62 protein-coding genes and 1 tRNA gene (2 of these 63 running past the window's edge) are annotated in these 57303 nt (G+C 28.5%); 26 read left to right on the top strand and 37 right to left on the bottom strand.

Translation table 11 applies throughout. The features are described from left to right. Together AC5SL8_RS05370 and AC5SL8_RS05365 are read right to left on the bottom strand one after the other, a co-directional pair. A protein-coding gene (locus AC5SL8_RS05370; protein WP_494579494.1) for a DUF6134 family protein crosses the window boundary here: on the bottom strand, positions 1–289 show its 5' end (the start). The gene continues 401 nt to the left of window position 1, outside the view; the window shows 289 of its 690 coding nt (coding positions 1–289); its start codon is at positions 287–289; its stop codon lies beyond the left edge, outside the window. Next, entirely contained in the window at positions 289–1737 is a 1449-nt protein-coding gene (locus AC5SL8_RS05365) for a hypothetical protein (protein WP_494579492.1), read from the bottom strand. Before AC5SL8_RS05365 ends, AC5SL8_RS05370 begins: the two co-directional genes overlap by 1 nt. Before the next feature lie 87 nt (positions 1738–1824). Between AC5SL8_RS05365 and yczE the strand changes: the two genes are divergently transcribed. After that, complete coding sequence (yczE, locus tag AC5SL8_RS05360) at positions 1825–2475, top strand: membrane protein YczE (protein WP_494579490.1); 651 nt, start codon at positions 1825–1827, stop codon at positions 2473–2475. On the opposite strand, the gene typA is transcribed toward yczE, so the two are convergent. After that, positions 2472–4298: a translational GTPase TypA gene (gene typA / locus AC5SL8_RS05355; protein WP_494579488.1), complete on the bottom strand. Its 1827-nt coding sequence runs from the start codon at positions 4296–4298 to the stop codon at positions 2472–2474. The genes yczE and typA overlap by 4 nt on opposite strands. A gap of 195 nt (positions 4299–4493) precedes the next feature. On the opposite strand from typA, the gene AC5SL8_RS05350 reads away from it, so the two are divergent. Continuing rightward, complete coding sequence (locus AC5SL8_RS05350) at positions 4494–6326, top strand: DEAD/DEAH box helicase (RefSeq protein WP_494579486.1); 1833 nt, start codon at positions 4494–4496, stop codon at positions 6324–6326. A gap of 198 nt (positions 6327–6524) precedes the next feature. On the opposite strand, the gene groL is transcribed toward AC5SL8_RS05350, so the two are convergent. Together groL and groES are read right to left on the bottom strand one after the other, a co-directional pair. Further along, entirely contained in the window at positions 6525–8189 is a 1665-nt protein-coding gene (groL, locus tag AC5SL8_RS05345) for a chaperonin GroEL (RefSeq protein WP_494572955.1), read from the bottom strand. Between the two features lie 24 nt (positions 8190–8213). Next, entirely contained in the window at positions 8214–8504 is a 291-nt protein-coding gene (gene groES, locus AC5SL8_RS05340) for a co-chaperone GroES (protein WP_006997749.1), read from the bottom strand. A 123-nt stretch (positions 8505–8627) separates the two neighbouring features. Between groES and AC5SL8_RS05335 the strand changes: the two genes are divergently transcribed. Genes AC5SL8_RS05335 through AC5SL8_RS05310 form a run of 6 tightly spaced genes read left to right on the top strand, consistent with a single transcriptional unit; the run spans position 8628 to position 15047 of the window. After that, complete coding sequence (locus tag AC5SL8_RS05335; RefSeq protein WP_494579484.1) at positions 8628–9446, top strand: TIGR01459 family HAD-type hydrolase; 819 nt, start codon at positions 8628–8630, stop codon at positions 9444–9446. 3 nt (positions 9447–9449) lie between these two features. Continuing rightward, positions 9450–10364 carry a riboflavin biosynthesis protein RibF gene (gene ribF / locus AC5SL8_RS05330; RefSeq protein WP_494579482.1) on the top strand — a complete coding sequence of 305 codons (915 nt, stop codon included), beginning with the start codon at positions 9450–9452 and terminating at the stop codon, positions 10362–10364. A 1-nt stretch (position 10365) separates the two neighbouring features. Then, positions 10366–13083, top strand: coding sequence for an isoleucine--tRNA ligase (gene ileS / locus AC5SL8_RS05325; protein ID WP_494579481.1), 2718 nt, complete (start codon positions 10366–10368; stop codon positions 13081–13083). A 2-nt stretch (positions 13084–13085) separates the two neighbouring features. Continuing rightward, the gene (gene lspA, locus AC5SL8_RS05320) at positions 13086–13586 is read left to right on the top strand and encodes a signal peptidase II (RefSeq protein WP_494579479.1); all 501 of its coding nucleotides are present in this window, start codon (positions 13086–13088) and stop codon (positions 13584–13586) included. After that, complete coding sequence (locus tag AC5SL8_RS05315) at positions 13573–13890, top strand: DUF3035 domain-containing protein (RefSeq protein ID WP_494579478.1); 318 nt, start codon at positions 13573–13575, stop codon at positions 13888–13890. Before lspA ends, AC5SL8_RS05315 begins: the two co-directional genes overlap by 14 nt. Then, entirely contained in the window at positions 13890–15047 is a 1158-nt protein-coding gene (locus AC5SL8_RS05310) for a phosphoglucose isomerase-related protein (RefSeq protein ID WP_494579476.1), read from the top strand. The genes AC5SL8_RS05315 and AC5SL8_RS05310 overlap by 1 nt, the downstream gene beginning before the upstream one ends. Here AC5SL8_RS05310 and rsmD read toward each other — a convergent pair. Beyond that, a complete protein-coding gene (gene rsmD / locus AC5SL8_RS05305) occupies positions 15039–15605 on the bottom strand; it encodes a 16S rRNA (guanine(966)-N(2))-methyltransferase RsmD (protein ID WP_494579475.1) in 567 nt (188 codons plus the stop codon). The two genes, AC5SL8_RS05310 and rsmD, sit on opposite strands and share 9 nt — an antisense overlap. Beyond that, positions 15602–16867 carry a phosphoribosylamine--glycine ligase gene (gene purD / locus AC5SL8_RS05300; RefSeq protein ID WP_494579473.1) on the bottom strand — a complete coding sequence of 422 codons (1266 nt, stop codon included), beginning with the start codon at positions 16865–16867 and terminating at the stop codon, positions 15602–15604. The genes rsmD and purD overlap by 4 nt, the downstream gene beginning before the upstream one ends. A 21-nt stretch (positions 16868–16888) precedes the next feature. Here purD and AC5SL8_RS05295 point away from each other — a divergent pair, with 21 nt between their 5' ends. Then, on the top strand, positions 16889–17077 hold the full coding sequence (locus tag AC5SL8_RS05295) for a DUF2093 domain-containing protein (RefSeq protein ID WP_494579472.1): 189 nt from the start codon (positions 16889–16891) through the stop codon (positions 17075–17077). 13 nt (positions 17078–17090) lie between these two features. On the opposite strand, the gene AC5SL8_RS05290 is transcribed toward AC5SL8_RS05295, so the two are convergent. The 5 genes from AC5SL8_RS05290 to ubiA are packed head-to-tail and all read right to left on the bottom strand — an operon-like array spanning position 17091 to position 22742. Then, complete coding sequence (locus tag AC5SL8_RS05290) at positions 17091–17951, bottom strand: lysophospholipid acyltransferase family protein (RefSeq protein WP_494579471.1); 861 nt, start codon at positions 17949–17951, stop codon at positions 17091–17093. Further along, on the bottom strand, positions 17948–18889 hold the full coding sequence (gene lpxK, locus AC5SL8_RS05285) for a tetraacyldisaccharide 4'-kinase (RefSeq protein WP_494579470.1): 942 nt from the start codon (positions 18887–18889) through the stop codon (positions 17948–17950). Before lpxK ends, AC5SL8_RS05290 begins: the two co-directional genes overlap by 4 nt. Next, complete coding sequence (locus AC5SL8_RS05280; protein WP_494579469.1) at positions 18886–20136, bottom strand: 3-deoxy-D-manno-octulosonic acid transferase; 1251 nt, start codon at positions 20134–20136, stop codon at positions 18886–18888. The genes lpxK and AC5SL8_RS05280 overlap by 4 nt, the downstream gene beginning before the upstream one ends. Further along, the gene (locus AC5SL8_RS05275; RefSeq protein WP_494579467.1) at positions 20136–21878 is read right to left on the bottom strand and encodes an ABC transporter ATP-binding protein; all 1743 of its coding nucleotides are present in this window, start codon (positions 21876–21878) and stop codon (positions 20136–20138) included. The genes AC5SL8_RS05280 and AC5SL8_RS05275 overlap by 1 nt, the downstream gene beginning before the upstream one ends. Beyond that, the gene (gene ubiA, locus AC5SL8_RS05270; RefSeq protein WP_494579466.1) at positions 21879–22742 is read right to left on the bottom strand and encodes a 4-hydroxybenzoate octaprenyltransferase; all 864 of its coding nucleotides are present in this window, start codon (positions 22740–22742) and stop codon (positions 21879–21881) included. 52 nt (positions 22743–22794) lie between these two features. On the opposite strand from ubiA, the gene AC5SL8_RS05265 reads away from it, so the two are divergent. Then, complete coding sequence (locus AC5SL8_RS05265; protein ID WP_271516301.1) at positions 22795–23199, top strand: DUF2721 domain-containing protein; 405 nt, start codon at positions 22795–22797, stop codon at positions 23197–23199. On the opposite strand, the gene AC5SL8_RS05260 is transcribed toward AC5SL8_RS05265, so the two are convergent. From AC5SL8_RS05260 to AC5SL8_RS05250, 3 genes are read right to left on the bottom strand one after another with little or no spacing between them, the layout of a single operon-like run. Continuing rightward, entirely contained in the window at positions 23196–24170 is a 975-nt protein-coding gene (locus AC5SL8_RS05260) for a quinone oxidoreductase family protein (protein WP_494579464.1), read from the bottom strand. The genes AC5SL8_RS05265 and AC5SL8_RS05260 overlap by 4 nt on opposite strands. Continuing rightward, positions 24170–25009, bottom strand: coding sequence for a pirin family protein (locus tag AC5SL8_RS05255; RefSeq protein ID WP_494579462.1), 840 nt, complete (start codon positions 25007–25009; stop codon positions 24170–24172). The genes AC5SL8_RS05260 and AC5SL8_RS05255 overlap by 1 nt, the downstream gene beginning before the upstream one ends. An 8-nt stretch (positions 25010–25017) precedes the next feature. Beyond that, positions 25018–25254, bottom strand: coding sequence for a CDGSH iron-sulfur domain-containing protein (locus tag AC5SL8_RS05250; protein ID WP_494579461.1), 237 nt, complete (start codon positions 25252–25254; stop codon positions 25018–25020). Positions 25255–25348: 94 nt separating this feature from the next. On the opposite strand from AC5SL8_RS05250, the gene AC5SL8_RS05245 reads away from it, so the two are divergent. Beyond that, positions 25349–25708 (top strand): winged helix-turn-helix transcriptional regulator, encoded by a 360-nt coding sequence (locus AC5SL8_RS05245; protein WP_271516308.1) that lies wholly within the window; start codon positions 25349–25351, stop codon positions 25706–25708. On the opposite strand, the gene AC5SL8_RS05240 is transcribed toward AC5SL8_RS05245, so the two are convergent. Next, entirely contained in the window at positions 25701–26363 is a 663-nt protein-coding gene (locus AC5SL8_RS05240; protein ID WP_494572938.1) for a haloacid dehalogenase type II, read from the bottom strand. The two genes, AC5SL8_RS05245 and AC5SL8_RS05240, sit on opposite strands and share 8 nt — an antisense overlap. A gap of 17 nt (positions 26364–26380) precedes the next feature. Here AC5SL8_RS05240 and AC5SL8_RS05235 point away from each other — a divergent pair, with 17 nt between their 5' ends. From AC5SL8_RS05235 to AC5SL8_RS05195, 9 genes are all read left to right on the top strand, one after another. Then, on the top strand, positions 26381–27082 hold the full coding sequence (locus tag AC5SL8_RS05235; RefSeq protein ID WP_494579459.1) for an RsmE family RNA methyltransferase: 702 nt from the start codon (positions 26381–26383) through the stop codon (positions 27080–27082). A gap of 61 nt (positions 27083–27143) precedes the next feature. Further along, positions 27144–27959 carry a cytochrome c oxidase subunit II gene (gene coxB / locus AC5SL8_RS05230; RefSeq protein ID WP_494579457.1) on the top strand — a complete coding sequence of 272 codons (816 nt, stop codon included), beginning with the start codon at positions 27144–27146 and terminating at the stop codon, positions 27957–27959. 2 nt (positions 27960–27961) lie between these two features. Next, a complete protein-coding gene (gene ctaD / locus AC5SL8_RS05225) occupies positions 27962–29596 on the top strand; it encodes a cytochrome c oxidase subunit I (protein ID WP_494572935.1) in 1635 nt (544 codons plus the stop codon). A gap of 26 nt (positions 29597–29622) precedes the next feature. Then, positions 29623–30534, top strand: a complete 912-nt coding sequence (gene cyoE, locus AC5SL8_RS05220; RefSeq protein WP_494579456.1) for a heme o synthase — start codon at positions 29623–29625, stop codon at positions 30532–30534. A gap of 121 nt (positions 30535–30655) precedes the next feature. Next, entirely contained in the window at positions 30656–31192 is a 537-nt protein-coding gene (locus tag AC5SL8_RS05215; protein ID WP_494579455.1) for a cytochrome c oxidase assembly protein, read from the top strand. A 3-nt stretch (positions 31193–31195) separates the two neighbouring features. Next, a complete protein-coding gene (locus tag AC5SL8_RS05210; RefSeq protein ID WP_494572932.1) occupies positions 31196–31984 on the top strand; it encodes a cytochrome c oxidase subunit 3 in 789 nt (262 codons plus the stop codon). Between the two features lie 10 nt (positions 31985–31994). Then, a complete protein-coding gene (locus AC5SL8_RS05205) occupies positions 31995–32648 on the top strand; it encodes an SURF1 family protein (protein WP_494579453.1) in 654 nt (217 codons plus the stop codon). Further along, on the top strand, positions 32649–34028 hold the full coding sequence (gene thrC, locus AC5SL8_RS05200; RefSeq protein WP_494579451.1) for a threonine synthase: 1380 nt from the start codon (positions 32649–32651) through the stop codon (positions 34026–34028). After that, a complete protein-coding gene (locus AC5SL8_RS05195) occupies positions 34025–34510 on the top strand; it encodes a peroxiredoxin (RefSeq protein ID WP_494579450.1) in 486 nt (161 codons plus the stop codon). The genes thrC and AC5SL8_RS05195 overlap by 4 nt, the downstream gene beginning before the upstream one ends. Here the strand turns inward: AC5SL8_RS05195 and rnhA are convergent. From rnhA to AC5SL8_RS05120, 15 genes are all read right to left on the bottom strand, one after another. After that, positions 34502–34927 (bottom strand): ribonuclease HI, encoded by a 426-nt coding sequence (gene rnhA, locus AC5SL8_RS05190; RefSeq protein ID WP_494572928.1) that lies wholly within the window; start codon positions 34925–34927, stop codon positions 34502–34504. The two genes, AC5SL8_RS05195 and rnhA, sit on opposite strands and share 9 nt — an antisense overlap. After that, positions 34927–35895: a homoserine kinase gene (locus tag AC5SL8_RS05185; protein ID WP_494579448.1), complete on the bottom strand. Its 969-nt coding sequence runs from the start codon at positions 35893–35895 to the stop codon at positions 34927–34929. The genes rnhA and AC5SL8_RS05185 overlap by 1 nt, the downstream gene beginning before the upstream one ends. After that, a complete protein-coding gene (gene ispH, locus AC5SL8_RS05180) occupies positions 35896–36840 on the bottom strand; it encodes a 4-hydroxy-3-methylbut-2-enyl diphosphate reductase (protein ID WP_494572926.1) in 945 nt (314 codons plus the stop codon). After that, positions 36830–37654 (bottom strand): Brp/Blh family beta-carotene 15,15'-dioxygenase, encoded by an 825-nt coding sequence (locus AC5SL8_RS05175; protein WP_494572925.1) that lies wholly within the window; start codon positions 37652–37654, stop codon positions 36830–36832. The genes ispH and AC5SL8_RS05175 overlap by 11 nt, the downstream gene beginning before the upstream one ends. Before the next feature lie 103 nt (positions 37655–37757). Further along, positions 37758–38834 carry a lycopene cyclase family protein gene (locus tag AC5SL8_RS05170; protein WP_494579446.1) on the bottom strand — a complete coding sequence of 359 codons (1077 nt, stop codon included), beginning with the start codon at positions 38832–38834 and terminating at the stop codon, positions 37758–37760. Further along, positions 38821–39672 (bottom strand): phytoene/squalene synthase family protein, encoded by an 852-nt coding sequence (locus AC5SL8_RS05165; protein WP_494579444.1) that lies wholly within the window; start codon positions 39670–39672, stop codon positions 38821–38823. The genes AC5SL8_RS05170 and AC5SL8_RS05165 overlap by 14 nt, the downstream gene beginning before the upstream one ends. After that, complete coding sequence (crtI, locus tag AC5SL8_RS05160; RefSeq protein ID WP_494579442.1) at positions 39672–41129, bottom strand: phytoene desaturase family protein; 1458 nt, start codon at positions 41127–41129, stop codon at positions 39672–39674. The genes AC5SL8_RS05165 and crtI overlap by 1 nt, the downstream gene beginning before the upstream one ends. Before the next feature lie 39 nt (positions 41130–41168). Continuing rightward, positions 41169–41666, bottom strand: a complete 498-nt coding sequence (locus AC5SL8_RS05155; RefSeq protein WP_494572921.1) for a F0F1 ATP synthase subunit B family protein — start codon at positions 41664–41666, stop codon at positions 41169–41171. Further along, the gene (locus tag AC5SL8_RS05150; RefSeq protein WP_494572920.1) at positions 41656–42246 is read right to left on the bottom strand and encodes a F0F1 ATP synthase subunit B family protein; all 591 of its coding nucleotides are present in this window, start codon (positions 42244–42246) and stop codon (positions 41656–41658) included. The genes AC5SL8_RS05155 and AC5SL8_RS05150 overlap by 11 nt, the downstream gene beginning before the upstream one ends. Positions 42247–42251: 5 nt before the next feature. Next, positions 42252–42479: a F0F1 ATP synthase subunit C gene (locus AC5SL8_RS05145; RefSeq protein ID WP_006997791.1), complete on the bottom strand. Its 228-nt coding sequence runs from the start codon at positions 42477–42479 to the stop codon at positions 42252–42254. A gap of 19 nt (positions 42480–42498) precedes the next feature. Then, positions 42499–43233 carry a F0F1 ATP synthase subunit A gene (locus AC5SL8_RS05140; RefSeq protein ID WP_494572919.1) on the bottom strand — a complete coding sequence of 245 codons (735 nt, stop codon included), beginning with the start codon at positions 43231–43233 and terminating at the stop codon, positions 42499–42501. 12 nt (positions 43234–43245) lie between these two features. After that, a complete protein-coding gene (locus AC5SL8_RS05135; protein ID WP_494579441.1) occupies positions 43246–43521 on the bottom strand; it encodes an AtpZ/AtpI family protein in 276 nt (91 codons plus the stop codon). A 6-nt stretch (positions 43522–43527) separates the two neighbouring features. After that, positions 43528–46101: a chromosome segregation SMC family protein gene (locus tag AC5SL8_RS05130; RefSeq protein WP_494579440.1), complete on the bottom strand. Its 2574-nt coding sequence runs from the start codon at positions 46099–46101 to the stop codon at positions 43528–43530. 8 nt (positions 46102–46109) lie between these two features. Then, the gene (locus AC5SL8_RS05125; RefSeq protein WP_494579438.1) at positions 46110–46700 is read right to left on the bottom strand and encodes a DsbA family protein; all 591 of its coding nucleotides are present in this window, start codon (positions 46698–46700) and stop codon (positions 46110–46112) included. Continuing rightward, a complete protein-coding gene (locus AC5SL8_RS05120) occupies positions 46697–47185 on the bottom strand; it encodes a DciA family protein (protein WP_494579436.1) in 489 nt (162 codons plus the stop codon). The genes AC5SL8_RS05125 and AC5SL8_RS05120 overlap by 4 nt, the downstream gene beginning before the upstream one ends. On the opposite strand from AC5SL8_RS05120, the gene AC5SL8_RS05115 reads away from it, so the two are divergent. Next, positions 47186–48166, top strand: coding sequence for an A/G-specific adenine glycosylase (locus AC5SL8_RS05115; RefSeq protein WP_494579434.1), 981 nt, complete (start codon positions 47186–47188; stop codon positions 48164–48166). Beyond that, complete coding sequence (locus AC5SL8_RS05110) at positions 48166–49317, top strand: FAD-dependent monooxygenase (protein WP_494579432.1); 1152 nt, start codon at positions 48166–48168, stop codon at positions 49315–49317. Before AC5SL8_RS05115 ends, AC5SL8_RS05110 begins: the two co-directional genes overlap by 1 nt. On the opposite strand, the gene AC5SL8_RS05105 is transcribed toward AC5SL8_RS05110, so the two are convergent. From AC5SL8_RS05105 to AC5SL8_RS05095, 3 genes are all read right to left on the bottom strand, one after another. Further along, complete coding sequence (locus AC5SL8_RS05105; protein ID WP_494579430.1) at positions 49314–50384, bottom strand: site-specific DNA-methyltransferase; 1071 nt, start codon at positions 50382–50384, stop codon at positions 49314–49316. The two genes, AC5SL8_RS05110 and AC5SL8_RS05105, sit on opposite strands and share 4 nt — an antisense overlap. Positions 50385–50505: 121 nt before the next feature. Beyond that, complete coding sequence (rnhB, locus tag AC5SL8_RS05100; protein WP_494579429.1) at positions 50506–51066, bottom strand: ribonuclease HII; 561 nt, start codon at positions 51064–51066, stop codon at positions 50506–50508. After that, positions 51066–51788: a uracil-DNA glycosylase gene (locus AC5SL8_RS05095; RefSeq protein WP_494579427.1), complete on the bottom strand. Its 723-nt coding sequence runs from the start codon at positions 51786–51788 to the stop codon at positions 51066–51068. The genes rnhB and AC5SL8_RS05095 overlap by 1 nt, the downstream gene beginning before the upstream one ends. 11 nt (positions 51789–51799) lie before the next feature. Between AC5SL8_RS05095 and AC5SL8_RS05090 the strand changes: the two genes are divergently transcribed. The 4 genes from AC5SL8_RS05090 to AC5SL8_RS05075 all read left to right on the top strand — a co-directional run bounded on the left by AC5SL8_RS05090 (position 51800) and on the right by AC5SL8_RS05075 (position 55717). Next, on the top strand, positions 51800–53485 hold the full coding sequence (locus tag AC5SL8_RS05090; protein ID WP_494579425.1) for a tetratricopeptide repeat protein: 1686 nt from the start codon (positions 51800–51802) through the stop codon (positions 53483–53485). Positions 53486–53488: 3 nt separating this feature from the next. Beyond that, complete coding sequence (locus AC5SL8_RS05085; RefSeq protein WP_494579423.1) at positions 53489–54334, top strand: 4-(cytidine 5'-diphospho)-2-C-methyl-D-erythritol kinase; 846 nt, start codon at positions 53489–53491, stop codon at positions 54332–54334. Between the two features lie 31 nt (positions 54335–54365). Next, a tRNA-Gln gene (locus AC5SL8_RS05080) sits at positions 54366–54439 on the top strand. Between the two features lie 3 nt (positions 54440–54442). Then, positions 54443–55717 carry a CCA tRNA nucleotidyltransferase gene (locus AC5SL8_RS05075; RefSeq protein WP_494579421.1) on the top strand — a complete coding sequence of 425 codons (1275 nt, stop codon included), beginning with the start codon at positions 54443–54445 and terminating at the stop codon, positions 55715–55717. Here the strand turns inward: AC5SL8_RS05075 and greA are convergent. The 3 genes in view from greA to AC5SL8_RS05060 are tightly spaced (at most 1 nt apart) and all read right to left on the bottom strand, a layout consistent with a single transcriptional unit that may run on beyond the window. Further along, complete coding sequence (greA, locus tag AC5SL8_RS05070) at positions 55714–56190, bottom strand: transcription elongation factor GreA (RefSeq protein WP_494572907.1); 477 nt, start codon at positions 56188–56190, stop codon at positions 55714–55716. The genes AC5SL8_RS05075 and greA overlap by 4 nt on opposite strands. A 1-nt stretch (position 56191) precedes the next feature. Beyond that, the gene (hemF, locus tag AC5SL8_RS05065; RefSeq protein ID WP_494580802.1) at positions 56192–57019 is read right to left on the bottom strand and encodes an oxygen-dependent coproporphyrinogen oxidase; all 828 of its coding nucleotides are present in this window, start codon (positions 57017–57019) and stop codon (positions 56192–56194) included. Continuing rightward, positions 57019–57303, bottom strand: partial view of a tRNA (cytidine(34)-2'-O)-methyltransferase gene (locus tag AC5SL8_RS05060; protein WP_494572906.1) — the 3' portion only. 177 nt of this gene lie beyond the right edge of the window; 285 of the gene's 462 nt are visible here — the last part of the coding sequence; the start codon falls outside the window, past its right edge; the stop codon is at positions 57019–57021. Before AC5SL8_RS05060 ends, hemF begins: the two co-directional genes overlap by 1 nt.

The following is a 57303-nucleotide window of genomic DNA, read 5'->3' as shown; positions in this document are numbered from 1 at the left end:
TTGACTCATATGATATCAGTTTACCATCTTTATGTATTTCTATTCCATGGCCTTCAAGATTAAATACTTCTATACCAAGCAAATATACTTTAAATTCAATTTTATTTTTAACTATCAATAAACCCCCTTTTTTTTCAAAAAAATAATTATTAAAACCAATAACTTTACCATCTTTGAAAATTTCCATTTCTATTTTTTTAAAATTTTGGTAGTGAGAAGTGTGGGCAAAAACACTATTACTTAGTAAGATAAAAATAAATATAGATATTTTACTTATAATTGATTTCATTAATTATTTTTTTTTATCAGTTTTAAACTAATTGCTGAAAAACTTTTTGATAAGATTATCTTAGAATTTAAATTAGGATTTAAATTTTTACATTTATCTTTTGTAATTATAGGTAAACATATTATCCAAATTGTTTTTTTTTTTGAATTTTCAAATTCATTCATTTCAAAATAAGAAATGTTATATTTTTTTATCTTATTTAATGCTATTATATAATTTTCTATTGCATAAAATGCTGACTCTCTGGTTTCAGTAGGAATATCCATATCAAACGTATAATATTTTTCATTTGATTTATTTATTTCATCTAGTGATCGACTAAATTCAGGTTTATAATAGGGTCTTTCTTTAATAAATTGCTGCACAGTTGACTCTGTATAAAGATTTCCAATAGTTAATGCTGATATGATGATAATTGTAGCTATTTTTATTTTTTGGTTTTTAATTTCAAATATTAAAATAGATATTAAAATAATAATAGGTATTAAAACAAAGATAATATATCTATGAAAAATAATTGGTTTTATTAAATAACCAAATACTAGTGGTAAAAAATAACTTAAAAATAACAAAACTAAAAAAAAAGTTAAATTTTCAACATTTTTGAAAAACATTTTTTTAAAATTAAATAGTAAGAATAATAGAGTTATCAAATAAAATAATCCAACTAGTCTTGATCCAAAAAAAGTAGAAAAATAAAAATTAGTATAAAATTTTAAGCCAGGTTGTTCCAACCAACTAGGATAACTGCTTAGATCATTAATATAAAAATATAAATAAAAAAAACTAAAAATTAAACTTATAATTATAGATAGATTTAGTTCTCTGAAGCTTTCATTAAATTTAAAATATTTTATAGCTATAACAGTAATGATTGAAAAATAAACAATCAAAGTGAAAGGGTGAGAATAAATCATTAATATTTGTGATGCTGAATTTATAAGTAACAGATAAAGATTAAATTTTTTTTCTTGATGGCATTTTATTGATTTAAAAAAATAATAAATAACTGTTGAGCATAAAAATAAGACCAATGAATATGCCCTTAGTTCCTGAGAATAGCTTATTAAATAAACATTAAAGCTTAATAAAAATAAGGAAAAAATATAAGAATTATTTTTTTTTAATAATCTGGAAGTTTTAATAATAAAAAATATACTTAGAATATTAAGTATTAATGAAAGATATCTGCCAATAAATACATTGTAACTAAATAATTCAAACAAAGCCTTTAATAAAAGATTGTATAGAAATGGTACTTGTTCGATACTTCTATGCCTTTCCCAGCTCTCTATAATAGATATTTTTGGATCTGCTACCCAAAAACTTAAAATTTCATCAAACCAAAAATTATCATAATTTATATTATAGGCTCTTATGAAGATTCCAAGAAATGAGATAAAAAATATAATAATAAAAACTAATTTATTTGTTTTAAGATTTAACATTTATTACGTAACATATTGATTAAAATTTTATTTTATTAATATTGTATTATAAGTTGTTTTTACGCAAACTTAACAGTAAAAATTGAAATGTTTTTAAGTATAAAAAAAATTCCTAAAGTTGCTTGGAGCTCAACAAAACCACTAAACCTAAAGCCAAAATTTTCCTCAATTTTTTTTTTAGTGTTTGGTCTTATTTTGTTCGGTTTAGGTGAGGGGTTATTAATTGTATCATATGCAGGAGCTTCACCATGGAGTGTTCTTGCTCAAGGTATTTCATTAAATGTTAATTTTTCAACAGGAATAATAACTATTTTTGTAAGTATAGGAGTTTTACTTCTTTGGTTACCTTTAAAGCAGAAACCTGGAATTGGAACAATTTTGAATGCGATTATTATTGGTTTAATGATTGATGTTTGTATTAATTTTGTACCAACTCCTGAAAATTATATTAATCAAGTTTTTTTAGCTATTGCTGCTGTACTTACCGTTGGGTTGGGTGGTGGTATCTACCTTGTTGCAAATTTAGGGGCAGGGCCAAGAGATGGGCTTATGGTGGGTTTACAAAAAAAAACTAACTTACCAATTGCATTAGTAAGAGGTGCTATTGAAATTACTGTAATGTCTGTAGGTTGGTATCTTGGAGGGATAGTGGGAGTTGGAACTTTATTATTTGCTTTTGGAATAGGACCTGCGGTTGCTTTAGGATTATATCTTGTTGGAAAAATTTTCAGTAATTAAAGAGGTGTTCCAGATTTTTCGTTCTTTTTTCTCTCTGTAGGATTAAGAATAGCTTTTCTCAGTCTAAGAGATTTTGGGGTAATCTCTAAAGCTTCATCGGTATTCAACATACTTAATTGTTCTGCAATTGACATTTGTCTTACTGGAGTAAGTACAACATTTTCGTCAGTTCCTTGAGTTCTCATATTAGTTAATTGTTTACCTTTCATGACATTTATAATCATATCACCAGGTTTTGGTGCTAAGCCAACAATCATTCCTTCATAAACAGGGTCATTATGTGTAACAAACATTTCACCTCTGGCCTGAAGGTTAAATATTGCAAACGCAACAGCTTTTCCGTTTGCCATTGAAATTAAAGCACCATTTTTTCTTCCATCCATTTCACCTTCAAATTTTCCATAACCATGAAAAATTCTGTTAATTACACCAGTACCTTTTGTTAAAGTTAGAAATCTACTTGTGTAACCCATCAAGCCTCTTGTTGGTGCATGAAAGATTAATCTTTTTTTATCTTTTCCTGTATCTTTTAGATCTAGCAATTTACCTTTTCTTCTATTCATCGAGTCAATAATTTTTGATGAAAATTCTTCATCTACATCAACTGTAATTTCTTCAATTGGCTCTAATCTGTTACCATTTTCGTCTTTTTGATATAAAACTTTTGGGGGACTTACAGTCATTTCAAAACCTTCACGTCTCATTTGTGTTAATAAGATTTCAAGCATTAACTCGCCACGACCACTAATTACAAAGGCATCAACATTTTTGTTCTGGGAAAAAGAAATTCCAACATTATTTTGTGCTTCAGTAACCAGTCTATCTCTGATTTGAGTACTTGTTAATTTTTTACCTTCTGTCCCAGCTAAAGGTGAACTATTCACACTTATAGTAATAGACATTGTTGGAGGATCTATTGGAGTTGCTGGAATTGGATCGTTTACTTCAAGATCACAAATTGTATCTGCTACGTTAGCTTTTTCTAAACCTGCAATTACAACAATATCTCCTGCTTCACCAACTTCAATGGGTACTTTTTTTGTTCCTTCGTATCTAAAAATTTTAGTCAATCTACCTTCATCAACTTTCACACCTTTAAGATTTATTGCCTTAATAGGTTGGTTAGCTTTTGCTGTTCCTTGAGATATTTTTCCAACCAAACTTCTACCTAAAAAACTATCTGCATATAAAAGAGTAGATAGCATTGCGAAAGGTTTAGTTTTATCAAGTTCAGCAGGTTTAACATGCTCTATAATTAGATCTAATAAAGGATGTAAATTTTCTCTTGGACCATCTACTTCTTTATCTGCCCACCCAGATCTACCACTTGCATACATAACTGGAAAATCTAACTGTTCTTCATTTGCATCTAAACTTACAAATAAATCGAATGTTTCATCTAAAACTTCATCAGCTCTTTGATCTGTTTTATCTAACTTATTTATTACAACTATTGGCTTTAGCCCCTGTTTAAGTGCTTTAGCTAATACGAATTTTGTTTGAGGCATAACACCCTCAGCTGAGTCTATTAATAATAAGGCGCCATCAGCCATACTTAAAACACGTTCAACTTCAGCAGCGAAATCTCTGTGACCTGGAGTATCAATAATATTAATCCTAGTGTTTTGCCAATCTATAGAAGCAGGTTTAGCTAAGATAGTAATTCCTCTTTCTTTTTCTAATTCTCCAGAATCCATCAGCCTTTCATCTACAACTTCATTTTCTCTAAATGAACCACTTTGCTTCATTAAGTTGTCGATCATAGTTGTCTTGCCATGGTCAACGTGAGCGATAATTGTGATGTTTCGAATATTGTTACTCATAATTTGACGCTCTTATACATTAATTGAGTCATTTGAAAACTTAAAAAAAATCAATATTTACTCACTTAAATTAATTATTCTAAAAATTGACTTCTTGTGATTGTTATAAAAACGTATAGATATCCCTATATAAATTAGACGTATTAAAGGATTAAGAGCATATCTCCTTAAATTTTAAAAAATCTAAATACCTAAATGGAAAATTTTAAATTATTAAAAATAGAAGATTCGTTAAAGAATTCATTGGAAAAAATGAAATTTACGAAACCAACTCCAATTCAGGCAATGGCAATTCCTGTTGCTTTAGAGGGAAAAGATATTTTAGGAACAGCTCAAACAGGAACTGGAAAAACATTGGCATTCAGTATTCCTCTAATCAATAAATTAATATTAGATAAAAATGCATTTGCATTAGTTATGTGTCCAACTAGAGAGCTTGCAACTCAAGTAATGGCTGCAATAAAAAGTATTATTAGCGATAAAATTAATATTAAAACTGCCTTACTTATTGGTGGAGAGGCAATGCAAAAACAACTTAGACAACTAGGTAATAGATCAAGAATAATAGTTGGAACTCCTGGAAGAATTAATGACCATTTAAAAAGGAAAAGCTTAAATTTATCAGCTACCAAATATCTAGTATTAGATGAAACTGATAGAATGTTAGATATGGGTTTTACCCCTCAAATAGAATTAATTTTAAAATTTGTTCCAAAAGATCATCAAACTTTATTATTTTCTGCAACACTACCTCAGAATATTGTTAGAATTTCTGAAAGATATCTAAATAAGCCTGAAAGAATTTCAACAGGGTCAACATCAGTACCGATCGCAAAAATTAAGCAAGAAACTCTTCAGGTTTTTAAAGAAAATAAATACGATCAACTAGTAGACCAATTTATAGCAAGAAAAGGATCAATATTAGTTTTTGTTAAAACTAAAAGAGGTGCTGATAAAATGGTTAAGCGTCTTAAAGAAGAGGGTCATTCAGCTGATGCTATTCATGGAGATCTTCGTCAAAGTAAAAGAGACCGTGTAATTAATTCATTTAGAAAAGGTCTTAAAAGAATATTAATAGCAACTGATGTTGCTGCAAGAGGACTAGATATTCCTTTAATTCAGCACGTTATTAATTTTGATCTTCCACAAGTTCCAGAAGATTACGTTCACAGAATTGGAAGAACTGCTAGAGCTGGAACAGAAGGTTCTGCTTTAACTTTTTTAACACCTGATGATAGATCGATGTGGAATGAAATTAGTAAATTAATTGATCCAAATTTTAAACCCGCACCACGTGGTGCAAGAGGAGACTCAAGAGGAAAAAAAAGAGGAAAAGCTCCTTACAATAAAAAAAGAAAATTTAGAGAGGAAAAAAAATCTTTTAGCAAAGGAAGACCTGATAGATCATCAAGAGATGGGGAGAAAAAAAGTTTCGGTTACAAAGGAAAATCTAGTTTTGGTGACAAGTCAAAACCATCTGGTTACGGAAGACCTGATAGATCATCAAGAGATGGGGAGAAAAAAAGTTTCGGTTACAAAGGAAAATCTAGTTTTGGTGACAAGTCAAAACCATCTGGTTACGGAAGACCTGATAGATCATCAAGAGATGGGGAGAAAAAAAGTTTCGGTTACAAAGGAAAATCTAGTTTTGGTGACAAGTCAAAACCATCTGGTTACGGAAGACCTGATAGATCATCAAGAGATGGGGAGAAAAAAAGTTTCGGTTACAAAGGAAAATCTAGTTTTGGTGACAAGTCAAAACCATCTGGTTACGGAAGACCTGATAGATCATCAAGAGATGGGGAGAAAAAAAGTTTCGGTTACAAAGGAAAATCTAGTTTTGGTGACAAGTCAAAACCATCTGGTTTTACAAATAACCCAAAGTATTTTGGAAAAAAACCATCTGAAAGTTTAGGATCAAGCACAAAAAAGAAAGACTTTACTTTTAAAGGTAAAAAAAAGTTTAAGAGTAGAAGCGATAGACCTAAAAGTTTTACTTTTAAAAAACATAGTCAAAAAAGAACCTAATTTTAAGATTTTTTAGTCTTTTCTTTTTTTTGTTTTCTTTTCTCTTTCAAGCTTAATTTTGGCTTTTTCGCAGTACTTGAATCTTTAAATGATTTTCCGCTGTATCTTTTTGACATATCTTAATCTTATAACAGCTTAATAAAAAAAAAGGCCACCTAAAAAGATGGCCTTTTATAAATTTATTTAGAAAGAGTGGGATTACATGCCCATTCCACCCATACCACCCATGCCGCCCATTCCACCAGGCATTCCACCAGGCATTCCACCAGCACCAGAGTCTTTGTCGTCTGGTTTGTCAGCAATCATGGCTTCAGTAGTTACAAGTAATCCAGCAATCGAAGCCGCATCTTGTAAAGCTGTTCTTACAACTTTAACAGGATCAATGATACCTTTAGTAAACATATCAACGTACTCTTCGTTCTGAGCATCGTAACCCATATTCTTTTTATTCTGTTCAAGTAATTTTCCAACTACAACTGAACCATCTACTCCAGCATTTAAAGTTATTTGTCTAATTGGAGCCTGTAAAGCTTTAGCTACTAATGCAACACCAGCTTTTTGGTCATCACCCTTAACTTTAAGTGACTCTAGACTTTGTGAAGCGTATAAAAGGGCACAACCACCACCAACTACTATACCTTCTTCAGCAGCAGCTCTAGTTGCGTTAAGAGCATCTTCAACTCTATCTTTTCTTTCTTTAACTTCTACTTCAGTTGCACCACCAACTTTGATTACAGCAACTCCACCAGCAAGTTTAGCTAGTCTTTCTTGAAGTTTTTCTCTGTCGTAATCAGAAGTTGTTTCACCTACTTGTTGTTTGATTTGTGCACATCTAGCTTCAATTTCAGATTTCTTACCATTGCCGCTAATAATTGTACTGTTATCTTTATCAACTTTAACTCTCTTACAAGATCCAAGATCTGTAAGTTTAACGTTTTCAAGTTTAACACCAATATCTTCAGAGATAACCTGACCACCAGTTAAAATTGCAATATCATCAAGCATTGATTTTCTTCTATCACCAAAACCTGGAGCTTTAACAGCAACAACTTTTAAACCACCTCTAAGTTTATTTACAACAAGAGTAGCAAGAGCTTCGCCCTCAACATCTTCTGAAATAATCATTAGTGGTCTACCAGCTTGTACAACGGCTTCTAAAAGTGGAACCATTGGCTGTAAGTTAGTTAATTTCTTTTCATGCAATAGAATGAAAGGGTTTTCTAACTCTGTAGTCATTTTATCTGCATTTGTAATAAAGTATGGCGACAGATAACCTCTATCAAACTGCATACCTTCAACAACATCTAACTCAGTTTCAACTCCTTTAGCTTCTTCAACAGTGATTACTCCTTCATTGCCAACTTTCTGCATTGCTTTTGCAATCATGTTACCAATTTCTTTATCACCATTAGCTGAAATAGTTCCAACTTGAGCAATTTCATCAGTGTCTTTAACTTTTTTTGCTGAAGAAATTAAACTTGCTTTAACATGATCTACAGCTGCATCTATTCCTCTTTTAACATCCATCGGGTTCATGCCAGCAGTAACATATTTTACACCCTCTTTAATAATCGCTTGAGCTAAAATAGTTGCTGTAGTTGTTCCATCACCAGCTTCTTCATTTGTTTTGCTGGCAACTTCTTTAACCATTTGAGCACCCATGTTTTCAAATTTATCCTCTAGATCGATTTCTTTAGCAACAGAGACACCATCTTTAGTAATTCTTGGAGCACCATAAGATTTGTCGATAACAACATTTCTACCTTTTGGTCCAAGAGTAACTTTCACAGTATTTGCAAGGATATCAACACCTCTTATCATTGCCGCTCTTGCTTCAGAGTCGAATTTTATAATTTTAGCCATTTTTATTTTTCTCCTTTAATTTAATTATTTTCCCGAAATACCCATAATGTCAGATTCTTTCATTATGCTGTATTCTTTGCCATCTATTTTGATTTCAGTTCCTGACCATTTCCCAAAAAGAACTTTGTCACCAACTTTCACATCCATTGGAATTAATTTTCCATCTTCAGTTTTTGCACCACCACCAACAGCAATCACTTTACCCTCTTGAGGCTTTTCTTGAGCTGTATCAGGGATAATTATTCCTCCAGCAGTTTTTTCACTGCTGTCTAAGACTTCTATTAGAACTCTATCGTGTAACGGTTTAAATTTCATAAATTCTCCTTTTATTGTGCAACTCATATAGCTATTAGGCTAACTATTTCAAGGTTTGGTTAAAAAAATATGTGGGTCAAAAAACGAGAGAAATTGTGATTTTAATAAGCTATACCTCCCATTATGGCTAAGAATTTAGATAAAGAGGGATTGAGTTCAATTGTTGAGAATTATGATATTTTTTATATTGATTTATGGGGCGTAGTACATAATGGCATCACCCTTCATAAGGAAGCAATTAAAACGTTAGAGCAAATTACAAAATCAAAAAAAGATTACGTGCTTTTGACTAATGCACCAAGACCCAATAAGACGGTAAATTCATTTCTAGAAAAAATGGGCATGAATAAAGAAATAAGAAAAAAAGTTTATTCATCTGGAGAAGCATCGTTAAATTATTTAAAAAAAAATTTATTAGAAGATAAGTTTTATCATGTCGGTCCGCCAAGAGATTTTGATTTATTTTTAGATTTTAAAAAAAATAAGATATTAGAAATTGAAGAAAGCAAATATTTGCTTTGCACAGGTTTGTTTGAAGATCAGGGTGATAATTTAAATTTTTATAAAGAACTATTTAAAGATCAGATTAATAAAAAAATGATATGCACAAATCCTGACTTGATTGTAGATAGAGGTCACAAAAGGGAATTGTGTGCAGGATCAGTAGCATTAGTTTTTGAAAAATTGGGTGGTGAGGTTATATATTTTGGAAAACCATTTCCTGAGGTATATAATCAAGCAATTAATAATCAGGGAAAAAAAGTATTATCAATCGGTGATAATTTGAATACTGATATTAAAGGTGCAAATCTTTTAAATTATGATTCTTTAATTATAGCAAATGGTATTCATAAAGATGAAATTAAAAAAGAAGGTATAGATTTGGTTTCAAAGAAATATGAGGTTATTGTAAACTTCATCCAAACAGAATTAAAATGGTAAAATATGAAGCTATATAAAAATTTCAATGTTTCTAATAATCATAAAAATTCAATCATTTTGATTGGAAATTTTGATGGAGTTCATATGGGACATCAAAAATTATTTAAACAAGCTAATAATTATAAAAAAAAATTTAATTTAAAAATTGGGGTTTTAACTTTTGAGCCAATGCCCAAAATGTTTTTTAATAAAGGTTTTAAAAATTTTAGAATTTCAAACATTAATCAAAAAAATATAATTTTAGAAAATCTAGGGGTAGATTTTATTATAACTAAAAAATTTGATAAAAAATTTTCATTAATAAAATCTGATTTTTTTATAAAAGAAATTTTGTCAAAAAAATTGAAAGCAAAATATATATTCGTAAGTGATAACTTTAGGTTTGGCAATAAAAGAGAGGGTAACGTAAAGCAACTAATAAAAAATGAAAAAAAATATCACTACAAAATAGTCAAACCTCAACCATTAATTTTAAATAAAAAAGTTATCTCATCAACCTATATTCGATCTCTTTTAGAAAAAGGAGATTTAAAAAAAGCTAACAAGTTTTTAAGTAGAAATTGGTCAATTGAAGGAATAGTTCAAAAAGGAAGACAACAAGGAAAAAAAATTGGATTTCCAACATGCAACATAGATATAAAAAATTATGTCATTTCAATGCCGGGGGTTTATGCGGTTAATGTGAAGCAAAAAAATTCAAAAAAATCTCTTAAAGCTATAGCTAATCTGGGATATAGGCCAACTTTTAACCAAAAAAAAATATTATTAGAAGTTCATATTTTTAATTTTTCTGGAAATCTTTATAATAAGCACTTATCAGTGGAGTTCACAAAATTTATAAGAAAAGAAAAAAAGTTCAAAAAAGTTGATCAATTAAAAAAACAAATTCAAAGTGACTTAAAAGTTGCTAAAAGTTAAAATGAGTAAAGAACATATCAATTTACCAAAAACAGCTTTCTCAATGAAAGCGAATTTACAAAATAAAGAGCCTGAAATTTTAGAATATTGGAAAAAAATTGATCTCTATAAAGAGTTAAGAAAATCCAACAAAGGAAAAGAAAAATTTATTCTTCATGATGGACCGCCATATGCAAATGGCAATATTCATATGGGTACTGCTCTAAATAAAATATTAAAAGATATTATTGTTAAATTTCATCAAATGGATGGAAAAGACTCAGTATATGTTCCAGGTTGGGATTGTCATGGACTACCCATCGAATGGAAAATTGAAGAGCAATACAAAAAAAACAAAAAAAACAAAAATGAAGTTCCAATTACTGAATTTAGAAAAGAATGTAGAGAGTTTGCTGAAAAATGGATTGAAGTACACAAAACACAATTTAAAAGATTAGGCGTTGTTGGAGATTGGGATAACCATTATGCAACAATGAGTTTTGAAGCTGAAGCTCAAATTGTAAGAGAATTAGGAAAGTTTTTAAAAGAAGGAAGTTTATATAAAGGCTTTAAGCCTGTTCTTTGGTCAACTGTTGAAAAAACTGCATTGGCTGATGCTGAGGTAGAGTATCAAGATCATAAATCTGATACAATTTATACAGCCTTTCCAGTTGTAAAAACAAATTTAAAAGAACTAGAAGGAGCTCAAATTATAATTTGGACAACAACACCTTGGACCATACCAGCAAATAAGGCTTTAGCTTATAACGAGGCTCTCGATTATCTAATCATTCAATTAAATAATGAAGGTGATTTTAAAGGTAAAAAAATAGTGGTAGCAGAAGCCTTATTAGAGTCTGTTATTAAAGACTGTAATATTAATGACTATAAAGAACTAAAAAAAATTAAGGGAAGTGATTTTAAAGACACAATTTGTAGTCATCCTTTTTTAGCACTTGGTTATAACTATGATGTTCCAATGCTTGAGGCTAGATTTGTTACAACAGAACAAGGAACAGGAATTGTACACTGTGCGCCAAGTCATGGACCAGACGATTTTAATCTTTGTTTAAATCATGGAATTAAAGCAATAGAGACTGTCGATGGCGATGGAAAATATACTAAGAACCTACCTTTATTTGATGGTATTCACATTTTTAAAGCTAACCCAATTGTAATTGAAAAGTTAAAAGCAGAAAAAAAATTGTTATCTAGTGGAGAATTAATTCATTCATATCCACATTCATGGAGATCGAAAGCACCTCTTGTTCATAGAGCAACTCCTCAATGGTTTATCTCAATGGAAAGCCATGGACTTAGAAAGAAAGCATTAAAAGCTTTAGATGACACTACTTTTTATCCAGATAAAGGAAGAGAGCGGATAAAAGCAATGATTGAGACAAGGCCAGATTGGTGTGTATCAAGACAAAGAGTATGGGGAGTGCCTCTACCAATATTTATTCATAAAACCACCAAAGAAGTTTTGGTTGATGATGAAGTAAACGAAAATATTGCAAGCATCTATGAAAAAGAAGGTTCTGACTGTTGGTTTTCAGACAACCCACAAAGATTTTTGGGCAAAAAGTATAAGGCAGAAGATTATGATAAGATGAGTGATATTGTTGAGGTTTGGTTTGATAGTGGCTGCACCCACTCATTTGTTTTAGAAAAAAGAGAAGATTTGCAATGGCCCGCTTCAATGTATCTTGAAGGTTCTGATCAACATAGGGGTTGGTTTCATTCATCATTATTAGAGTCTTGTGGAACTAGAGGTAGAGCTCCTTATGAAGCTATTTTATCACATGGATTCGTAGTCGATGGCAAGGGACTTAAAATGTCTAAATCTTTAGGAAATGTAATTGCACCTGAAGATATATTAAAAAAATATGGTGCAGATATTTTAAGAATTTGGGTTGCGTCATCAAATTATGCAGAAGATTTAAGAATAGATTATTCAATTTTAGAACAACACGCAGACTCTTATAGAAAAATTAGAAATACCTTTAGATATTTATTAGGAAATTTAAATGATAATTTTAAAAAAGTAGATTTAGAAAAATTAGATTTGAATCAATTGCCAGAATTAGAGCAATACATCCTTCATAGAGTTTTTGAATTAAATAAAAACTTTAATAATTATTTTAAATCATATGATTTTCATAATCTTTACAAAGAACTATTGAATTTTTGTACTGTAGATTTATCTGCATTTTATTTTGATATCAGAAAAGATGCTTTATATTGTGATAGCAAAGACTCAGATAGAAGAAAAAGTTGTATTCTAGTTTTAAATATATTGCTTGAGTCTTTAAGCAAATGGTTTGCGCCAATTTTATCATTTACAACTGAAGAAATTTTCAAATTAATTAATAAAGATGAAAAAAGCATTCATCTTGAAAAATTCATGAAATTTCCAAAATTTTTTGAAAACGATCAATTAAATAAAAAGTGGATTGAATTAAAGAAAATAAGAGATGTTTGTAATGTTAGCATTGAAACAAAAAGAGCAAGTAAAGAAATAGGCTCAAGTTTAGAAGCAAATCTTGTAATAAGTCTTAATAAAAACCTGAAGGAATTAACAAAGGATATTGACATGTCTGAACTTTGTATAACCTCAGCAGTAGAAATTATTGAAAGCACAAACAATGACACAACTGTACAAACCAAAAAAGCAGTAGGAGAAAAATGTGTTGTTTGCTGGAAAATTATTAAAAATGGCTGTCTTAGACATAAAAATTAAAAATGATGCAAGTCAATAAAAAGAAACTATTTTATTGTGGAATAATAATTTTAACTATTTTTTTGCTAGATAGGTTTACAAAATTATATGTTTTAAGCTTAGCCGAAATACACAATCATGTAGATATTTTTATAACATCTTTTTTCAACATATATCTAGTTTGGAATAAAGGAATAGCATTTGGATTGTTAAACTTTGAGCAAAGCCAAATATATAACTTAATTACAGGATTGATTGTAATAATTTCCATTGTTATTTTATTCATCATTATAAAAACAAAAGATATGAGGGTTTACTTTTTTTCCTTTATATTTGGAGGTGCAATTAGCAACTTATTTGATAGGTTATATTACTCTGCAGTACCAGATTTCATTGACTTTCATGTAAATAATTTTCATTGGTTTATTTTTAATGTGGCAGATATTTTTATTTCTTTTGGGGTAATTTGCCTTATTTTAGTAGAAATAATTTTAGATAAACATTTAAAAAATGAAAATAAATAATATAATTTTAATTCTTTTAGTTGCACTAGTTGGACTTTCTTGTCAGTCAATCAAAGATGGACTTAGTGGTAGAAAATCTGAAAATAGTGATGAGTTTTTGGTTCAAAAAAAAAGTCCACTAGTTTTACCACCAAAATTTTTAGAGCTACCACAACCAAAAGATAAAGATGAAGAAAATATACAATTAGAGGAAGAGATAGATATAGAAAAAATTTTAAGCATTAAAAGTCAAACTATTAGTGAAACAAATAAATCAAATAAAACGGCAGAGGATTTTGTATTAAAAAATATTAAGAATAATTAATGCTAACTAAGAATATTAATTTTAAAAATTTTAAAAAATTCAAAAAAAACAAGAAAGTTAAAAATCTTTTTAAGAAACTATTAAAAAATCAGCCTTCATTTTTAGAAACATTAAAACCAAATTATAAATATAGTTATTCAAAAAAAACACTTGTTAAGTATAAAAAATTTTCCAATATAAGAATTATTGGTATGGGAGGATCAATACTTGGTTCAGAAGCAATTCATAGTTTTCTAAAAAAAAAAATTAAAAAAAATTTTTATTTTGTAAATGATTTAAAAAATAGTGAAAATTATTTAAAAAATAAAAAAATTAATTTAAATTTAATTATATCCAAATCTGGAAACACTTTAGAAACAATAGTAAATTCAAATACATTAATAAAAAATAAAGATCACAATATCATAATTACCGAGGATAAAAAAAGTTACCTAACTAACCTGGTGGGGCAATTAAAATCTGAAATATTTGAACATAAGAATTATATAGGTGGAAGATATTCCGTACTGTCAGAGGTTGGAATGCTGCCTGCAGAATTAATGAATTTAAATGAAAATAAATTTAAACAGTTTAATAATATTATTAAAAATAAAATTTTCATTAATAATCTCATTAATAACGTAGTAGCAACCTTGCATTTTATTAATAATGGTAAGTTTGCGTCTATAATTTTGAATTATGATGAACAATCAGAAAATTTATTTAAATGGTACCAACAGTTAATAGCTGAAAGTTTAGGTAAAAAATCGAAAGGGCTGTTGCCTGTTGTATCGTCTATGCCAAAAGACAATCATAGTCTAATGCAACTTTATTTAGATGGTCCCAAAAAAAGTTTTTATACTTTTTTTAATACTTTAGATAACAAAGATGTAAAAATAGATAATAATAATATTTTATCTAGCCATAGATATTTAAAAAATCAATCAATACAAAAAATTAAACACTCCCAAATGCTTGCTAGTGAAAAAGTTTTTAATAAAAGAAAAATTCCATTTAGAAGTTTTAAAGTTTTAAAACGAGATGAAAAATCACTAGGTGAACTTTTCTGTTTTTTTATTTTGGAAACAATTTTATTAGGAAGATCTTTAAACGTTAATCCTTTTGATCAACCTTCTGTTGAATTAATAAAAAAAGAAACAAAAAAAATATTAATCTAATTTATTACCAAAGATAATTTTTGAAATACCATAAATTTTACTTATTATGATTTTGAACTCTTTGGGAAATAAGTCTTTTTCCTTTTTATGCCTATGAATTATTATTACCCCATTTTCTTTTAATAAATTTAATTTGATGATTTTATTCAGAATATCGGGCACTTTTTTTTCTTTATAAGGAGGATCCATAAATATTATATCATATTTTTTGTTTAAATATTTAAACGTATTTTCTAAAAAAATATTTTTTTCAATAACTTCTGAAAAATTTTGTTGCTTCATGCTACTTATGTTTTCTTTTAAAATAATTAATGCTTCTTTATAATTCTCAAAAAAAGTAACTGATTGAGCTCCTCTAGATAAACACTCGAGACCAAATGAGCCCACACCAGCAAATAAATCAAGTACATTTGCATTTTCAAGTTTACAATCTAATAACTTTGAATGTTTAATTAAATTGAAAATTGACTCTTTAGTTAAATCCTTAAGAGGTCTTGTTAATTCATTTTTAGGGGATAAAATTTTTTTACCTTTGAGGTTACCTGAAATAATTCTCATTCATTAATTACTTTATATCCAATATCTTTCCTAAAAAAACCACTGTTCCAATTTAGTGCTTTAATATGACTGTATATTCTATTTCTACTTTCCTTAAAGCTAGAAGATAAACTTACAAAGTTCATAACTCTACCACCGTTAGAATATATTTTATCATTAATTTTTTTTGTGCCTGCATGATAAATAAAGTCTCCCTTATTTAAATTAAGTTTATCAAAATTTTTAATCAATATGTTTTTATTATACTCATTAGGATAACCTTTTGAGCAAAGCACAATACATAAACTTTTCTGGTCATGCCATTCTATTTTCAAACTACTTAAGTTTTCATTACAGCATGCTTCTATAATTTCTAAAAAATCTGTTTTCAATTTTGGTAAAATAGTTTGGCACTCAGGATCTCCCATTCTAACATTATATTCTATTAAAAATGGTTCTCCATCAACTATCATCAATCCTGCATACAAAAATCCTTTGTAATTAGAACCCATGTCTTTTAATGCATTAATTGTTGGCTTTATTATTTTTGTTAAAATTTTTTTTTCAAGTTTTTCATTAATTAATCGTGATGGAGAATAAGCCCCCATGCCTCCAGTATTGCTCCCTTTGTCGCCTTCAAGTACTCTTTTATGATCTTGTGCTGTTTCAAAATTTTTAATTTCCTTACCATCACTAATTACAAAAAAACTCATTTCTTCACCCTTGAGAAATTCTTCAATTAGTAAGTTTTTAGCTACTCCAAATTTTCCATTAAATATTTCTTCAATAGCAATATTGCCTTCACTCTTATTTTCACAAATATAAACACCTTTCCCAGATGCAAGCCCGTCTGCTTTAATTACAATTGGAAATGAGGTTTTATTTAAAAATGTAATAGCCTCACTAGAATTTTTAAAAACACCAAACTTAGCAGTAGGAATTTTATAAGTTTCACAGATTTTTTTGGTAAATATCTTAGAGCCCTCAAGCTGAGATGATATTCTGTCAGGACCGAAAATATTTATTTTTGTGTTCTTGAAAAAATCAACTATTCCATCAACTAATGGTTTTTCAGGACCAACTATAATTAATTTTATTTTATTAGAAAGTGAAAATTCTTTAATTCTAATAAAATCAGAAATATCTATTTCAATATTTTCTGCTAGTTCAGATGTGCCAGCATTTCCTGGAAAACAATAAATTTTGTTTACTTTTGAGGATCTTTTAATTTCTTTACATATTGCATGTTCTCTTCCACCGCTTCCAATTATTCCAACATTCATGTAAGAATATATAAACTAAAAATGAATAAAAAATTAGCTAAAATAAGATATTTACCAAATAATTTTGAAGTTATTGAAGAGGGAGATCATGTAATTTGTGCAGTATCTGGCAAGAAGATTGATCTAAATACTTTGAATTATTGGAATGTGGATTTGCAAGAACCATATTATTCTTACGTTGAGGCAGCAAAAAAAAGAGAAAGTGAATAACTTTAAAGAACTCTTATTTCCATCGATTATGAGACCAAATCCATTGTTCGGGATTTTTTAAAATCATTTTTTCTAACAAACCGTTTAAGTTTAAAGTTATCGACTCAATTGTTTCATCACCTGAAAAATTTATTGGCTCATGTATAGTAATTTGGAAATTTGTGCCCTGTATTCTTTCAATATAAACAGGGATTATTTTGCATTTAAATTTTTTAACAAATTGTGCAGGAATAGTAGTTGTAAAACATTCATCATTAAATAATTTAGCCTTAATACCTTGAGAAACTCTTTGATCAATCATGAGCGCTATAGAAGTTTTTTGTTTGAAAAAACTAAGCAATTTTTTAGTACCTGAAATTCCTTTTTTGATTTGATTTTTACAAATATATTTTTTTCTAACCCTCTCCATTATATAGTTAAGAAATTTATTATTAAGTGGTCTATAAATTGCTGCGAGGTTAATTCCTGATTTTTCAATATGTAGAGCCATCAATTCAAAGTTATTGAAATGTCCTGAAACAAATATAACAGGCTCATTATCTTTCTTAATTTTTTCAAGCACATCTTGACCTTTAACTTTTATATTATTATTAAATTTGGGCCCTCTAAAATTTTTTATAAAAACGTATTCAGCAAGTATTCTTCCATAATTTCCCCACATCTTTTTTGAAATTTTATCTAATTCCTCAGGACTTAAATGTGGAAGTGCTTTAAGAATATTTGATTTAATTAAATTTTTAGATCTAAAAAAAGGTCCAAAACTTGATGCAATTTTATTAGAGATAAATGAAGCAATTTTAAGCCCCAAAATTCTAAATAAAAGAAGAAGTGTTATTATAATTATAAATTGAAAAAAATATTTTATTAATTTCATATATATTTTTTTAAATGATTTATTAGCCTATCTTCATTCCTGATATCTAGCTCTACTTTTAAATATTTAATATCATTGCTATCGATTGATTTAATCTTAATATAATCTTTTTCAGTAGTTAATATCTTTAAGTTAAGTTTTCTCGCCTGATATTTTATTTGGTCAATATCCTTATGAGTATAATTATAATGATCAGGAAAAATCATTTCTTTTGCTATCTTAATATTATTATTGATTAATGTTTGTTTAAAACTATCAGGATTACCTATGCCTGAAAAAACAATATATTCATCGTTAATATTAAATTCTTTAATATTTATAGCTTTATAGTTGGTCTCAAATATTTCAATATTAGCATTATAACTTTTTAATAGTAACTTTAGTTTAGAGTTATCTACCTCATTTCCATTAATAAAAGCCATGTCGTACTTTAAAATACTATTTATTTTTTCTCTTAGAGGTCCAGCAGGAATTAAAAAACCATTTCCAATTAATTTTAAGTCATTGAAGCAAACAATCTTTAGATCGTAATTTATTGAGCTATCTTGTAGACCATCATCAAAAATTGCCACATCTTTGTTTTCTAGAATTGCTTTATTAAGTCCATCAATTCTATTTTTTTCACAGTAAAGTATAGTTTTTTCAGATAGCATTTTTTGCTCATCATAATGGCTTTTGTAAAACTTTTTTATAGTGCAAGCATTAATGTCAAGTTTTTTTAAAATTTGATAAATTTTTATTGTCAATGGTGTTTTTGCTGTGCCACCTACATATATATTTCCTACACAAATTTTTTTAGGCTTATGATCTTCTTTTTTATCTTTTTTTTTATTTAAGAAAAAATTATTTAAAATTAGAGGAAAAGTTAGTGGCAACAAAATATAAGACATTAAATTTGGACGTTGATAGTCCCAAAATTTTGGTTTTTTAAATTTCATTTTTTCTTTATATGAAAGTTTATCTCATTTAAGGTTGAGTATAAAATTTTAGAACTAAGATTTTTTATTTTTAATTGAAGTTTTTTAGAGTTGTTTTTATTGTTCAGTATCTTGCTAACTTTAAGAGTTAATTGATTGGGGGTGGTAACTTTATGTGATGCTCCATTAACTTTTAAAAGGTTATAAATTTCTTTAAAATTCCATATATTTGGACCATGTAATATTTGGCACCCATACTTTGCTGCCTCCAAAGGATTTTGCCCTCCATGTTTAATAATTGAGCCTCCTAAAAAAACAGTTTTACTAATCTTAAAAAAGGATTGGGTTTGTCCAAAAGTATTTACTAGGTATATATCTGTTTTTTTATCAATCTTTTTTTTAGAGTCGTGCAAGTGAATTTTTAAATTCATTTCCTTTATATCTTGGAGAATTTTTTTAACTCTATGAATATGTCTTGGTATTATAATTGTTAATAAGTTTTTATACTTAACTTTAAGTTTTTTATGTGTATTTGCACATATCTTTTCTTCAATTCCATGTGTACTGGATGCACACCATATCTTTTTTGTTAAAAAGAACTTATTTAAATTATTACCTAATTCATTTGTAGTTTGTTTGCTTTGAGTAAATTTTAAATTACCAAAATACGAAATTTTTTTTGCCCCAAGTAATCTTAAATAATTCTTAGACGCCAAGCTTGATGATATGCACATGTCAAAATTTTGAAATATCGTTTTAGCAGAGGAAGAAAAAAATTTCCATTTCTTAAAAGATTTCTCAGTTATTCTTGCGTTAATTAACATTAATGATATTGATTTTTTTTTTATATTTGTAAGCATATTTGGCCATATTTCAGAATCTATAAATATTGCAATAGACGGATCCCAATATTCTAAAAATTTGTAAGTATTATAGTTTGTATCTATTGGAAAAAATTGATGGATAGTTTTTTTTAATTTTAATTTTGATAAAATCTTAGAGGAACTTAGAGTGTTTGAAGTTACTAAAATTTGTTTTATTTTATTATTTTTTTCTAGTTTTTCTATTAGAGGAACCACACTTAAGATTTCCCCAACACTTGCACCATGAAACCATATTAAATTTCCTTTAGTCTTTTTTTTTGAAAAAAAACCTAGCTTTTCTCTAAATCTTGATGGATCTTCTTTTTTTTGTAATAATCTTATTATTACAATTAAAGGTGATAAAATAAAAATTAAATTTATTAGAATCCTATAAAAAAAAAACATTAAATTTTCTTAATTTGTTTTTCGTAGAAGTTTTTATAAACCTTTGAGTTTGCCAGCAGTTGTTCATGATTTCCTTCATCAACAACTCTCCCTGAGTCAATTACATAAATTTTATCTGAATTTAAAATTGTTGATAATCTGTGGGCTATCACTATTGTTGTTCTATCTTTAGTTAAGAAATTTATAGCATCTTGAATTTTATTTTCTGTTTCTGCATCTAGTGATGATGTGGCTTCATCCAATAAAATAATTTGACTTTTTTTCAGCATTGCTCTTGCTATTGAAAGTCTTTGTTTTTCTCCACCAGATAATCTAGTTCCATTTTCGCCAATAATAGTTTCATACTTATTTGGAAGTTTTTCTATAAATTCACTTGCAAAAGAATATTTTGCTGCTTCCTCAATTTCTTTTTGACTTGCATTTAGGTTTGCATAAGCAATATTATTTCTAATTGTATCATCAAATAAAGTAGTATCTTGACTAACTAGTGAAATATTTTTTCTTAAAGATTGTATGGTACATTTATAGATAGATTGATTATCTATCTGTATATCTCCTGAAATTGCATCATAGAACCTTGGAATTAAATTTAAAATTGTTGATTTACCAGCCCCACTATGACCAACAATTGAAGTCATTTTTCCACCTAGCATTTTTATACTTACTGAATTTAAGGTTCTGATTTCTTTTTCTTTTTCATACTTAAAAGATACATTTTTAAATTCAATATTGCCTGTATCAACTTTTATTTCAGAGCTATCTTTGTTTTGAAGAAGTTCAGATTTTTCGTCAATAACAGGCAAAATTCTTTTTGCAGCTGAAAGTCCTTGGCTAATTGTTATATTCAATGTAGCAAGTGATCTAACCGGTTGATATGCTAGCATCATAGCTGCAAGAAAAGAGAAAAAATTATTTATATCAATCTCATTCTTTAAAACTAACTTTCCAGAGTAAAAAATTAAAACTGCTATCATAATACCTGTTAAGGTTTCCATTATTGGTGATGATCTAACGTAGACAGTTGCAATTTTTACACTTTTTTCTTTAACATCATTTATGAATCTTTCTGCTCTTATTTTTTCATATTTTTCCTGTTGAAATATTTTAATAAGTTTATGATTTTTAAAAAGTTCAATTAAATATGTATTAAGAATTCCAGCTCTTAACATTTGTTCTGTTGCAACCTTACCTATTCTTTTACCTAAGGTTCTTGCTGCAAAAGTTGCTAAAGGTATCATTATAATTGCCACCAAAGAAAGCTTCCAATTTTGAAAAAACATTACAATCAATAATCCGATTAAAGTTAAACTATCTTTAAAAATATTTAAAACTGCAGTGCTGATTAAGTTGGTAATATGACTTACATCATTAGTTATATTGGATATAAATTTTCCAGTATGCTTTCCATCAATTAATTTTGTGTCGGCCTCAACCAAGTTATTTAACATGTCACATTGAAGGTCTTTTCTTACCTCTTCTGAAACACCTATCATAAGAACTTTTGCTACATACAGTGAAAAGCCCTTTATTGCAAAAGCAGCAATAATGAAAATTGGAATGATTATTATTAAAGCTTGATCTTTTTCAATAAATATTTTTTTTATTGCTGGATCTAAAAGATAGGCAATGGCTGAAGTACTGCCAGCCACAAGTAAGGCAAAAAATACAGACAATATTATTTTATTAATATGTTTTTTTGTATAATCAAAAAAAAGTCTTTTTATAATATCAATTTTATTCATTTAAAGTTTTCCAATCAAAATATTACATAAAACTATAGCGCCAAAAAAATTATTACTTTTAAAAATTTTCAAACAAGTTTTTGGATCTTGATAATTAAAATTATAGATTTGAAAAAAAAATAAATGTGCAGCTGAGATAAGAATAAAAAAATAAGACATTGAATTAAGCTTCATAATAAAACTTACTAAAATTAAAGAAATTAAAAAGAGCAAATAACATGTTGTTAAAAATAATTTTGGTTTTTTTTTAAATTTTATTGAAGTTGATTTTACACCTATAATTTCATCATCTTTAATATCTTGAAACCCATAAATCGTGTCATATCCCAGTGTCCAAAATATGGCTCCAATATAAAATATAATAGCTACAGCGTTTATTTCCCCTTGTATTGCTGTCCATCCAAGAACCAAACCATAATTGAATGTTATTCCTAAAAATAGTTGAGGCCAATAAGTAAACCTTTTCATCAATGGATAAGTAAATGCTAAAGGCATAGAACTAAGGGCTAGAATAATTGTTAAATTATTAAAATTAATTAAAACTAAAAAAGCAATCGAACATAAAATAATAGTATAGAGCAATCCCAATTTAACAGAGATATTACCTGAAGCGATCGGTCTATTTTTAGTTCTCTCTACTTTTTTATCAAATTCTTTATCAGAAATATCATTTACAATGCAGCCTGCAGAACGCATTAGAACTGATCCCATAAAAAATAAAAATAAATAAAAAAAATAATTATGGAGTGAATTTGAAAAATCATAGGCAAGTGTTAAACCCCATGCACAAGGCCAAAATAATAGCATAAAGCCAATAGGCTTTTTTAATCTAGTTAATTCGATAAAGAGATTTAATTGCTTCATAATATTTTACTTGTAAATAACAAAGGCTAGTTTCATAATCAAATTGATTCGTATGAATATAGATTACACAGTTACAGCATTGATGTTTCCAGCCATTCCTCTATTGATGAGTGTATATAGCAACAGATTTCACTCTTTGAGTAAGCTTATTAGACAGCTTCATGATGAACATGTGTATGAAAATCATATTCCTCCTGAGTGGAAAAAACAGTTTATAAATTTAAATGGAAGAATTGTTCTTTTAAAGTGGACTATTATGTTTGCTGCATTTGGTTTTTTATTTAATATGCTGACTGTTTTTGCTCTGTACCTAAATGAGATTTTTGCTGCAAGAATAATCTTTGGGTCATGCTGTTTATCGATGATGATTTCAATTATTGTTTTTATGAGAGAAATTCAAGTATCAACAAATGCATTAAAATTGCATATGTCTGATATGGATGTTGATTTAGATTAATTAGGAATAATAACTGCAGGGCCAGTTAATAGTCTTGCTTCTAATTCATCATGAGCCTTTTTTGCATCATCAAGCGCATATTTTTTTGAAATTTCAACTTTAAATTTCCCAGATAAAATTGCATCAAAAACTTTTTTTGCAGACTCAACCAATTCTTCTCTTGTCATTGTGTAATGTGCAATAGAAGGACGAGTAAAAAATAATCCTTTTGCATTAATATGTTTTTTAACATCTATAGTATCAACGTACCCTGATGCATTACCAAACGCGACCATCATGCCTCTAACTTTTAATGTTTCAATTGATCCATCAAATGTTTTTATTCCAACACCATCATAGACAACATCAACTCCATCTTTACCTGCAATTTTTTCTACCTCTTCAACAAAATTTGTATCTGTATAATTGATTACATGATGACATCCATTTTTTTTAGCAATAGCCTCTTTTTCTTTAGAGCCAACAGTTCCAATAACTTCAGCTCCTAATGCATTAGCCCACTGACATAATATTTGGCCAACACCACCAGCTGCTGCATGGTATAAAACTTTATCACCTTTTTTAATTGGATAAGCTCTGTGTAATAAGTATTCAGCAGTTATTCCTTTAAGCATAATACAAGACGCAATTTCATCTGAGATACCCTCTGGAACTAAAACTAATTTTTCTTGAGGAAATAATTGTTTTTCTGAATAACTTCCAATTGGCATTGACGAGTGAGCCACTCTATCGCCAACTTTAAATAGATCAACATCAGAACCCACTTCTTCTATTATTCCACATGCCTCTAGGCCAATTCCACTTGGAAGAGGAATAGGATACAAGCCTGTTCGGTGATAAACATCAATATAGTTAAGACCAATTGATAAATTTTTTATCAAAACTTCTTTTGGACCTGGTTTACCAATCTCAATATCTTTAACTTCTAAGACTTCAGGGCCACCAAATTTTTCTATTTTAATAGTTTTCATTATTTTACAAATGTATCATTATGATAATCTTGAACTGCTTGCAAGATTTCTGCTTTAGTGTTCATTACAAATGGACCTCCCCTAGCAATAGGCTCGCCAATTGGTTTTCCAGATATCAATAAAAACTTAGCTTTAGTTAAGCTAGAGACTTTTAATTTTTTACCTCTAGTTAGGATAATTAAAGTAGAATCTTTAACGGCATCATGATCTTGATTGCCAACTTTAATTTCACCTTCAACTAAATATATTAATGAATTGTGAGTTGAGGGAAGATCAAAATTAAATTCTTTTCCTTTTTCAAGTTCTACATCAAAATAAACAGGTTCAACGTTATGGCCCTTAACAGGTCCTTCTGCATCTTGAAATTTTCCAGCAATCACTTTGACAGTCTTATCATCATCTTTATGAGTGCTCATTTTATCTGCGTCAATATAAATGTATTCAGGCTTTGTCATTTTTAATTTAGCAGGCATGTTTACCCATAATTGAAACCCATGAAGCTTACCCTCTTTCATTGCAGGCATTTCTGAATGAATTATTCCACTTCCTGTTTTCATCCATTGGACATCTCCAGCAGTCATTATTCCTTTGCCACCTGTGCTATCTTTATGTTCAAAGTCACCAGCCAGCATATACGTTACTGTTTCAATTCCTCTGTGAGGGTGGGGAGGGAAGCCTCCAATGTAATCATCTTTATTTTCAGAACCAAACTCATCCAACATTAAAAAAGGATCGTGGTAATCAATAAGGTGAGTACCAATACTTCTTTTTAATTTAACACCAGCGCCATCTGATGCTGAAACTGGTTCTATTATCTTTTCAACTTCAATATTTGCCATTTTCTAAATTACTTATTATGAGAGCCATCACAAAGAGGCTGATTGTTTGTTGCTTTGCATGTACAAAAAAAAACTTTTTTTGTCTCTTCAGCTTTATAAGCTAGAGGAGTAAATTCAGAGCCTTTGTGAGAACCATCACATAATGGTTGTTTTGAACTTTTTCCACAAGCACACCAATAATAAGATTTATCTTTTTCAACTTCTACTGCAATCGGTGCATCTCCTGCTCTATGTGCATTTGTCATTATTAACCTTTCAATTTGATTGAACTGTATTTAATACTTTGTTATGAATAATGCAATAAGGCAATATAATCATACCAGTATATAAAATCATACCATGAAAAATTTAATAGATTGTCCAGCTGAAAGAGCCGTCTACTTTCTTGGAGGTAAATGGAAAATTAGGATCTTGTTTGGTTTACTACAAAGAAAAAAAATGAGATTTGGTGAGTTTAAAAAAGCATTAAAAACTATTACACAGCAAATGTTATCTAAGCAGCTTAAAGAGTTAGAGGCTGATGGTATAATTAATAGAAAAGTTATTCAAATAATGCCCCCAAATGTTGAGTATTCACTTACTGAATTTGGTCTTTCAGTTATGCCTATTTTAAAATCTTTTTCTGAATGGAACAAAAAAAATACTCGAACTATTTCAGTAAAACTAAATAAGAATTTTGAAGAGAATAGAATTAAATAATATCAAGTAATTGTTTTAAGTTTTTAACTTCATCTTTAGGTTTATAATCAAGATTATCAAAAATATTATTATTTCTATTTACCCAAATAGAACTGTAACCATAATTCCCACCACCAGAAACATCCCAAGTGTTAGCACTTAAAAATGCAACTTCTTCTTTTTGTATTTTGTATTTTTTAATTGGCAAGTCATAAACTTTTGCGTCTGGTTTATAAATTCCAACTTCTTCAATTGAAAAAATATCATCAAATATATTATCTAGATTATTACTCTTAACTAATTCATTAAGAAGAGAGGGTGTTCCATTTGAAAGAATACCTAATTTATAATTTTTTTCTTTTAATCTTTTTAAAACCTCAGGTACCTCAGGAAAAGGTGAGAGAACCTTATAAAGATTTAATAATTCATTTCTCATTGATGAATCTATTTCGTAAGCCTTCATAGATTTATCCAAACTATCTTCGGTTACTTGCCAAAAGTCCTTATGTCTATTCATTAGACTTCTAAGCCAAGTGTATTCAAGTTGAGTAGTTCGCCAATAATTAGCAAAGCCTTCCCATTTATCACCAATTTTATCTTTACATTTTTCTGCAGCTGAATTGACATCAAATAAAGTGCCATATGCATCAAAAATTATTGCTTTAATATTTTTCATAATTTAACTTAATATTAATGAGTAATATTAGATTATTTTTTAAAGAAAGTTTATCACTTAATTTAACCGCTAAACTTAATAAATCACAATCTCACTACGTAAACAAAGTTATGAGGATTGAAGTGGGTGAAATTTTTTCATTATTTAATTGCAATGGAGAGTGGGAAGCAAAAATTTCAACTATTTCAAAAAGTATAGTTGAATTTAATATAACGAAACAATTAAGACAAAAAGAGACTTTAAATGAATTATGGTTAGCTTTTTCACCCATCAAATCAAACTATTTTAATTTTATGATTCAAAAAGCAACAGAACTTGGTGTCACAAAATTTCTTCCAATAATATTTGACAGAACAATTGTAAGAAAAATTAACAAAGATAGATTAGAAAAGATAATCATAGAAGCTGCTGAACAATCTAATCGTATTAACGTCCCTTTTGTTGAAGATCCTCAATCTTTGCAAAATTTTTTAAAGGAAAAAAAAATGGATTTAATATTTACAGATTTAAACTCTGAAAATAAAAAATTAAAATTAAATAAATTAACTCATAATCCAACGTGTGTAATTATTGGTCCAGAAGGAGATTTTTCTGAAGAGGAAAGGAAGGAGATTCTTGGTTTTGACGGAGTTCAGCCAATTAAGATAAATGACAATATACTTAGGTCAGAAACTGCTGTAATTACAGCGTTATCAATTGTTAATTATGCAATTAATTGATATTTTGTCGCGAAAACTAAAGTGTAATTTTTTAAAAGACACTTTATATAGTGTGTAACAAATGAAAAAATTTTTAATAACAATTATAGCTACAATGTTAATGACTAGTGCTTGGGCGGATCAGCCTAAAAACTGGCAACTAGGCTTTCAAGATTCAGCTTCTCAAAGTATGACTGAGATTGTTAGTTTTCATAACAATATTCTTCTTCCTGTAATTATTGCTATTAGTGTTTTTGTTTTATTCCTAATGATTTACGTTTGTATAAGGTTTAGAGCGTCAAACAATCCTAACCCATCAAAAACTACTCATAATGTTGCTGTGGAAGTTTTATGGACATTAATTCCATGTTTAATTTTAATAGTGATGGCTGTTCCATCATTTAAAATTTTATATAAACAAGATACGATTCCAAAAGCTGACCTAACAATTAAAGCTGTAGGTTACCAGTGGTACTGGGGATATGAGTACCCCGATGAAAATATTATTTTTGAATCATATATGATCAAAGATGACGACCTAAAAGAAAACCAACCAAGATTACTAACTGTTGATAATGAAGTTATCGTTCCAGTTAATAAAGTGGTTAAAGTTTTAATTACAGCTAATGATGTTTTGCATGCTTGGGCATTACCATCATTTGGGGTTAAGAGAGATGCTGTTCCTGGAAGAATTAATGAAACTTGGTTTAAAGCTGAAAAAGTTGGAACGTACTACGGTCAATGTTCTGAACTTTGTGGAATAGAGCATGCTTTTATGCCTATTACAGTAAAAGTTGTGACAGATGAAGAATATGCGATATGGTTAACAGAGGCAAAAATGAAATTTGCTAAAGAGCCAATTACAGAAAATGAATATAAAAAAATAGCGAGTAAATAATAATGTACACACAAACAGCATCACACGACGATCACCACACGCCAACAGGTTGGAAACGTTGGGCTTACTCAACTAACCACAAAGACATTGGTACAATGTATTTAATTTTTGCAATTGTTGCAGGAATTATTGGTACAGCTTTTTCAGTATTAATGAGAATTGAATTGATGCATCCTGGTGATGGAATTTTAGGTGGCAACTATCACCTATACAATGTGTTGGTTACAGGCCATGGATTAATAATGATTTTCTTTATGGTGATGCCTGCAATGATTGGGGGATTTGGTAATTGGTTTGTTCCAATTATGATTGGTGCACCTGATATGGCTTTTCCTAGAATGAATAATATTTCATTTTGGTTATTACCAGCTTCATTTATTTTATTATTACTTTCAATTTTTGTAGATGGCCCTCCAGGTCAACAAGGTGTTGGTGGAGGATGGACTTTATATCCGCCTTTATCATCTAAAGCTGGACAACCAGGACCTGCAATGGATTTTGCTATTTTAAGTTTACACTTAGCTGGGGCTTCTTCAATTTTAGGAGCAGTTAACTTTATTACAACAATTTTAAATATGAGAACACCAGGTATGACTTTGCATAAAATGCCATTATTTGCTTGGTCGGTTTTAGTTACTGCATTTTTATTGTTATTATCACTTCCTGTTTTAGCAGGTGCAATAACAATGCTTTTAACGGATAGAAATTTTGGAACTGCATTTTTTGATGCTCAAACTGGAGGAGATCCAGTTTTATACCAACATTTATTTTGGTTCTTTGGTCACCCTGAAGTTTATATTTTAATTTTACCTGGCTTTGGAATGATTAGTCATATTGTTTCAACATTTTCTAAAAAACCTGTATTTGGATATTTAGGAATGGCTTATGCGATGGTTTCAATTGGTGTTGTCGGGTTTGTTGTTTGGGCTCATCACATGTACACAGTAGGTTTAAGCACAGATACTAAAGCATATTTTTTAGCTGCAACAATGATTATTGCGGTCCCAACTGGGATTAAAATATTTTCATGGATTGCAACAATGTGGGGTGGATCAATTTCATTTAAAACTCCCATGATGTGGGCATTAGGTTTTATATTTTTATTTACGGTAGGTGGTGTAACAGGTGTTGTTCTTGCAAATGCAGGTGTTGATACTGCAATGCATGATACTTATTATGTAGTTGCTCACTTTCATTATGTATTATCTTTAGGTGCGGTATTTGCAATCTTTGCAGGATTTTATTATTGGTTTGGTAAAATGTCTGGGTATGAGTATTCAGAATGGATGGGGCAATTACATTTTTGGTTAACATTCATTGGAGTGAACTTAGTATTTTTTCCTCAACATTTTTTAGGTTTAGCTGGAATGCCAAGAAGATATGCTGATTACCCTGATGCATTTGCAGGTTGGAATTACGTATCCTCTGTGGGCTCTTATATTGCAGTTGTAGGCTTGCTAGTATTTTTTGTTAACTTAATTTATTCTTTTTCAAAGAAAAAAGCTGCGGCTCAAAACCCTTGGGGAGAAGGTGCAACAACTTTGGAATGGACAGTTCCATCACCACCTAACTTCCACACTTTTGAAGAGTTACCAAAGTTTGAAGATATTGATGGTGTCGAAAAATCTACTAGTTAGTAAAACTATAATTTTTATAAATATTAATGATTAATTCTAAATTAAAAAATAGAAATTTAAGACAAGCAGAAATTTTTAGTTTTTCTGAATTACTTAAATTAATGAAACCAAGAGTTATGTCTTTGGTCATTTTTACTTGTGCTGTTGGACTTTTAATGGCGCCTGTTACAGTACCAACTCTAGACGCAATGATTGCAATTTTCATTGTTTCAGTTGGGGCAGGAGCAGCTGGTGCATTAAATATGTGGTACGAATCTGACCTTGATGCGTTAATGACTCGAACTTGTTTAAGACCAATTCCAATGGGTAAAGTAAATAAAAAACAAGCTTTAATTTTTGGAATTTTGCTATCATTTTTTTCTGTAGTTGCACTAGACTATTATGCAAATACCCTATCAGCAGCTCTACTACTTTTTACAATTTTATTTTATGTTTTCATTTATACAATTTGGTTAAAAAGAAAAACTCCACAAAATATTGTTATTGGAGGAGCAGCAGGAGCTTTACCTCCAGTAATTGGCTGGACTATTGCAACCAATTCACTTTCTTTAGAAGCATTAACTTTCTTTTTAATTATATTTTTTTGGACACCATCACATTTTTGGGCATTAAGTCTTTATAAGTCAGATGATTATAAAAAAGCTAAAATACCAATGTTACCATTAACCAATGGTGTGGAGGCTACAAAAATAAATATTCTTGTTTATTCACTGTTAATGTTGCCAATGGTTGTTTTACCATATGCAATTGATTTTGTTGGACTAATATTTTTAATACCTGCTTTAGCTTTAACGCTTTATTACAATCTTTTATGTTTTCAACTTTATAAGTTCAAAGAAAATAAATTTAACCCCAAGAAAGCTAAAACAATATTTGGATACTCAATTTTATATTTATTTTTGATATTCGTTATTTTTTTAATAGATAAAATATTATGATGGTGCCTGATAAAAAAACTAAGCGAAAAAATATTTTAACAGCAGTTGCAATATTAGCATTTATGATTTTTTTATTTTTTTTTACTCTCTATAATACTGGTGTTTTTGATAGACAAATATAATGCAAAATAAAACACTTACACCAATTTTATTAGCGGGAATATTTTTTCTAATGTTAGGATTATCTTTTGCTGCAGTTCCTTTGTATGATTTATTTTGTAAAGTAACAGGCTTTGGTGGTACCACCCAGGTATCAAGACAGGCCCCTGAGTTAGTTTTAGATCAAAAAGTAAGTGTTAGATTTGATACCAATGTTAATAAACTTCCATGGAACTTTAAAGCCAAGACAAATGTTATGGATGTAAAAATTGGTCAAGTAAATAGTATAGAATTTGAAGTTGAGAACTATGGAAATGAGACAACTTACGGTGTTGCAAGCTTTAATGTTTCACCATCAACATTCGGGAAGTATTATAGTAAATTAGGCTGTTTTTGTTTTGAAAAACAAGAGTTAAAACCAGGGGAAAAGGTTATATATATAATGACTTTTTATTTGGATCCAGAAATGGTAAATGATCCTGGTACTAAAAATATTAAAGATGTAACTATGTCCTATACTTTTTTCTCATCAGATTACTATAAACAGCCCCAAATATAAAATATGTCTGCAGAAAAAAAACATGATTATCATTTAGTAGATCCAAGCCCTTGGCCTATTTATGTATCTTTCTCTTGTTTAGTTCTAGCTATAGGTTCGGTTTATTATTTACACAACGAAGTATCTTGGGGAATGTACCTTGGTTTAGCTTTACTTTTATATGGAGCATACATGTGGTTTAGAGATGTTGTTATTGAGGCAGAACATCAAGGTCATCATACTCCAGTTGTACAAATTCACCATAGATATGGAATGACACTATTCATAGCATCTGAAGTAATGTTTTTTGTTGCATGGTTTTGGGCTTATTTTGATATAAGTTTATTCCCCAATGAATTTGTAGGAAGTGTTTGGCCACCTCAAGATATAGAAACACTTGATGCTTGGGATCTTCCATTAATTAATACACTTATTCTACTATTATCTGGAACAACAGTAACTTGGTCACACCATTCATTGATTGAAGGTGATAGAAAAGGTTTTATTCAAGGATTAATTTTTACAGTTATCTTAGGGTTTAGCTTCACGTTACTTCAAGCATATGAGTATAGTCATGCAGCCTTTAATTTTTCAGGACACATTTATGGATCAGTATTTTATATGGCAACTGGATTTCATGGATTTCATGTCATCATAGGAACTATATTTTTAGCTGTATGCCTTTGGAGAGGTAAATTAGGTCATTTTAATAAAGACCATCATTTTGGGTTTGAAGCAGCTGCATGGTATTGGCACTTTGTTGATGTTGTTTGGTTGTTTTTGTTTGCAGCTATTTATGTTTGGGGAAGTTAGTTTCTAGCCTTTGAGATATAAATTTTTATTTTCTATTTTTGTTTTTTTCTTCATATCTGTATTTGTAGCTTTAGGAAGTTGGCAAATTGTTAGACTTAATTGGAAGTTAGAATTAATTAATCAAATAGAAACATCCCTTAAGGATACTCCGGTTGATTTATCAAGTAGTAAACACACAAACTATCTTAGAGTTAAAACTAGTGGTTTGATTGATTTTGAAAAACAAATCTATCTTTATAATTTAGATGAAAAAGGCAAACCAGGATTTGAAGTTATTAGTCCATTAACAGTTGAGAATAGAAACTATTTACTAAATAGAGGGTGGATACCTTTTGATAAAAAAAATGATCAAACAATAAATCTTATAGACTCTAGTAATATTAATGGAATTTTAAAAAAGCAAACAAAGTCTAATATGTTCAAGCCAGAAAATGACATCCCAAATAATTATTGGTTTACTTTAAACAGAGAGGATGTTTTTAAATATACTGGGAAAAATTTTTCTCCTTATATAATTTATCTTTCTGGACAAAATGATCTTCCTAAAACAAAATCAATTACTGCAAACATTTCAAATAATCATAAAAAATATGCACTAACTTGGTTTTCATTAGCGATTTCGATTCTTTTAATATATTTATATTTAAGAAAAAAAAATTATTAGATGAAGTATATAAGCACTAGAAATAATTCAAAAGAGCATAGTTTTGAAGAAGTATTTATAAAAGGATTAGCTGACGATGGTGGACTATTTATTCCAAAGGAGATTAAAAAATATACTCAAGAAGAATTAAATTCATTAAGTGAATTGAGCTACCAGGATTTAGCTAAAAAGATTATCTATCCCTTTATAGGTGATTTTATGTCTGAGTCTGAGTTGTCTTTGATCATAGATAAATCATATTCAACTTTTCGAAAAAAAAATGTTGTTGATTTAATAAAACTTGGTGACACAAAAGTTTTAGAGCTATTTCATGGTCCAACACTTGCTTTTAAAGATGTTGCAATGCAGTTGCTTGGAAATTTTTATGAATTTTATTTAAGCAAAAATAGTAAAAATATAAATATTATTGTTGCAACATCAGGAGATACTGGTGCTGCGGCCATAGATGCAATTAAGGGTAAAAAAAATGTAAATATATTTGTCCTTCACCCTCATAATAAAGTTTCACCCGTTCAAAGAAAAATAATGTCCACTGTTAAAGAGAATAACGTCTTTAATATTGCAATAGAAGGAAACTTTGATGATTGTCAAAATTTAGTTAAAGTGATGTTTGCAGATAAGGATTTTTCAAACTCGATTAATATGTCGGGAGTTAATTCTATAAATTGGGCAAGAATAATTGCCCAAGCTGTTTATTATTTTTATACTTACTTCTTAATTAAAGATAAAAAATCAATTAATTTTTCAGTTCCCACAGGAAATTTTGGTGATGTATATGCTGGCTACTTATCAAAAAAGATGGGTCTTCCAATAAATAAATTAATAGTTGCAACGAATAAAAACGATATTTTACATAGAGCAATATCAACTGGAAAATATGAGGTTGAAACAGTTTTCGAAACTAATTCACCAAGTATGGATATTCAAGTTGCCAGTAATTTTGAAAGATTAATTTATGATTTGAATGATTTTGATGACATAGAAACTAAAGATGTAATGATTAAGATAAAAGATGAAGGAAAGTATATCTTTGCAAAAAATAGATTAGAAAAAATTAGAAAGGATTTTCTCTCTGAAAGTATGAATGAAGAGGAAGTAATAGAAACGATAAGAAATATCTATAATAAATATAAAGTAATATTAGATCCTCATACAGCGATAGGTCTTGGCGCTTTAAATAAAATAAATATAGAGGGAGATAATATTGTTTTAGCAACGGCACATCCTTGCAAATTTCCAGATGCTATAGATAAATCAATTTCAATAAAGCCAAGCCTACCCAGTGAATTACAATATATTATGGATAAAAAAGAGTATTACGATATAGTTCCTAATAACGTAAGTAAAACCAAACAATACATTAAGGACAAATTAAAATGAAGTTGAGAGAAAATGAAAATATTCCTAGTGCTGATTTTTTTATCTTAGAGAATGGAAATCCTATAAAAAAAAATACATTAGAATTTTTTAAGGATAAAAAAATAGTTTTATTTGGACTTCCTGGTGCATATACTTCAGTTTGTTCAGCCAAGCATTTACCTAGCTATGTTGAAAGTTATGAGCAATATAAAGCTAAAGGCATCGACCATATTGCTTGTATTTCAGTTAACGATCCTTTCGTAATGGATGCATGGGGAAAAAGTCAAAATGTTGGTGACAAAATTATAATGATGGCAGACCCAATGTTAGATTTTACCAGAGCTATTGGTGCAGATATTGATAAGAGTGCTAGAGGCCTAGGTATTCGATCGAATAGATATACAATGTTATTAGATAATCTTAAGGTTATTAAAGTACAAGAAGAAAAAGATACAGGTGCTTGTGAAATTTCAGCAGGTCAAAATTTTTTAACTTTAATTTAGTTCAGCAGCTTTTTTAGCTAATAAATCAACTTCTTCATTTAAGGCATTGCCAGCATGAGCCTTAACCCAGATCCATTTTATTTTATACGATTTAGTTAATTCATAAAGTTGCATCCATAACTCTTTATTTTTAACCGGCTCTTTCTTAGAAGTTTGCCAATTATTTTTGATCCATTTATGGATCCATTCAGTAATACCTAACCTTACATATTGTGAGTCAGTATAAATTTCGATTTCGTTATTTTTGTCAATTTCTTGAAGCGCCATGATTGGAGCCATCAGCTCCATTTTATTATTAGTAGTATCTTTAACACTTCCACTAATTTTTTTAATTATCTCATTATCATTTATAATTGCAGCCCAACCTCCATTTCCAGGATTATTTAAACAGGAGCCATCTGTATAAATTTTGATCATTATTTATAATAATCTTTGTAGTCCGTAAGATTGTTGTGAATAATTAATTTTTGTAAATATTCTCTAGGGTCCTTAATCTTAATTAATGCATTATTTGGTGTATTAAAAAAATCATAAATTCTTGTTAAAAGATATCTCAAGGCAGCGCCTCTGCACATTAAATTAAGTGACTGCTTTTCTTTTTTTGACAGAGATCTTATTGCTTCATATCCATTAATTAAATTTTTTATCTTTTTATTATTCATTACAAAATTATCTTTCTTTTTATCAAAACATAATGCATTTATACAAATTGCAATTTCATAAATAAAATAATCATTAGAAGAAAAATAGAAATCAATGAATCCTGAAAATTTGTTTTTTTTAAAAAAAATATTATCTATAAATAAATCTCCGTGAATAATTCCCTGGGGTAAGTTTTTAGGCCAATGTTTCAGAATATCTTTAAAACATAGATTTAGAGTTTTCTTAAGGTTAGGTAAAAATTTATAGGATTTAAAATTAATACTCTTCATTAAGCCACCAAGCTTATTAATTGACATGGAATTCTGTCTACTTAACTTTAGTTTAGATGTAACAGTATGAAATTTTGCAATATTTTTTCCAATATCAAAACAATTTTTGTAGTTAAGATTTGTTTTATCTTTGCCTTCTAAAAAGGTTACAATACAGGCAGATTTTTTTTTAATTTTACTTATATGAGAACCTTTTTTAGTACGTAATGGCTTTGGACATGCAATTTTTTTTTTATTAAGCTCTTCCATCAAGTTCATAAAAAATGGTAAATCTTTTTTTTGAACTCTCTTTTCAAAAATTGTCAGGATAAATTTATTTTTTTTTGTTTTAAGTAAATAATTGGTATTTTCTATTCCTTTTTTAATACCTTGAAATTTTTTAACTTCATTTATTTGATAATCATTAACCAATGAAGAGACATCTCTTTTTGAAATTTTTGTATATACAGCCATCTAATTAAGTTTGCCAGGAACTTTAAAAACAATATTTTCTTTTATAATTTCAACAACCTCAATCTTTACTTTATATTTACTTTTAATTTGATCAATAAAGTTTTCAACTAAAACTTCAGGGGCAGATGCTCCTGATGAAATACCAATTGTTTTACAATTTTTCAATTTATCAAATGGGATGGAACTTTCAGAATGTATTAGTTCAGAATGTGGGCAACCAGCTTGTTCTGCAACTTCAACTAATCTTACAGAATTTGAGGAATTTCTACTTCCAAGGACAAAAAACATATCGCACTTTTTTGCAATATTCTTAACTGCTGCTTGACGATTAGTTGTTGCATAACAAATGTCCTCTTTAAATGGCTCTTTTATTTCTGGGAATTTTTTTTTAAGAGCTTTAATTATTCCTTTAGTGTCATCAATAGAGAGAGTTGTTTGAGTTACATAAGCAATTTTTTTATTCCCATCCAATTCATAGGCCTCAACATCATGCTCATCTTGTATTAAATCAATTGTTCCATTTGGTAGCTGACCCATAGTACCAATAACTTCTGGATGGTTATTGTGCCCAATAAGAACTATATGATAACCAGCTTTATGTAAATTTTCAGCTTCTCTATGAACTTTAGAAACAAGTGGACATGTAGCATCAATATATTCCATTTTGTAATCATTAGCTTGTGTAGGTACCGATTTTGGAACACCATGTGCTGAAAATATTACTGGTCTGCTTTTATCTTGAATTTCATCAAGCTCTTCAACAAAAATTGCCCCTATGGCTTTAAGGCTATCTACAACATATTTATTATGAACTATTTCATGACGAACATAAACTGGTGCACCATATTTATTTATACTTTTTTTTACAATTTCTATGGCTCTTTCTACTCCTGCGCAAAATCCGCGTGGAGCAGATAGTAAAATTTTTATCTCTTTATTTTTCATTTTTTTCTAAAAGGTATTCGAGCAATATATGTGGAAAGGTCAAAGACGCCAAACCAATAAATATAGTTTTAAATATAGCATCATTGATAGGATAATAATTTGTAAGAAAATATAGGCTTATAATATAAAATATTGCAGTTAATATTGTTAGTGGCATAGCTTTTTTCATAAATTTAAGACTTCCACTTTTGAAATCAATATTATCTATTTCATTTATTAATGAAATGGAGTGTCTAAAAGAATGTAAAAAACAAAAATAAACTGTAAATGCAACCAAAGGTGAAAAAAAATAGTTTAAGATTAATATCGAAATAAAGTCAAAAAAAATTAGAATATTAAGTATTTTAAAATCCCTGCTAAATAAGTAAATATGAACAATCAGAGTAATCAAAAATATATAAAAAATTAGATTATTAGTTTCAATAAAACTGAATATTAGATAAAAATTTTCATTTTCAACTAATAGCAATTTAAAAATATTGACTGTTTCGGTAAAGTGAAACATTAGAGGTGCTATAATCACAAGTAAGCCTTTAAAAAAATAAAAAATAATATCTTTATTCGATTTTTTTTGTATCAAAAAATCTGTATCTTCTTTTCCAAAATGGTAAGCAGCCACAATCAAGAATACAACCAAAGATAATGTGGGAATAGAAAGCCAAAAAATAATTATGATAATAGCAATCAGTAAATACAGTAAGTAAAAAATAGAATTATTTTTAATTTTATAAAAATTTAGAAGCCTTTTCCCTTTTTGGTTATCTAGTGCACCATGAGAAATACCAATTGAAAGTATAAGAAATAAACAAATCATAGGAGATATATATAAATTTTGAAACTGGTCAAAAATGATTGAAAATATACTAGTAAAAATAAAAAAAACTAAAGAGTGAAAAAAATTGAATTTGTTAATTTGACTATTTATCATTTTTAAATAAAGCTTTAATGAATATCCATTTTGGCATTTTCAATATTACAGATAAGTCTTGGAATAAATTACTTTTATTTGATAAAAATTTTATAACATTCTTAGGTAGCCCATTAAACATGTTCATGAATATATTTGGCATTTTATTGGGGTGACTATTAAGCACTCTTAAAAATATTTTATCTAAAAATTTATATTTCGCACCAATATTATATTTTTTACATTCATGGATATTATGAATATTTTTTCTTATATATTTGCTATGTTCTTGAATATTCAAAAAAGTATAACCGGTACTTAGTCTAGTCATTCCCCCGGCGGTACCAATATTTATTATATTTTTTTTATCATTGGTTTTAGGATAAAATAAAGGAATTGCACCTTCCTCTTCATATAATATTTTGTAATCTTTTATATTAAGATGATTAACAATATAATTTTGCAATTGATTATCATAATCTTTTAGTGAATTATTAGCCATTGTTGATAACCAAGTTGTTTCTACTAGTGCTCTATTTTTAGAATATGGAAGTGTATAAAAAAAATGAACACTATCCCTTTGATCACAATCAAAATCCATTAAATTAAAAATTTGGTCATCAAAATCATTTTTTTTAGTTTCAATTTCAATACCTTTAAAGTGTTGCCATAATTGATTTTGATTAGCTTTAAATGAAGAAACACTATTAAAAATAAAACCTTTATCCAAATTTATTTCCTCAGAACTTTTATAAAAGCTAATATTTTTATTTGTATTTAATTTGCTATTAATTTTTTCATAAAACAAGCCACTATCTATAGATTCATAAGGCAAATCACTACATTCTATAAATTTAGTTTTATTGGGAATATTAATTGAAAAATTAATCCAACTTTTTTTTACACAATCTGTAAAGTTGTGCTCTAAAGTCTTCCAATAAGACCAAGTTTTATCTCTTTTATATTCTAACCTTGGTTCAATTATTGCTAAAGTTTTGTCTCTGAGCTTATTGTGAATTTCAAGCTCATAGGCTAGGGATAGACCTGCACAACCACCACCAATTATAACGTAATCAAATTCTTTCATCTAAATTTATTTCTTGTTTAATCAAGAGATGTTCTTCTTCTCTTAGATGACTTTTTTCATTCGTAAATGATAATAAAATTAAATCATATATTGAGAGAAATGTTTCAAATAATTTACTAAAATTACTCACATAAATCTTTCCACTTTTATTATAATTATCAATATTTCTTTTTTGTAAAATATTGTCTCCGATTTTTTTATAAATTCTTCTAGCTACCAATATTGCAAATCTAAAAGTAAAAGGAATTTTTTTTATAGAGTTAAAAGAGCTCTCATAGAAAAGATCAGCTATCCTTAAAGTTTTTTTTATATTCTCAAAGTCATATTCTATGTAAAATCTATTATTATTTGCATCTTCTACAACATCTCTGGATATATTGGTTAGTTGCATCGCTATGCCAAGATCTATTGCAGCTTTCATTGATTTTTTATCTTCAACATTTAAAATTTTTGCCATCATTAAACCGACTGTGCCAGCTACTCGATAAGAATAAATTAATAGTTCTTTTTTTGTATTTAGTTTAACTATTTCACTTAGATCAGATTCAATACCATCAAATAAATCATCTATAACCTTTATTGAAATCTTATAATTTTCTATTAAAGACCACATATTTCTAATTACCAAGCTATCAAAATTTTTATTTAAGAACTGACTTTTAAACTCCGATAGTTTTTTTATTTTAATATCTAAATCATTCTTATCATCTGCTATATTGTCTACTGTTCTACAAAAATCGTATAAAGAAGAACAATCTTTGTATGTATTTTTTGGAAGAAAAAAAGCTGCCCAATTAAACGACTTGGCATAAATAGATAAATAATTGTTTTTTAACATTATAATATTTTATCTAAAACTTTTGCTGAAGATAGTACGCCTGGAACTCCTGCACCCGGGTGCGTTCCTGCTCCAACAAAATATAATCCATCATAAATTTCTGATTTATTATGAAATCTAAAATATGCAGATTGAGTAAATTTTGGCTGGATCGAAAAACCTGATCCAAATTTGGTATTTAATTCATTTTCAAAATAATCTGGTGTTAAATAGAAATCTTCAATAATATTTTCTCTAAGATTGGGTAGCAATGCTTTTTCCATCTTATCTATTACTAAATTCTTCATTCTTTCACCTTCAATTTTCCAATCAATTTTGGATTGATTGTTTGGGACTGGCACAAGAACATAGAAACAATCATTTCCCTCAGGTGCCATTGATTTATCTGTAGCTGATGGTCTATGCAGGTAATAACTTATGTCATCGTTTAATTTTTTATTTTCAAAAATATCACTCAGATGTTCTTTGTATTTTTCACCAAATTTGATCGTGTGGTGCTCTACATCTGGGTATGTTTTTTTTGTTCCAAAGTAGTAAACGAATAGGCCCATAGAATACTGCATTCGATTTTGCTTCCATTTAAATAGAGAGCTTGTTTTATTTAGACTTAAAAGTTTTTCATATACAGCAGGAGGATCAGCGTTACATATTACGTTATTTGAATGAATTTCTTTTTGATTATCTAATTTTACTCCACTAATTTTTCCATTATTTGAAATTATTTCTGTAACCTCATGTCCTTTGATTAATTCAATTTCTTGTTCAATCATTAATTTTTCTAAGCCGTTGATTATATTACCAGTTCCACCCATTGAGTAATGAATGCCCCATTTTTTCTCTAGATATAGAATTAATCCGTATATAGAGGTTGTTGTAAAAGGGTTTCCACCAACTAATAGAGGATGCATACTCAGCATACGTCTTAATTTTTCATTTTTTATATATGAAGAAACTAATGAATAAACTGATTTATAGCTTTTAAGCTTTAGTAAAGAAGGTAATTGCTTCATCATCACAAGAGGCTTATCAAATGGAACATCAGCTAGTTCTGTGAAGCCTTTATCAAATATTTTTTTTGTGAATTTTACAAGCTGCTCATAACCTTTTACATCTTCTTTGCTTATTGTCTCAATTTGCTTTTTCATTTGATCTTCATCTCCAGAATAATCAAATACACCTCCATCTTCATAAATGAATCTATACCAAGTTTTTAAAGGAGTGAGTTTTATGTAATCTTGAGACTTTTTATTAAATAAAGTGAAAAGCTCTTCAATTAGATAAGGTGCAGTAATTACTGTTGGACCGCCATCAAAGGTAAAGCCATTTTTTTTAAATACCCTAGCTCTTCCGCCTAAGTCAGGGTGTTTTTCAATTAAAGTTACTTTATGATTTTTAGCTCTTAATCTTAATGCTGCGGCTATACCACCAAACCCAGAACCAATGACTATAGATTTCATTAGGTTAATTTATATTTTTTTTAAAGAATTGTAAGGTAATTATGAGCTTATTTCTTTTAAAGCTATTTTTGTTTCTTCAACATTTTTTTCAAAAAGACCATCAAGTTTTGATTTATCAACAGATGTGTTAATAATTTTTTTAACAGAATCAACAGCGATTTTAATTGAAACATCTTTTATTTCTTTAAGTGCAGCCTCTTTCATTTGTGAAATTTTATTTTCTGCTAATTTTTTTTTAATTTCTGAAGATTTGTGAAATTTATCATTCATTTCGATTATAAGATGTTCACTATCTTTTTTAGCTTGTCGCAAAATATCATTACTTATTGTTTGTGCGGTATCAAGTTTATTTTGAGCGTTATCCAACAAGACTTTCGCTTCTTGTCTTAGCTTTTCACTTTCATCTATTTCATTTTTAATATCAAGGATAAGCTTATTTAAAAGTTCATTAATTTTTTGAGGTATTTTTAAATAAATTAAAACCCCTAAAAATATTAAAAAAGATATAGCTACCCAAAAAGTTCCATCAATTATCATAATATTTAACCATTTTTTTTCTCGAAAGATCTTCTACTATTGCAGAGATGCTACTACTGTTAACTTCAGCCCCTATTAGTTTCTGTAGTAAGTCTGAAGAGGTCTCAACAGCAATCTTCTTAATTTTCTCTGGAGCGCTATCTCTAAAAGTTTTTATTTCAATCTCAGCTTTATTAACTTCTTCATCAAGTTCTTTTTCTAGTGTTTCTTTTTTTATACTAATGTCCTTCAGCACTTCTTCTCTAGCTTGTTTAAAGTAGTTTTTTGCTTCATTTTTGCTGCCTTGTATTATTTTTTCGTATTCTTTAATTTTTTGTTCACTTTCTTCTCTTTGCTTTTCCGCAGCCTCAATGTTTTCTAAAATTTGAGATTTTCTATTTTCTAGATTGGCACTTATTTTTGGAAGTATAAGTTTAGATAAAACAACATATAAAATTCCAAAAGTAATAATTAGCCAAAAAATTTGAGAAACCCAAAACTCAGGATTTAATTGAGGCATTCCACCACTTTCAGCTGCAAAAGCTTCCATAAAAAACAGGAAGCTTAAAAATATCGACTGAAAAAATATTTTTTTAATCATTAAATTTAAAATGCAAATAAAATAATTAACGCTACAACTAATCCAAATAGGCCAGTTGCTTCAGCTAAAGCAAAACCTAATAAAAGATTAGGAAATTGTTTTTGAGCTGCAGATGGGTTTCTCATTGCACCAGAAAGGTAATTACCAAAGATAATTCCAATTCCAACACCGGCACCTGCTAGAGCTATTGCTGCTAGTCCTGCCCCGATCATTTTTGCTGCTTCTAATTCCATTATATCCTCCTTATGTTAGTTAATGGTGTAAATTTAATGCATCATTTAAGTAGATGCAGGTTAAGATTGCGAAAACATATGCTTGAAGAAAAGCAACTAATATTTCCAAGCCAGTTAGCGCAACCGAAAAACTCAGTGGAAGCCATCCACCAACTATTCCAAGGCTTATTACAAAGCCTCCGAAAACTTTCATCATGGTATGACCAGCCATCATGTTTGCAAACAAACGAACTGAAAGACTAATTGGTCTACTTAAGTAAGAAATTATTTCTATAACAACTATTAGCGGCAATAGTAAAGCAGGCACCCCGCTAGGCACAAATAATTTTAAATATCCCAATCCATGTTTCATAAATCCAATAATTGTGACTCCCAAAAAAATAAATGAAGCTAAAATAAAAGTAACAATAATATGACTAGTTACTGTAAAGGCGTAAGGGATCATCCCAAACATATTGCAGAATAGTACAAACATAAATATTGAGAAGATAAACGCAAAGTATGGTTTTGCTTTTGATCCTGCTGTATCACTAATCATTTTGGAAACAAAAGTATAGCTTAATTCGGAAAGAAGTTGCATCTTGCTTGGTAGTAAAGAGTTTTTTTTTGACCCTAAATTAAAAACTAATAAGATTGCAAGTGAACTAATCACCATAAACAAACTTGCGTTTGTGAAAGAAATATCTATTGCTCCTAATTTAATTTCTGGTCCAATTCTATAAACTTCGAATTGGTTCATTGGGTTTGTAGCCATAATTTTTTAAGTCTATTTTTGCATATTCTTTGCAGATCTAAATACGTTTATAATTCCAGCAACAACACCTACAAAAAAAAATATTAATATTAACCAGGGTTTAGTACCAAAGGTCTTGTCTAAAATAAACCCTATAATTGTCCCAACTGCCACTGCAGACACTAATTCTGTACTTAATTTAAAGGCAGTTCCAATAGAGGAGGCTGCCTCTTCATTTTTAATAAGATTTTTCTTTGTAAACTTTGTTTTTGCAATCTCCAAGCGAGTTTTAAGGTCTTCTTTTGGCATCAAGTATTATGCAACCATACTTTCAGCTTTTTGTAAATCAACAGCAACCAACTGGCTAATTCCCTTCTCAGGCATTGTAACTCCATAAAGCCTATCCATTTTAGACATTGTTAAAGCGTGGTGGGTTACAATAATAAATTTAGTATCTGTAATTTTAGTTAGCTCTTCTAATAGGCCACAGAATCTTGTGACATTGGCGTCATCTAAGGGTGCATCAACCTCATCTAAAACGCAAATTGGAGAAGGGTTAGTTAAAAAAACAGCAAAGATTAGAGAAAGAGCAGTCAAAGCTTGCTCTCCACCTGATAATAAAGTGATTGATTGAAGTCTTTTACCTGGGGGACTTACTAGCATTTCTAAGCCTGCTTCAAGTGGATCATCAGAGTCAATCAATTCTAATTTAGCATTACCACCATTAAATAGTTTTGTATAAACTTCATTAAATTTTCTATTAACTTTTTCAAAAGCTTCTAATAATCTTTCTCTTCCTTTTTGGTTCAATTCATTGATGCTTTCTTTTAATTTTATAATAGCCGTTACAAGATCCTCTCTATCTTGTTCCATTTTTTTTATTTCAATTTCATATTTACTAGTTTCCTCATCAGCTCTTAAATTAACAGATCCTAATTTCTCTCTTTCATTTTTTTTTTTATCTAAAGCATCTTCTTGTATTGTAGAATTTGGTAACTCTTCAACACCGTTTAAATTTGAGTTTTCAAGAATTTTATCTTCATCAAGATTAAGCTCAGAGCGTACCCTATCAAGTAGATCATCTTTACGTTTTTTTAATCCTTCAATCGTTGCACCAGAACTTGCTTTTCTTTCTCTTATCTGAATAGATTTTTCTTGAACTTCATTTAATTCGAGTCTTAAAGAATTTATTTTTTGGTCTGTTTCTTTTATTATTTTTTCATTTTCAATTTTTTCAGCTGAAGCAATTCGTAAGCCTTCAGTAATCTGACCTTTTCTTTCTGCTTGAGCTTTTGGCTGTTGATCACGTTCATTTAAATTTGATAGTAATTTATTTTTTCTTTCAGTTAATTCTGTAACCATTTTTTGAGAATTTGAATATAAGTTCTTCCAGCTTTCAACTTCTGTTTCTATCGCTTTAATTCGCTCATTTCTTTTTACAGACTCTTTTTTAATTGATTGGTTTTTACTAAAACTATCTGCATATTTTTCTTGTAATAGTTTTATATTTTCATTTTTTTCATTAATATTAGAAAGTTTCTTTTTACTTTCTTCATCTTCAAGGTTATTCAAAAAATCATCTATCTCTATTTGACATCTATCAAGTAAAACAAGTGCCTGACTTACTTCATTATTATTGATTAGCTCTTTTGCTCTTGTTATTGTACTTTTGACATTTCTAATTGGGCCAACACCAATATTTATATTTCCATCGGCAAAAACATTAATTATTTCATCTACTTTTTTTTGTTCCTCTTTTAATTGATTTTTTGCATTTTCAAGATCTTCATTGGAAAGTTTCTCAGTTTCAAAGTACTTGGAGTCAATTTCTATTAATTCAGCTTTTTCTTCTTTCAATCTTTTTTCGTTTGAATTTGCATCAATTACAATCCCTTTTTCTCTATCAATATCCTCTTCAATTATTTTTAAAGATTTTTTTATATTTTCTATCTCATCTTGAGTTCTTACATTTTCTTCATCTAAATTTTGTAATTCTAAATTTAATCTTTGGATTTTAGAGAGATTTTCTATATTTTTTTCTCTTAGTGGTGACACTTTATCAGTTTCAGTTTTAATAGAACCTTCAAACTGAGCTATTTGTTGATTGAAATTGCTTACCTCTCCTTGGGCTTCATTATTAATTTCATTTTCCACCCTAATTTCATTGTCAATTTCTAATAATTTTAAATAATACAAACCTGCTTCAATTTTTTTTATTTCCTCAGAGATTAGTTTGTATTTAGTTGCTTCTTCAGCCTGTTTTTGTAGGTTGGCTAATTGTTTTTCTTGTTGTCTTCTTAATTCATCTGCTCTTTTTAAGTTTGTTTCCGCAGCATTCAATCTAAGTTCCGCTTCATGTCTTCTCACATGTAGACCCGAAATATTTGCTGCCTCTTCCAAAATAGCTCTTCTGTCTGTAGGCTTAGCTGTAACAAGAGCTCCTATACGACCTTGACTTATTATTGATGGTGAGTGGGCACCTGTAGATAAATCTGCAAAAAAAATTTGAGCATCTCTTGCTCTAACTTCTTTGTCATTTATATAAAACTTTGAACCTTTATCTTTTTCAATTTTTCTTCTAATTTCAATCTGGTCTAATTCTTTATATTGCATGGGTCCTTCATGGCTATCGTTATCCAGTGTAATAGAAACTTCCGCTATATTTTTAGATGCTTTATTCGAAGTGCCATTAAAAATAACATCTTCCATACCTGAGCCCCTCATACTTTTAGCAGATGTTTCGCCCATTACCCATCTTAAGGATTCTACAATATTGGATTTGCCACAACCATTTGGGCCGACAATACCTGTCAGGCCATTTTCAATTAAAAAATTTGTTTTTTCGGCAAATGATTTAAACCCATTTAATTGGATTTTTTTAAACTCCATGAACTAACTTATATCAGTTTTTCTAGATATTTTTTTAAATTCTTATAATTTAGGGATTTTTCAAACTTTTTATCGTTTATTATTATCGTAGGAGTAGCATTGACCTTAAATTTTTTAACACCTTCGATTCGGTCATTTAATATGTAATCTTCTATAATTTTATCACTTAAACATTTATCAAAATCTATGTTTACATTCTCACCTTTTAAAAATTTTTTTAAATATCCTGTAGCTTCTTCCGGTGTTTTTCCTCTAGCCCATTTTTTCTGGCCTGAATATAAAATATTCATAATGCTTGAACTGCCGTCATTATTACACTGAGCAATTTTTGAGGCATTAAATGCTGCAATATCTAATGGAAAATGTCTAAATTCTATTTTTACCAACCCGTTATCAATGAAGTTTTTCTTAAGTTCTGGATACACGTCTTTATGAAAATTTGCACAGTAACTACAAGTCAACGACTCGTAAGCAATTATTGTTATTTTAGCACTTTCTTCTCCTTCAGTAATTCTTTTAACAATTTCATTTTCTGCAGCAAACGATTTAGAGGAGAGGATTAAAAATATTATGAATAATGTTGAGGCAAATTTTTTCATCTTTGTTTGAATAATTTAGTTAATTCTAGTAGTGATTTTTTTATTTTATCGTTTTTAATATTATTAATTCTATCTGTATATCTATTATTTGTCACATGATTTTCATTAGTATCTAATTTTTTGAATTTTGTTTGAGCATCATCAAAGCTTATGAATTTCAATTTCTCAACAACGGCATAGCCAAAAAAACTATTCATTTTATCCATTATTATTTTTTTTGAGTATTCTAAATCAATTTCATGTCCTCTCTTAACCATTATTTGAAGAGTGCTTACTCCAAATTTATTCGAATTTTTAAAGGATTTGGGATAGCATATCTGAAAAAGATCATCTCCAACTATATACTTCCAGTTACTAAGTGTTTCAGAAAATATATGACCCTTTTTTTTGATTATTTTTTTAATGTTTTTTGGCAAAGTGTCTTTAAAAGACCTTAAGCCTTGAATAGTTTTAAACCTCTGCTTAGTATTATTTTTAAATTGCATATGACTAAATCCATACTAACAAAAAAAATTCTTTATTGGTACGATAATAATAAAAGATCACTGCCATGGAGAAAAAAGCTATCTCAAGTTAAGCGAGAATATTACACGTTAGTAAGTGAATTTATGTTGCAGCAAACGCAGGTTGCAACTGTAATTCCATATTTCAATAATTTTGTAAAAGATATTCCAGATATTAAATCTCTATCAAAAATTAAGGAACATAAACTTTTAAAGTATTGGGAAGGGCTTGGTTATTATTCAAGAGTAAAAAACTTAAAAAAGACTGCACAAGTATTAGAAAAAAATTTTAACAGAAGGTTACCAAGCACGATTGACGAATTAAAATTATTACCCGGAATAGGTGACTACACCTCTAATGCAATAATGGCAATTGCCTTTAACAAGCCATTTATTCCCCTGGACGGGAATATTGAAAGAGTAATTAAAAGATTATTAAATTTAAAATTACCCAAAGAAATTACAAAAGATAATCTTGTTAAGAGTAAAAAAATATTAGGCAATTCAACTAGAGCAAGTGATTATGCACAAGCGATAATGGAGCTAGGTGCATTGATTTGTCGACCTAAAAATCCCTTATGTTACCAATGCCCTTTAATTAAAAATTGTAAGTCTTTTAAAAAAAAAGATTTTGAAATAATAAAAGTAAGAAAAAAGAAGATTGATAAATTTTATTTGTTAGAAGTTTATAAAAAGAATAATAAATTTTTACTGATAAAAAATACTAAATTAAATTTTTTAAAGAATTTACAAATATTTCCTATGAAGCAAATACCCAAACCTGACAATTCAGTAAATGCTTTAAACTTCAAGATATCAAATATGAATATGAATATAATAATCAAGTTTTCTAAGTTAAAGGGTACAATTTCTAACTCTTCTTGGATTGATAGCTCTAAGCTTGAAGATTATACTTTGCCCACATTTACTAAAAAAATTTTTAATTATTTAAAAAAAAATTAATGAAAAATATAGCAATAATAGGAGCGGGTATTTCAGGTCTGTATATTGCAAATCTTTTTAGCCAAAACTCAAATTATAAAATTACAATTTATGAGAAAAATAGTTCTGTTAACTTAGAAAAAGGATACGGTATTCAACTTTCAGTTAATAGCATCAAACTATTAAATCAAATAAATTTCCAAAAAATTAGTGTAGAAGATAAATTTCATCCTCATAAACTAGACTTCTATTCTTTAAAAAATAATAAGAAAATATGTGATTTAGATATATCCATGTTTAACAGTGCTGATACAAAATACACTACCTTGCAGCGCTCTACATTAATTGATTTCTTAAAAGAAGGGCTTCATGAAAATATTATCCATTATAATAAAAAAGTTATAAAAATTAATGAAGAAGCTGAAAATAAAGAAGTTTCTTTTGAGGATGGTTCATCTATTAAATGTGATTACTTAATTATCTCTGATGGAACTTTTTCAAAAACAAAATCATTAATTGCCAATAAAGAAATTAAACCAAAGTACTTTAACTCTATTGCCTTAAGAGCAACAATAGACCAGGATGCCCTCAAGGGTATTAATCCAGAGAATATATCTTTATTTTTAGGATTTAATTTACACTCAGTTCTTTATCCAGTTAATAGCAAAGGACAGTTTAATTTCGTTAGCGTTCTTAGAAAAAAGCTTAGTACTAACGAGTTATCAGATTATTCTTTGTTTGAGAGCAAAGATTTTACTGCGTCTATTATATCTGAAATATCAAAGCAAGTAGTTCCTGAAACAATTAACAATCTAAAAAGCATTAAATGCTTCCCAATATTTGTGAGTTCTAAGGTACATCAACCAAAAAATAAAAATACTTTTATTATTGGAGATGCTTTTTTTGCTTTACCTCCAACTTTTGCACAAGGTGCCTCTCAATCAATAGAGGTTGCCCATGAACTTTATAAAAATTTAGAAAATGAAAACACTCAATTTAACTCTGAAAGAGTTAAAAGAGTAAGGATGATTGATATGAAATCAAAATTTAATTACTTTGCTTTTCATCTATCCAACCCATTAATAATTTGGATTAGAAACTTAGTTATAAAAAAATTAGTTAAAAATAAAGAATTTATTAACAGCTATCTTGGTAAAATTTATAAAGACTAATTTTTAGAAATTAATCTTTGTCTTAAATTATCAATTGGAACAGAAACACCATTCACTGTGCAATGCCAATAAGTCCAACCATTACAACTTTCTGCACCAAGTATTGTTGCTGCAACTTTATGAATTGATCCTTCAGCTTGATCATGTTTTATACTTCCATCTGCCATAATCTTAGCAACAATTTTTTTCTTTTGATCAAAAATACTTGTTCCAGGTTTTATTATTCCAAGCTCTACCAGTGATCCAAAAGGTATTCTAGGTTTTGATCTATTATTCTTTAAAGTGTCTAAGAAATTATCTTCTATTGGTTTTGTTTTCTTTAGTCTTTCCTCTGCAGCTTTAAAATAGTTTTTTTCTTTTTCTATGCCGCAATAGTTTCTACCTAATTTTTTTGCAACTGTGGCTGTTGTTCCAGATCCTAAGAATGGATCTAGAATTAAATCATTTTTGTTTGATGAAGCTAATAAAACTCTATGTAATAGAGACTCTGGTTTTTGAGTTGAGTGAACTTTTATACCATTTTTTTTAAGTCTTTCTGCACCATTACAAATGGGTAAATTCCAATTAGATCTCATTTGAAGATCATCATTTAAACATTTCAAAGATTGATAATTAAAAGTGTATTTTGATTTCTCACTTTTAGAGGCCCAAATTAAAGTTTCATGAGCGTTTGTAAATCTTGTTCCTCTGAAATTAGGCATTGGGTTATTCTTATTCCAGATAACATCATTTAAAATCCAAAAACCCAAGTTCTGTATTGCAGTACCTACTCTAAAAATATTATGATAACTCCCTATGACCCAGATGGCTCCATCCTTTTTTAAAATTCTTCTACATTCGGTAAGCCATGCAATTGTAAACTCATCATATTTTTTAAAGTTTTTAAATTGATCCCATTTATCGTTAACAGCACTGACTTTGCTTCTGTCTGGTCTTGTGAGTGAATTTTTTAATTGTAAATTGTATGGTGGATCAGCGAAAACAAGATCAAAAGTTTCGCTTGGAATTTTTTTTAATTCCTCGAGACTGTCACCATTAATAATCTTATTTTTAAAATTGTTTTCCATTTTGAATAAAACAATTAGACTCCATACGGATTCTTGCGTCAACCTGAGATTGAAATAACTAGATTCAAATTGTGTCTGAATTTTTTGAGGGAACCAGATGTTGTGCTGTTACACGTGAAAATTATAAAAGATCACAAATAGGTGAGAAAGTTTTTCGATGATATTTAGTAATGCCAAATTTCTTAATTGCTTTTAGGTGTTCTTTTGTACCATAACCAGAATTTGTGTCCCAACCATACTGACTAAATTCCTCAGAAAGTTTAGTTATAAATTTATCCCTGCTAACTTTAGCAATAATTGATGCTGCTGAAATACTTGAAATTTTTTGATCACCTTTAATTATATATTTTAAATTATAATTTTTGATTGTGGGCAGTTTATTTCCATCTATTAGCACTAAAGAAGGTTTTTTTTTTAATTTAAGAATTGCTCTTTTCATAGCTAGTAGACTAGCGTGCAATATATTAATTTTTTCTATCTCCCTAGTAGATGCTTGGCCAATTGCCCATACTGAATTTTGTCTAATATATTTATAAAGCTCGTTTCTTTTTTCTTTTGTTAAACTCTTAGAGTCTTTAAGTAGTTTTTGGTTAATTGAGTTATTTAATATTACAGCAGCTGCATAAACTGGACCAATCAAGCTTCCTCTGCCAACTTCATCAACACCAGCTACAATTTTCATTAAATATTAATCTTTAGATCTATAATTTTTTTTTTAATCCTTTTTAAGTCTTCCCAAGAATATTTTTTATTTTCTGGTGTACGCAAAAGATATGAAGGATTAAAAGTTATAATAACATTATAGCTAGTATTTTTAACAATTATCTCTTTCCATTTTCCTCTTTCATAGGATATTTTACTATTCAGGCCTGTTAAAGACTCCATAGCAGTACTACCCATGAGAATAATTATTTTTGGGTCAATTATTGAAATATGTGTTTGTAGAAATTGTGAATATCTTTTTATTTCAGCTGAAGTTGGTTTTCGGTCTTCAGGAGGTCTAAAATTAACAGCATAAGATGTATAAATATTTTGCTTTTTGATATTAATTGCGAGTAACATTTTTTCTAAAAGATTTCCGACCTCACCCCTAAAAGTCAAACCAGTTTTATCCTCTTCTATTCCGGGAGCTTCACCAATTAACATAATTGAACTATTAATATTTCCATCACCCAAAACAATATTCTTTGAATTATTTTTTAGACTACAATCACTAATTGAGTTTATTTGTTTTTTTAGTTCAGTTAATTGAGTTATTTTATCGATTTTATTTGCCTCTTTTAAATTTAAGTTAGTATCTTTTAATCGATTAATAGGCTTTTCATTAAAAACAAAGTCTGATCCAATTGAGTCTAAGAATTTAGCTTTAAAATTCGAATTTTGATTTATTACTTTTTTAGACATACAATAGTAGAATGTTAGTAAAATTTCTTAAATTTATTTTAATATTATTAATTTATCAAAGCCCATTATACTCAAAAAACAATACTTTAAACGACTTTAATTCACGTTTTTTATCTAATTATTTTTCTGGAATTGTTGCATATGAAAATTCAGATAATTCTCAGGCACTGAAATTTTTTAATTCATCAAAATTTTTAATTAAACAGCATGAAATTTACTTAGAGAAATACACATTTGCATTAGTTTTAAATGGCAAAGTAAAAAAGGCAATCAATCAAATTAAACAAAACTCTACAAAAGATAATTCTAATTTTTTTCAAGCTAATTTATTATTAGCAATAGATAGTTTAAAAAAGGGGGACTATAAAAGTAGTGAGCAATATATTAATAGATCGTACGAGCTTATTAATAATGATAGATTTTCCCTAATTATTGCAGAAATTTTTAAAGAATATCTTTATGTCTTTAATGAGAAAAAAATTCCCAAATCAAAAAAAAAATTTGGCAATTTTTCTTATATCAATGAAGTTTTCCAAAGGTGTTATTTAGGTGATCAAACTACAAAAACTTACTTTAAAAGGTTAATTAATTCTCAAAATGATGCAGATTATTCAAGGTATGCATTTTTTTTTGTGAACTATTTGATAGAAAGTGAAAAATATGATGAGGCAAAGCAAATCACAGATGACTTTGATTATCTAAATTCTTCTCTTTTAATTTCCCAAGGAAAAAAATGGATAGAGGATACAAAATTTAAAAATTTTTTAGATATTTTTTCATGTACTAATTCCAGTGATATTATGGGTGAATTTTTTTTTCTAGTTGCTAATTTATATTCATCTCAAGGGGACTATGAAAAATCAAATTTCTATTTGAATATATCTAATTATTTAAACCCAAAATTTACTTTAAACTTATCTCTTCTAGCAGAAAATTATTATACAAATGAAGATTATGAAAATACTAAAAAGACATTAGAAGTTTTTGATAAAACAAATGAATTTTATTATTGGTTTAAAATAAAGAAAGAAGCACAAATTATATCAAATAATTTGGATAAAGATGTTTCTTTAAAGTTTATTAATTCAAAATTTAAAGGAATTAAAAATCCTAACAAGAAAATGATTTTTGATATTGCAAATTTCAATAAAAATGCAAAAAAATACGCAAAGGCGATAAATTATTATGACCAAATACTCCTAAACATTGATAGTAATTCTGATTTATATGCTGAGATCCTTTACAGGAGGGGAGGAAGTTACGAGCGCTCTGGTGACTATAAAAACGCAGACAACGATCTTTTGAAATCACTAGAAATTAATCCAGATGATGCTTATGTACTAAATTATTTAGCGTATTCGTGGCTTGAGCGAGAATATAAAATAGATACAGCTCTTGAAATGCTAGAAAATGCCTATGCTTCAAGAAGCAATGATCCTTATATAATAGATTCTATTGGATGGGCTTATTTTTTGGTTGGACAATATGAAAAGGCTGAAAACTTTTTAAAAAGAGCTGTTGAATTAATGCCTCAAGATCCAATAGTTAATGATCACTATGGAGATATTCTTTGGAAATTAAATAGAAAAATACAAGCAAGGTATTTTTGGCAATATGTTTTGAAGCTTGAAGAGACAGAAGATGAAATGAAAAAAAACATCAAAGAGAAATTAATTTATGGAATCAAGCAATCTTAACCTATGACCTCATTTAAAATAAAATCTCATGCAAAATTAAATCTTGCTTTGAATGTAATAGGACGAGCTGTAAAACTTCACAAGATTGAAAGTTTGATATCCTTTATAAGCTTACATGATTTGATCTATTTAAAAAAAATAAAAAGTAATAATCACAAAATATTTTTTACAGGAAAATTTTCAAAAAATATTAGCAAAATTAATACTATATCAACTTTGCTAAACTTATTAGACGCAGAGAAGCTTTTAAATAATCAAAAATTTGAAATAAAAATTAGAAAAAATATACCTCATGGAGCTGGTATGGGAGGTGGTTCAATGAATGCTGCAAGTTTAATAAATTTTTTGATAAGTAAAAAAATCTTAAAGATTAAAAATAAAAAATTAAATGATTTAGCTGCTAAGATAGGCTCTGATGTCGTTTTGGGCTTAAAACCAGGCAATACCATTCTTTCATCAAATGGTAAAATTAAGAGATTTGTTAATAAAAAGGCACTATATGTTTTAATAGCTAAGCCGTATTTTGGCTGTTCTACAAAACTTATCTATTCAAAAGTTGTTTCATTTTCAAAGTCTCAATTTAAAAGACCGCAACAAAAAATGTTTCAACCACAATATTTAAAAGCCCTAAATAATGATCTCGAAAAGATTGCTTTAAGGAAATATCCAAAACTAAATAAGATCAGATCTTTTATGGTAACTTTACCAAAAAATATATTTGTTAGAATGACAGGATCGGGCTCTTCAATTGTAGCCTATTTTCATTCTCAAAAGGATTGCAGTAACGCATACGGGCAATTTAAAAGGAAATTCAATAGTCATTGGTGTATTGAATCAAAAACTATATAATTTTTTTTTTTGTGTTATATGCAATTAATATTGGGGCGTAGCCAAGCGGTAAGGCACTGGTTTTTGGTACCGGCATCCTAGGTTCGAATCCTAGCGCCCCAGCCATATATGAACAACTTATTAGATAAAATTTTTTTTAGATCTCAAAATCTAAATTATATAAATTTAGGCTTCAAAAAAATAAAAAAAGAAACTGAGGTAGAGCAGTTATTTAAGGCTATTCACTCATTTTCTGTAAATAGTGAAATTCGATATGTTGGTGGATGTGTCAGAAAAATTATTAATAAAGAAGACTTTGATGATATTGATTTAGCAGTAAATTTAAATCCTAAAGATGTTTGTGAGGCGCTTGATAAAAAAAATATCAAATATTATGAAAGTGGTATCAAGCATGGCACGATTACAGCATTAATTAATGATATTAAGTTTGAAATTACATCCCTTAGAAAAGACATTGATACTGATGGTAGACATGCCAAAGTTGAATTTTCTGAAAATTGGAAAGAAGATGCCTCACGAAGAGATTTTACCATAAACTCTATTTATGCTGATATTGATGGAAGTCTTTTTGACCCATTTGATGGAAAGAAAGATTTAGAAAATGGAAGGGTTCTTTTTATTGGAAATGCAGAAACAAGAATTAAAGAAGACTACCTAAGGATCTTAAGATATATCAGATTTTTTTTAAATTATTCAAAAGTTAAGCATGAGACATCAGTCATTAAGATAATTAAAAAAAATCTTACAGGCATGATGAATATATCTGCTGAAAGATTACTGGATGAGTTACAAAAATTAGTAAGATCAAGAGGGTTTACAAAATTAGCAAAAGATAAAGATAGCCTTGAAATAATAAGTCTTATCTTTCCACAACTTAAGAATATTTCATTATTCAGCAAACTAAATAGTTTTGCACTAAAAAATATTGCTAACGTTGATTTTATTTTATTATTATCTCTAATGATTATTGATGGGACAGATAATGTCGATTATTTTATTTATAAATACAATTTATCAAAAAAGGATCAAAAACGTCTTTTATTTTTAAATAAATTTTATTCCAAAAAAGTTAATAGGTCATTTTTTTCAGAAAAAAATTTAGATAAAATTCTCTATTTTAATGGAAGGGAGGCATTGAACGATATTATTTATTTTAAAATTTTTTTATCCAAAAAAGTAGATGATAATTTGATAAAACTGATTAAAATTTTTAAGGAAAAAGAAATTCCAGTATTGCCTCTTAAAGCAAATACATTGATAGAGAAATATCAAATTCCTGAAGGGATAGAATTAGGAAAAAAATTAAAAGCTATCGAGGAAATTTGGAGTAATAATAATTTTAAGATTTCAGAGAAAGAAATTCAAAAAATTGTAAATAATTAAATATATTTAACGTTTTTTATTTCAAAGTTTTTAACACCAGCTGGAGTTTTAATTTCAACCAAATCATTCTTGTTTTTGCCAATTAATCCTTTGCCTATCGGGGATTGAAAAAATATAAGTTTTTTTTGCAAATCTGCTTCATCTCTACCAACAATTTTGTAGGTAATTTTTTCTCCAGTATCAAGGTTTTCTAAGTCAACAGTTGAACCAAAAATAACCTTTCCATCATTGTTTAATTTGGTAACATCAATTACATTTGCTCTTGCAATAATATCATTGATTTGAGCAATCCTTCCTTCATTATGAGACTGCTCTTCTTTAGCCGCATGATATTCAGCATTTTCTTTTAAATCTCCATGTGACCTAGCTTCAGAAATTGCCGCTACTATTTCAGGACGTTTTTTTTCTTTTAAAAAGATTAGCTCTTCTTTTAAACTTTCAAGTCCAGCAGATGTTATTGGTTCTTTATCCATATTAATTCCATTTTGCTATTGGAGGTAATGACATTAGAATTCCTTCGACATTACCACCTGTTTGTAGGCCAAACTTAGTTCCTCTATCATAGAGTAAATTGAATTCAACATATCTACCTCTTTTAATATACTGCATCTCCTTTTCTTTTGTAGTCCATTTCTTTTGATATTTAGAGTTAATTATTGAATTAAATAACATTTGAAAAGTAACACCAAGATCAGTCACAAATTTGAAATCTTTTTTCCAATTATCTTTTTTATAATCAAAAAAAATACCACCAATACCTCTGGTTTCTTTTCGGTGAGGAAGATAAAAATATTCATCACACCATTTTTTATAATTTTTGTAATAATTTTTATTATGTCTATCGCACATCTTTTTTAACTCTTTATGAAGAAATTTTTTTTCTTTAGAATCTTTTATGCAGGGTGTTACATCCATTCCCCCTCCAAACCAGCCATGAGTTGTATAAATAAATCTTGTGTTAAAATGAATAGCAGGAACATGTGGATTATGCATATGCATTACAACAGAAATTCCAGATGCCCAAAATCTAGGGTCTCTTGAGGCGCCAGGTATTTTTTTACCCATTTCTTTAGAAAATTTTCCATAAACTTCTGAAAAATTTACTCCAACTTTTTCAAAAATTTTTCCATTTTTTAAAATTCTAAATTCACCTCCACCCTCATCTTTAATTTGATTTCTTTTCCACACTTTAGATTTAAATTTAAGTTTGTGGTTTTCTAATTTTTCAATATCATTACAAATAGTATTTTGTAATAACTTGAACCAATTAGAGGCAATTTTTTTTTTAATTTCCTTATCCATCATTTAATAAAAATAGTTTGTCTCAAATTTTCTGAAAGAATTATAGCAACTGAAGAGGCTATGTTTAAAGATCTTTTATTATCTTTCATTGGTATTTTTAACTTATATTTTATAGAATTATGCACATGATTAGGTACACCGGCACTTTCTCTACCAAATAATAATGTATCATTATTTTCAAATTTGAATTTTGCATAAGATTCGGAAGATTTAGTAGTTAGTAATATAACTCGCTGATCTTTTTTTGATTTAAAAAATTCTTCAGAACTTTGATAGAATTTTAT

The sequence above is a fragment of the Candidatus Pelagibacter sp. PS_41 genome (assembly GCF_059417725.1).
Note: the sequence above shows the minus strand (reverse complement) of the source record. Positions and strands in the feature narration are given on the sequence as shown.

Bases quoted from the DNA above. Each gene is read 5' to 3' on its own strand.
- AC5SL8_RS05365 (WP_494579492.1), bottom strand. From the start codon at position 1,737: ATGTTAAATCTTAAAACAAATAAATTAGTTTTTATTATTATATTTTTT.
- yczE (WP_494579490.1), top strand. From the start codon at position 1,825: ATGTTTTTAAGTATAAAAAAAATTCCTAAAGTTGCTTGGAGCTCAACA.
- typA (WP_494579488.1), bottom strand. From the start codon at position 4,298: ATGAGTAACAATATTCGAAACATCACAATTATCGCTCACGTTGACCAT.
- AC5SL8_RS05350 (WP_494579486.1), top strand. From the start codon at position 4,494: ATGGAAAATTTTAAATTATTAAAAATAGAAGATTCGTTAAAGAATTCA.
- groL (WP_494572955.1), bottom strand. From the start codon at position 8,189: ATGGCTAAAATTATAAAATTCGACTCTGAAGCAAGAGCGGCAATGATA.
- groES (WP_006997749.1), bottom strand. From the start codon at position 8,504: ATGAAATTTAAACCGTTACACGATAGAGTTCTAATAGAAGTCTTAGAC.
- AC5SL8_RS05335 (WP_494579484.1), top strand. From the start codon at position 8,628: ATGGCTAAGAATTTAGATAAAGAGGGATTGAGTTCAATTGTTGAGAAT.
- ribF (WP_494579482.1), top strand. From the start codon at position 9,450: ATGAAGCTATATAAAAATTTCAATGTTTCTAATAATCATAAAAATTCA.
- ileS (WP_494579481.1), top strand. From the start codon at position 10,366: ATGAGTAAAGAACATATCAATTTACCAAAAACAGCTTTCTCAATGAAA.
- lspA (WP_494579479.1), top strand. From the start codon at position 13,086: ATGATGCAAGTCAATAAAAAGAAACTATTTTATTGTGGAATAATAATT.
- AC5SL8_RS05315 (WP_494579478.1), top strand. From the start codon at position 13,573: ATGAAAATAAATAATATAATTTTAATTCTTTTAGTTGCACTAGTTGGA.
- AC5SL8_RS05310 (WP_494579476.1), top strand. From the start codon at position 13,890: ATGCTAACTAAGAATATTAATTTTAAAAATTTTAAAAAATTCAAAAAA.
- rsmD (WP_494579475.1), bottom strand. From the start codon at position 15,605: ATGAGAATTATTTCAGGTAACCTCAAAGGTAAAAAAATTTTATCCCCT.
- purD (WP_494579473.1), bottom strand. From the start codon at position 16,867: ATGAATGTTGGAATAATTGGAAGCGGTGGAAGAGAACATGCAATATGT.
- AC5SL8_RS05295 (WP_494579472.1), top strand. From the start codon at position 16,889: ATGAATAAAAAATTAGCTAAAATAAGATATTTACCAAATAATTTTGAA.
- AC5SL8_RS05290 (WP_494579471.1), bottom strand. From the start codon at position 17,951: ATGAAATTAATAAAATATTTTTTTCAATTTATAATTATAATAACACTT.
- lpxK (WP_494579470.1), bottom strand. From the start codon at position 18,889: ATGAAATTTAAAAAACCAAAATTTTGGGACTATCAACGTCCAAATTTA.
- AC5SL8_RS05280 (WP_494579469.1), bottom strand. From the start codon at position 20,136: ATGTTTTTTTTTTATAGGATTCTAATAAATTTAATTTTTATTTTATCA.
- AC5SL8_RS05275 (WP_494579467.1), bottom strand. From the start codon at position 21,878: ATGAATAAAATTGATATTATAAAAAGACTTTTTTTTGATTATACAAAA.
- ubiA (WP_494579466.1), bottom strand. From the start codon at position 22,742: ATGAAGCAATTAAATCTCTTTATCGAATTAACTAGATTAAAAAAGCCT.
- AC5SL8_RS05265 (WP_271516301.1), top strand. From the start codon at position 22,795: ATGAATATAGATTACACAGTTACAGCATTGATGTTTCCAGCCATTCCT.
- AC5SL8_RS05260 (WP_494579464.1), bottom strand. From the start codon at position 24,170: ATGAAAACTATTAAAATAGAAAAATTTGGTGGCCCTGAAGTCTTAGAA.
- AC5SL8_RS05255 (WP_494579462.1), bottom strand. From the start codon at position 25,009: ATGGCAAATATTGAAGTTGAAAAGATAATAGAACCAGTTTCAGCATCA.
- AC5SL8_RS05250 (WP_494579461.1), bottom strand. From the start codon at position 25,254: ATGACAAATGCACATAGAGCAGGAGATGCACCGATTGCAGTAGAAGTT.
- AC5SL8_RS05245 (WP_271516308.1), top strand. From the start codon at position 25,349: ATGAAAAATTTAATAGATTGTCCAGCTGAAAGAGCCGTCTACTTTCTT.
- AC5SL8_RS05240 (WP_494572938.1), bottom strand. From the start codon at position 26,363: ATGAAAAATATTAAAGCAATAATTTTTGATGCATATGGCACTTTATTT.
- AC5SL8_RS05235 (WP_494579459.1), top strand. From the start codon at position 26,381: ATGAGTAATATTAGATTATTTTTTAAAGAAAGTTTATCACTTAATTTA.
- coxB (WP_494579457.1), top strand. From the start codon at position 27,144: ATGAAAAAATTTTTAATAACAATTATAGCTACAATGTTAATGACTAGT.
- ctaD (WP_494572935.1), top strand. From the start codon at position 27,962: ATGTACACACAAACAGCATCACACGACGATCACCACACGCCAACAGGT.
- cyoE (WP_494579456.1), top strand. From the start codon at position 29,623: ATGATTAATTCTAAATTAAAAAATAGAAATTTAAGACAAGCAGAAATT.
- AC5SL8_RS05215 (WP_494579455.1), top strand. From the start codon at position 30,656: ATGCAAAATAAAACACTTACACCAATTTTATTAGCGGGAATATTTTTT.
- AC5SL8_RS05210 (WP_494572932.1), top strand. From the start codon at position 31,196: ATGTCTGCAGAAAAAAAACATGATTATCATTTAGTAGATCCAAGCCCT.
- thrC (WP_494579451.1), top strand. From the start codon at position 32,649: ATGAAGTATATAAGCACTAGAAATAATTCAAAAGAGCATAGTTTTGAA.
- AC5SL8_RS05195 (WP_494579450.1), top strand. From the start codon at position 34,025: ATGAAGTTGAGAGAAAATGAAAATATTCCTAGTGCTGATTTTTTTATC.
- rnhA (WP_494572928.1), bottom strand. From the start codon at position 34,927: ATGATCAAAATTTATACAGATGGCTCCTGTTTAAATAATCCTGGAAAT.
- AC5SL8_RS05185 (WP_494579448.1), bottom strand. From the start codon at position 35,895: ATGGCTGTATATACAAAAATTTCAAAAAGAGATGTCTCTTCATTGGTT.
- ispH (WP_494572926.1), bottom strand. From the start codon at position 36,840: ATGAAAAATAAAGAGATAAAAATTTTACTATCTGCTCCACGCGGATTT.
- AC5SL8_RS05175 (WP_494572925.1), bottom strand. From the start codon at position 37,654: ATGATTTGTTTATTTCTTATACTTTCAATTGGTATTTCTCATGGTGCA.
- AC5SL8_RS05170 (WP_494579446.1), bottom strand. From the start codon at position 38,834: ATGAAAGAATTTGATTACGTTATAATTGGTGGTGGTTGTGCAGGTCTA.
- AC5SL8_RS05165 (WP_494579444.1), bottom strand. From the start codon at position 39,672: ATGTTAAAAAACAATTATTTATCTATTTATGCCAAGTCGTTTAATTGG.
- crtI (WP_494579442.1), bottom strand. From the start codon at position 41,129: ATGAAATCTATAGTCATTGGTTCTGGGTTTGGTGGTATAGCCGCAGCA.
- AC5SL8_RS05155 (WP_494572921.1), bottom strand. From the start codon at position 41,666: ATGATAATTGATGGAACTTTTTGGGTAGCTATATCTTTTTTAATATTT.
- AC5SL8_RS05150 (WP_494572920.1), bottom strand. From the start codon at position 42,246: ATGATTAAAAAAATATTTTTTCAGTCGATATTTTTAAGCTTCCTGTTT.
- AC5SL8_RS05145 (WP_006997791.1), bottom strand. From the start codon at position 42,479: ATGGAATTAGAAGCAGCAAAAATGATCGGGGCAGGACTAGCAGCAATA.
- AC5SL8_RS05140 (WP_494572919.1), bottom strand. From the start codon at position 43,233: ATGGCTACAAACCCAATGAACCAATTCGAAGTTTATAGAATTGGACCA.
- AC5SL8_RS05135 (WP_494579441.1), bottom strand. From the start codon at position 43,521: ATGCCAAAAGAAGACCTTAAAACTCGCTTGGAGATTGCAAAAACAAAG.
- AC5SL8_RS05130 (WP_494579440.1), bottom strand. From the start codon at position 46,101: ATGGAGTTTAAAAAAATCCAATTAAATGGGTTTAAATCATTTGCCGAA.
- AC5SL8_RS05125 (WP_494579438.1), bottom strand. From the start codon at position 46,700: ATGAAAAAATTTGCCTCAACATTATTCATAATATTTTTAATCCTCTCC.
- AC5SL8_RS05120 (WP_494579436.1), bottom strand. From the start codon at position 47,185: ATGCAATTTAAAAATAATACTAAGCAGAGGTTTAAAACTATTCAAGGC.
- AC5SL8_RS05115 (WP_494579434.1), top strand. From the start codon at position 47,186: ATGACTAAATCCATACTAACAAAAAAAATTCTTTATTGGTACGATAAT.
- AC5SL8_RS05110 (WP_494579432.1), top strand. From the start codon at position 48,166: ATGAAAAATATAGCAATAATAGGAGCGGGTATTTCAGGTCTGTATATT.
- AC5SL8_RS05105 (WP_494579430.1), bottom strand. From the start codon at position 50,384: ATGGAAAACAATTTTAAAAATAAGATTATTAATGGTGACAGTCTCGAG.
- rnhB (WP_494579429.1), bottom strand. From the start codon at position 51,066: ATGAAAATTGTAGCTGGTGTTGATGAAGTTGGCAGAGGAAGCTTGATT.
- AC5SL8_RS05095 (WP_494579427.1), bottom strand. From the start codon at position 51,788: ATGTCTAAAAAAGTAATAAATCAAAATTCGAATTTTAAAGCTAAATTC.
- AC5SL8_RS05090 (WP_494579425.1), top strand. From the start codon at position 51,800: ATGTTAGTAAAATTTCTTAAATTTATTTTAATATTATTAATTTATCAA.
- AC5SL8_RS05085 (WP_494579423.1), top strand. From the start codon at position 53,489: ATGACCTCATTTAAAATAAAATCTCATGCAAAATTAAATCTTGCTTTG.
- AC5SL8_RS05075 (WP_494579421.1), top strand. From the start codon at position 54,443: ATGAACAACTTATTAGATAAAATTTTTTTTAGATCTCAAAATCTAAAT.
- greA (WP_494572907.1), bottom strand. From the start codon at position 56,190: ATGGATAAAGAACCAATAACATCTGCTGGACTTGAAAGTTTAAAAGAA.
- hemF (WP_494580802.1), bottom strand. From the start codon at position 57,019: ATGGATAAGGAAATTAAAAAAAAAATTGCCTCTAATTGGTTCAAGTTA.